Below are 57,671 nucleotides of genomic sequence, written 5' to 3' on the forward strand. Positions count from 1 at the left end.
ATTGCGGACGCGGCAGAGGTCCACGCCTCTTTCCGGACACAAAGCCCCCCGCAAGAGGCGCCGAATACAAACAAAGAATTAAACTGCCCCGCCAGGCGGATGGCTCAGCAGCCGGGACCAGGCCTGGGCGGCGAAATCCTCTGTGCCCGGCTCCAGCAGGCGGCGCCGCAGAAACCAGTGAAGATACTGAGCATAGGGGAAGCTGCGGAAATCCCCGGCAGCGCCGGCCAGGGCCTTGTGCAAGCCCTCCGCACTGCGGTAGACGGCGGTGGCGTGGTGGTAGTCGCTGCGGCCGCAGGTGATCCGGCTTCTTCTGCATCAGGGCCTCAAACCCTACGGCCGAGTTTTGCGATATCACGGTGTCCGATGCTGCGATCAGGTCGTGCACGCTTGCAGCGCTCAGCTGGGCATTGGCCAGACTGGCGCAATGCGCCTCAACCTTCTGCCGCGCGGCAGAATCCTGCAGCGGGTGCAGTTTTACATAGACCCGGCCCGGCGCCGCGTCGCAGGCGGCAGTGATCATCTCCTCGGTCGTCAGGTAGTGCACAGGCGGCTTATAGCCTTCGATGTTCTGCACAAAGATGGCTGCGGCGGCCGGGGGCAGGGGCTCATCGCTGCGCGGGTTTTGCGCCCGTTTCGACGTGTTGCGGCCGATGTATCTGTTGCGAAGGCTTTCAAGGAACCTCTCGGCAGCAGCCGCATCCGCCGGATCCGGGCGGAAGGCCTCTCCCGCCAGGCTGGAGTTCCAATAATACCCTTTGCGATCCAAGTACCAGAAACCCCGCAGGTAGCCAGGCTGGGCGTGGAAGATGCGGGACCCTTGCGGCCGCTTGGGGCCGATGACAATCTGCAGATGGTCCGAGGCCATAAGCCCATAGGACAGGATATCCTCAGCATGCAGCAGCAGAGGTTTGAAGCCGTGGCTGCTGGCGGCCGCGCCGATCTTTTCGAAGAACAGATTGGCGCCTTCCAGAATGTGGTGAAACCAGGCTTCCTCCGCGTGGACGATCAGCGGCTGCTTACGGCTGTCCAGCTGGCGCAGGTGATTGAGTTTCCGGAAGCTTCCCCGCTTGGGCCTGTCCATTGAAATCCCTGGCTGCTCTGATTGCGGTATTATCCCTCAGGGTTATTGTCTGGGCAGGGAAGCGCCCAAGGTCAAGCCGTGCGGGCCGCCTGGGACGGGAAAACTGTCCGGAGAAGGTTTGCGGCGGCCGGTTCACCGGGGGCGGCTCCCCGCCTTGCAAGGGCGGCCGGCTGGCGGCTTTTTCCTCCTTGCTGAATGGGGCGCTTGCCCATGCTTGGCCGGAGGCAGAAATGCGAGCAGGGAGAATGTGTCACTGACAGCCAGGGATACGCTGCGCAGATTGATAAACCGGGCCAGGCTCCGTGCAGCCTTGCCAAAAATGCCGCACTTCCTTGTCATCAGATCCGGCCGCGTTTTTGCAGGGCTTCGTACCACGGGGCGCCGGTGTTGACGAAAACCCTGTCTGACGGCGGGTTTTCTGCCAGCAGCGGGGCAGGGCGCACGGGCCGTCGCAGCAGTTCTCCGCCGCAGTTCGGGCACAGGCAGTCAAAGAAGGTTTCACTGCACTGAGCACAGAACGTGCATTCGAATGAACAGATGCGGGCATCGGTGTTATCGGGCGGCAAATCTTTCCCGCAGCATTCGCAATTCGGTTTGAGAAGAAGCATTTCATGTCTCCAGCAGTTGAGTTGCGCTCTAGACTACTGCAAACAATGCTGGCAGAAATGACGGTATGCCCTCGAAAAAAGACAAGCAGCCGAAAACCATCCTCTTCGTTGTGTTCCCCGGAGTCATGCTCCTGGATATTGCGGGTGCCTTGCAGGTCTTCACCGAAGCCAATGATGCGGCGGAAGGCAGCTATGAGCTGATTGTGGCTGCGCCGGGCGGAGGGCTCATCAGCTCTGATACGGTTTTGCCGGTGCTCGCGCGTCCGCTGGAAGACTGCGCGGGGCGCTGCATCGATACGCTTATCGTTGCGGGCGGCGAAGGGGCTATTCCGGCGTCGAAGGATCCGGATTTCACCAGCGCAATCCGGCATTTGTCCGGCCTTAGCAGGCGTACCGGTTCTGTTTGCACCGGGGCATTCATTCTGGCGGCGGCCGGGCTTGCCGACGGACACAGGATGGTGACGCACTGGAAAGACTGCGCGGCGCTGCAGGAGCAATATCCACAGGTTTCCGTGGAGCAGGACCCGGTCTTTATCGCCAGCGGGCCGGTCTGGTCGTCTGCGGGGGTCACGGCGGGTATCGACATGGCGCTTGCAATGGTGAGCGAGGACTGCGGCCGTCAGGTCTCTCTGGCGGTTGCCCGCACCTTGGTGGCCTATATGGTGCGCCCCGGCGGGCAATCCCAATTCAGCGCGGTTTTGAAAACCCAGACAAACGGTGCATCCGGCAAGTTCGACCAGCTTCACAATTGGATATCGGACAATTTGGCCGCTGAGATCCGGGTGGAAACACTTGCCTCTTTCATGAACATGAGCCCCCGGAATTTCGCCCGGGTCTATACAAGGGAAATTGGCCAATCCCCGGCAAAAACCGTTGAGGTGATGCGGGTTGATGCAGTTTGCAGGATGCTGGAAGAAACCAGCCTGCCGGTGAAGTCGGTTGCTGTTCAAACCGGGTTTGGCGATGAGGAGCGGATGCGGCGGGCGCTGCACCGTCATCGCCATGTGTCTCCCAGCGAATACCGGCAGCGGTTCAGGACAACCGGCTAGACGGCTACCTCGAAACAGGAACGCCCGGAGAAAACCCCGGGCGTTAGTTGTTTGTCTGGCTAGATGGGATCAGCCGATGATTGCGTTCAGCGCTGCAGAGGGGCGCATCACCTTGGCCTTCAGCTCGACGCTGGGACGGTAGTAGCCGCCGATCTCGGCTGCCGGGCCTTGCGCCGCGGCCAGTTCACCCAGGATCTGCTCTTCTTTGGCGCCCAGCTCTTCGGCAATGGGGGCAAAGAAGGCCGCGATTTCTGCGTCGTCACCCTGTGCCGCCAGCGCTTCGGCCCAGTAGCGGGCAAACCAGTAGTGGCTGTCGCGGTTGTCCGGCTGGCCAACCTTGCGCGAGGGCGAGCGGTTGTGGTCGAGGATGCCTTGCGTTGCATCCTCGGCTGCCGCGCCCAGCACGCCCGCCTTGGCGTTGCCTTTGCTGTCGGCCAGGAAGTTCAGGCTTTCCCCCAGTGCGCAGAACTCACCCATGGAGTCCCAGCGCAGGTGGTTTTCTTCAACCAGCTGCTGCACGTGTTTGGGAGCCGAGCCGCCAGCGCCGGTTTCAAACAGGCCGCCGCCGTTCATCAGCTTCACGATGGACAGCATCTTGGCCGAGGTGCCCAGCTCCAGGATCGGGAACAGGTCGGTCAGGTAGTCGCGCAGCACGTTGCCGGTGATGGCGATGCTGTCATTGCCTGCGGTGATGGTCTTCAGCGACTGCGCGGTGGCTTCGCGCGGGGCGAGGGTCACGAATTTGTCCGCCACACCGGCGGCTTCCAGCGCGGGCTGCACGTATTTGATAAGCTCTGCGTCATGGGCGCGGTTTGCGTCCAGCCAGAAGATCGCTTCCGAGCCGGTCAGGCGCTGACGGTCCATGGCCAGCTGAATCCAGTTCTCGATCGGGGCTTTTTTCACGGTGCAGGAACGCCAGATGTCGCCTGCTTCCACGTCGTGGGAGTGCAGGGTCTCGCCGTTTGCCAGAACCACACGGATGGTGCCGTCTGCCGGCGCCTCGAAGGTGGTCGGGTGGGAGCCGTATTCCTCAGCCTTCTGGGCCATCAGGCCAACGTTGGCCACCGCACCGGCGGTGGTCACGTCCAGCGCGCCATTGGCTTTGAAGAAATTGATGGTCTCGTCATAGACCGAGGCATAGCAGCGATCGGGGATCACGCAGTTGGTGTCGCCCTTCTGGCCTGCCGCATCCCAGCCCTTGCCGCCGGCGCGGATCACCGCAGGCATCGAGGCGTCGATGATCACGTCAGACGGGACATGCAGGTTGGTGATGCCCTTGTCGCTGTCGACCATGTACATGGCAGGGCGTTCGGCAGTCACAGCCTCAATCGCGGCCATGATTTCGGCGTTGCCTGCAACGCGGTCCAGCAGGTCGCCCATGCCGGAGTTCGGGTTCACGCCAGCTGCATCCAGCTCGGCGCCGAATTTGTCGAACACCGGTGCCAGCCAGGCCTTCACTGCGTGGCCAAAGATGATCGGGTCGGAGACCTTCATCATGGTGGCCTTCATGTGCAGCGAGAACATGGTGCCGTCGGCCTTGGTGTCTTCGATGGCACCGGCCAGGAAGGACGCGAGCGCCTTGGCGGACATGAAGGTGGCATCCGCAACGGTGCCTTCTTCCAGCGGCCAGGCGTCTTTCAGAACGGTAACCGAGCCGTCCTTGGCAACGAATTCGATCTTCGCGTCACCGGCCTGGGCGGCGCTGATGGTCGCGGATTTTTCGTTGGCATAGAAGTCGTTGCCCGGCATCGACGAGACTTTGGTCTTGCTGTCGGATGCCCAAGCGCCCATCGAATGCGGGTTGGCTTTGGCGTAGTTTTTCACGGCCTTGGCGGCGCGGCGATCGGAGTTGCCTTCGCGCAGAACCGGGTTCACCGCCGAGCCTTTGATGGCGTCGTAGCGGGCGCGGACGGCCTTTTCGGCGTCATTGGCAGGCTCTTCCGGGTAGTTCGGAATGTCGTAGCCCTGGCCCTGCAGTTCGGTGATGGCAGCCACCAGCTGCGGCACCGAGGCGGAGATGTTGGGCAGCTTGATGACGTTTGCGTCGGGGGTCTTCACCAGCTGGCCCAGCTCGGCCAGGTCGTCGTTCTGGCGCTGATTCTCAGACAGATTCTCCGGGAAGGCGGCGATGATGCGGCCAGCCAGCGAAATATCCTTGGTGCCGACCGAAACACCGGCGGCGGACGCGAACTTGCGGATGATCGGCAGGAAGGATGCCGATGCCAGTTCGGGCGCTTCGTCTACAATGGTATACAATATATCCGGGTTTTTGTTTTCTGCCATGTTCCACAACCTTTCAGCGATCTCGGAGGCGTTTATGACGTCAGCGCAGGACAGGCCCGCGCCGGAGGGTTATTCCATTGATGTCCCGGCGCAGCCAAACGGGGCCCGGACAGGCTTGGGAAGCCATTGGTATCGCCCCCATGTAGAACAGGATTGCTGCAGGTGCAATGGTGCGGTGCATTTGGCTGCCCGCGCGGATTGCCGCGGGCGGCACGGGAGGGGCGCTGCCCCTCTTGGCCTTTGGCCAGTTCACCCCGGAGTATTTCCGGCAAGATGAAAGCGCTGGCGGTTATTCGCGCAGCTCGTCCGGGGCGACGCCCCAGAGCTTTTTCTTCGGCGCCCAGCCGCTGTAGCCGCCGGCCGAGATTTCGCACCACTCGCTGCCGCATTCCCCAAGGCGGGCCACCACGCCGAGCTCAAAGGCTGCGCTGACCGGGGAACGGGCATCGGGGCGGGCGTGCACGGTCAGCATGTCTTCTTCAATCAGCACCGTGCGCACGCCGGACAGAAGCGCGTAGTGCACCCAGCCGCCAGCGCCGTCGCGGTCCTGCACCCGGCGCCAGTGGCCGTATTCAGCTGTGATCTCCAGCGGCATGCCGCGGCGCTTGAACACCCAGTCGATCTTGTGGGTCAGTGACGGGCCGCGGCGCACGTTGCCTTTTGCGGCTTTCATCGAGACATAACGGGGCAAGGGCAGGTTGGTGACAGGGCCGCGGGATTCGGCGGCACAGACTGCTCCCGCCAGCGCCAGGGATACCGCTGCCGCTGCCAGATGGCGCATTGCCATTGCCGCTTTTCTCACTGCCTGCTCGCCTCTTCGTTGCCCAGCCGGGTTGTGCCCAGCCTCTTTTCCGGTCTTGCGCCCGTGTTTTGCCCCCTGGTGCTCCGGCAAATTTCCGGTTGCGGCCAAGGGAATGCGCGCGGGTTCTTGTGCCTGCCCGCGTCCTGCGCCACGATGCCATGGAGACGCGGCATTTGAAAAGCCCGAGGGAGAGCGCAAATGGCAAGAGACAGGCTGAGTGTTGTCGTTACGCGACGGTTGCCGGAACCGGTGGAGACGCGGCTGAGCGAGCTGTTCGACGTGCGGCTGCGCGAGGATGATACGCCGATGACCAAGGCGGAGCTGGTCGAGGCGGTGAAAGAGGCGGATGTGCTGGTGCCCACCGTCACCGACAGCATCGATGCGGGCCTTCTGGGCCAGGCGGGAGAGCAGCTGCGGCTGATTGCCAATTACGGGGCCGGGGTGGATCACATCGACGTGGCCACAGCGCGGCAGCGGGGCATCCTGGTCTCCAACACGCCGGGGGTTCTAACCGATGACACCGCCGATATGGCGATGGCGCTGATCATGGCGGTTGTTCGGCGGATGCCCGAAGGCCTGGCCGTGATGCAGAAGGGCGATTGGCAGGGCTGGGCGCCGACCGCATTGCTGGGCGGGCGGATCGCCGGGCGGCGTCTTGGCATCCTTGGCATGGGCCGCATCGGCCAGGCAGTGGCCAAACGTGCCGCGGCCTTTGGCATGCAGGTGCATTACCACAACCGCCGCCGGTTGCGCGCCGAGACCGAAGCTGCGCTGGAGGCGACCTATTGGGAGAGCCTCGACCAGATGGTGGCGCGGATGGATGTGATCTCGGTGAACTGCCCGTCGACACCCTCGACCTTCCACCTGCTGAACGCGCGGCGGCTGAAGCTGATGAAACCCTCAGCGGTGGTGGTGAACACCTCGCGCGGCGAGGTGATCGATGAACACGCGCTGACCCGGATGCTGCGCGCGGGCGAGATCGCCGGGGCGGGCCTCGACGTCTATGAGCACGGCACCGACATCAACCCGCGCCTGCGCGAGCTGCCCAATGTGGTGCTGCTGCCGCATATGGGGTCGGCAACGCTGGAAGGGCGGATTGAGATGGGCGAGAAAGTGCTCCTCAATATCAAGACTTTCGAAGACGGCCACCGGCCGCCGGATCAGGTTGTGCCATCGATGCTGTAAGCGTCCGCGGGCCGGGCCGGAATTTGAGAAAGGGAATTTCCATGAGACATCTGATTCTGGCCTGCCTCGCTTTTGCAGGCGCGGCCAATGCACAGGAAGCCGCGGATTCCGTGGCACCCGAGGCGGCAACCGCCGGCAGCTTTGAAGCGATCTCAGAGCAGGTGGCCGCCGCGCTAGAGGCCAGGAACGCTGGCCAGCCGGTCGAGGCGGAAAACTGGATGGTGGCGGCGGCCAACCCGCATGCGGTGGAGGCCGGAGCGGCGGTGCTGCGCGCGGGCGGCACGGCTGCGGATGCGATGGTGGCGGTGCAGACCGTGCTGGGGCTGGTGGAGCCGCAATCCTCGGGCCTGGGCGGCGGCGCTTTCCTGGTCTGGTATGACGGTGCCACTGGCGAGCTGACCACGCTGGACGGGCGCGAGACCGCGCCGCTGGCCGCCACGCCGACGCTGTTCCAGGATGAAAACGGCGAGCCCTTGCAGTTCTTTGATGCGGTGGTCGGCGGTCGTTCGGTGGGGACGCCGGGCACGCCTGCGCTGCTGGAGGCCGCGCACCGGCGCTGGGGCCGCGCCAATTGGCCGTCGCTGTTTGAACCGGCGATCGCCCTGGCCGAGGGCGGTTTTGCGGTTTCCCCGCGCCTCGCCGGGCTGGTGGAGCGTGACGCCGAACGGCTGGCGCGCTTCCCGTCCACCGCCGCGTATTTTCTTCCTGGCGGCGATCCCATCCAAGCCGGCACCGTTCTGCTGAACCCGGATTATGCGGCCACCTTGCGGGCCTTGGCCGAGGGTGGGGCAGGGGCGTTTTACTCCGGTCCCGTCGCGGCAGAGATCATCCGCACTGTGACCACCGCTGAAGGCAACCCAGGCGTGCTGTCGGCCACCGACCTGGCGCTCTATCAGGTCAAGGAACGCCCGGCTGTCTGTGCTGCTTACCGCGATTTCGAGGCTTGCGGCATGGGTCCGCCGTCCTCCGGAGCGCTGACGGTGGGGCAAATCCTGGGGATGCTTGGGAACTATGATCTCGCTGAAATGGGCGCCGGAAGCGCTGAAGCCTGGCGGCTGATCGGCGATGCTTCGCGCCTCGCCTTTGCCGACCGCGGGCGCTACATGGCCGACAGTGATTTTGTTCCGGTGCCCACGCATGGGCTGGTGGCGGCGGATTACCTGGCCAGCCGGGCCGAACTGCTGCAAGGCGATGATGCGCTGCCCGAGGTGGCACCGGGATCGCCCGAGTTCGACCATGCGCTGCTGGCGGATGATGAGTCGATTGAACTGCCCTCGACCTCCCACATCTCGATCGTGGACCAGTACGGCAACGTCCTGTCGATGACCACAACCATCGAGAACGCCTTTGGCTCCCGTCTGATGGCTGGCGGCTTCCTGCTGAACAACGAACTCACTGACTTTTCCTTCCGTACTCATGTGAACGGCGTGCCGATTGCCAACCGTCTGGAGCCGGGCAAGCGGCCGCGGTCTTCGATGGCACCGGCAATCGTGCTGAAGGACGGCAAGCCGGTGCTGGCCATCGGCTCCCCCGGCGGCAGCCGGATCATTGGCTATGTGGCAAAGTCGATTGTTGCTTGGGCTGATTGGGGGCTGAATATCCAGGAAGCGCTGGCGCTGCCGCATCTCGTCAACCGCTTCGGCACCTATGACTTGGAAGCCGGCACCAGTGCGGAAGGCTTTGAAGAGGCGCTCTCCGGCATGGGGTTCGAGGTGAATATCCGCGATCTCAACTCCGGTCTGCACGCGATTGAGATTGGCGATGTGCTGAAAGGCGCTGCCGATCCGCGCCGCGAAGGGATTGCCCTGGGGGGGTAAAAGCCGCGCCTTTCCTTTGCATTCCGCTTTGGCCTACCGGCTTGTGGGTATTGCGGCACAACCTTTGCGGGGCGTAGGTTAACACGTAAACTTCCTGAACGGATGCCCGACGCCCAAGGAGACCCGCCATGGTGCAAGCCACCTCACTGCCGCGCAACGAAGCCGGAATCGAGGCTGCCATCGAGACGCTGAAACAGCGTTTCGGCGACCAGTTGCAGACGGGCCAGGCGGTCTGCGAGCAGCACGGCCACACAACCACCTGGATTGTCAATCAGGCGCCTGATGCGGTGATCTTCCCAACCTCTACTGAGGAAGTTTCGGAGGTTATCAAAGTCTGCGCCGAGTTCGGCGTGCCGGTCATTCCCTTCGGCACCGGCACCTCGCTGGAGGGCCATGTGAACGCGCCCGCTGGCGGCATCTGCGTCGACATGATGCGGATGGACAAGATCCTGGCGGTCCATGCCGAGGACCTCGACGTGGTGGTGCAGCCCGGCGTCACCCGTGAACAGCTCAACACCTACCTGCGCGACCAGGGCCTGTTTTTTCCGATCGACCCCGGCGCCAATGCCTCGCTTGGCGGCATGGCGGCGACACGCGCTTCCGGCACCAACGCAGTGCGCTACGGCACCATGAAGGACAACGTGCTAAGCTTAGAGGCGGTGATGGCCGATGGCGGCGTGATCCGCACCGCGCAGCGGGCTAAGAAATCCTCGGCCGGCTATGACATGACCCGGCTGCTGGTCGGCAGCGAAGGCACGCTTGGCCTGATCACCGAGCTGACCCTGAAACTGCAGGGTATCCCCGAGGCAGTCCGCTCTGCCCGCTGCTCCTTCGGCTCAGTGGACGACGCTTGCCGCGCGGTGATGATGACCATTCAATACGGCATCCCCGTTGCCCGCATCGAACTGCTGGATGCGCTCAGCGTGCGCGCTGCCAATGCCTATTCCGGCCTCGACCTGCCGGAGAACCCGCTCCTCTTGCTGGAGTTCCACGGCTCGGACGCAGGTGTGGTCGAGCAGGCAGACATGTTTGCCTCCATCGCGGAAGAGTTCGGGGGTTTTGATATTGAGGCGACCTCGACAGCAGAAGAGCGCAACAAGCTCTGGCAGGCGCGCCACGACATGTACTGGGCCAGCCTGCAGCTGCGCCCCGGCGCCAAGGGGATCTCCACCGACGTCTGCGTGCCGATCTCGCGGCTGGCGGAATGCGTCGGTGCCGCCCGCGAGAAGGCCGAGAGCATGGGGCTGATGGCTCCGATGGTGGGCCACGTGGGCGACGGCAATTTCCACGCTTTGCTTCTCATTGACATGGACAGCGAAATCGAGCGGCAGAAGGCGGATGACTTCGTGGGCTGGCTGAATGAACTGGCGATTTCGATGGACGGCACCTGTACCGGCGAGCACGGCATCGGCCAGGGCAAGCGTCCCTATCTGCAACAGGAGCTGGGCGAAGCCACCCGCTACATGGCGGCCATCAAGGCGGCGCTGGACCCGGAGAACATCATGAATCCGGGGAAAATCCTGGAGATGTGAGCTGCAGGCGGCCGCGAGAGTCGAAAGGAAATTCTCCCGCCCGTCGCAAGGCGCATCATAGATGCGCCCGCTTCCGTTGGGCCGGGCGCCGCGCTGGCGCGCGGCGCGGCGCCCCTGACAGCCGTCGGATCAAGGGCCGCACAGCGGCGCTGCGCGAGCACCGCTCCCCCTTGCGCTGCGCAAGCAGCGCCCGGCCCAAGGCTGTAATATGATCCCGCAGGGATCATCTTCAGGCGCGGGAGCGCGCCGTTCGCCTGAAGGCGCGCCGTTGCAGAACCGGCGCACGCCCCGCTCACGCCAGGTTAAGCCGAATTTGCGATGATACCTCCCGGTCGCGATCATCAGCCGGGCCTGACATCCCCGGCTCCCAGGAACAGGGCCCTCAGGACGAGGGCACGCAGAGACAACGTTCAGCGTGCGGGAGGACCCTTCCGTCCCGCCTCCGCCCCTTGGCGGCGCCGCCATTCCTTTCGCTATGGACAGCACACAAGGATCAGCAGTTCAGAAACCGCAGCAACCGGCAGGGCAGGGCCCGGGCCGGATAGAGCGCATTGCTCCGAACCTCCCTCGAAATGCCGGAAATCCGCCGCAATTGCGCGCCAGGATTTAAGCTGAGGTAAAGACCGGTCAATTCGCAGATCTGGAGAGCGGCCATGGGATTGAAAAAGGCAGTGGGCATTGTGGTGTTCTGCACCCAGGGTGTGGTTGGCGCGGATTACTATTTCCAGACGCGTGATGCGGGTCTGGGCTGGGGCCAGCTGAGCGGTGCGCAATACGCCGAAATCGTGCGCGAGCGCATCAGCCGGGTGCGCGCCGAGCGGGCCGGATTGCACGCCGGGCAGGTGCCTAAGAGTGCCGCGGGCGGCAGCACCGTATGGGGCGAAATGGCCAGCTACGGCAAGAGCCTGCTTTCAGGCGGCGAGCAAGTTGCAGAAGCGCCGCAGCCCGAGGCGCCGCAACCCATTTGCATCCGCCGCGGCAACGTCGCCGACTGCTGACACAGCCGCCGGCAGACAGGAAAACCAGCAGGGGGCAGCGGCCCCCTTTTTGCTGCCGGAAAATGCGATTTCCGGCAAAACCGGCGTGAATTCCCTCCATCGGCGACGCAGCAGGTCGGTTTTTGCGGTTTTTGCGTCGGATGGATTTTGCGCGCTTCTTTCCGCTCCGGCATAAACCAAAGCCAAGAATCTCATTAAGCTGGAGAGCCGGAGAATGAAAACCCAAGTCAAAGCACTTGTTGTTGGCGGCGGCGCCGTCGGCACCTCGATTGCCTATCACCTGGCCAAGGCCGGCTGGGACGACGTCATGCTGATCGAGCGTGACGAGCTGACCTCCGGCTCGACCTGGCACGCAGCCGGCCTGCTGCCGCTGTTCAACATGTCCTACGCGACAACCCACATCCACAAGTACTCGGTCGACTTCTACAAGACCCTGGAAGAGGAAACCGGCCTGAACGCAGGTTTCGCCGTGGTGGGCAACCTGCGCATGGCGCAGACCCAGGAGCGCATGGACGAGTACATGCTGTACGCCTCCACCGCCGAGACCTGCGACGTGGACTATGAGTGGCTGACCCCGGACCAGATCAAAGAGCGCTGGCCGCTGATCGAGACCGGCGATCTGAAAGGTGCGATCTACCACACCGAAGACGGCTACATTAACCCGGCCGACGTGACCCAGGCGATGGCCAAGGGCGCCCGTCAGCGCGGTGTTGAAATCGTCCGCAAGATGCAGGCCGATGCCTTCCATTGGACCGGCACCCACTGGGAAGTCACCTGCACCAAGATGGTCGAAAAAGGCGGCAACCTGGTTCCTTCCGACGAGCAGGTGGTGATCACCGCCGAGCACGTCGTGACCGCATCGGGCAACCACGCGCAGCGCACCGCGAAAATGCTGGGCATCAAAATGCCTGCAATCCCGGTCGAGCACACCTTCATCGTCATGGACAAAGATCCCGAGCTGGTCAAATGGCGTGAAGCCGGCAACCCCGAGCACCCCGTTGTGCGCGACGCCGACAATGAATCCTATGCCCGCGAAGAGCGCGGCGGCTGGATCCTCGGCATCTACGAGCGCGGCGCACCGGCGCAGTTCGAGCACGGCGTGCCGGACAGCTTCCGCGCCGACCTGTTCCCGCTGGATCTGGACCGGATCGCCGAGCAGTACATGGCAATGGCAGAGCGCGTTCCCTCCTGTGCCGAATCCGGCCTGAAGGACGACTTCAACGGCCCGATCTGCTACACCCCCGACGGCAACCCGCTGGTCGGCCCGGCGCCGGGCCTGCGCAACATGTGGCTGGCGGAAGGCTTCTCCTTCGGCATCACCGCTGCTGGCGGCACCGGCTACTACCTGGCGCAGATGATGGTCGACGGCGAAGCCGAGATCGACATGGCGTCGCTGGACCCGAAACGCTACTCCTCCAACTGGATGACCACCGAGTTCGCGGCCCGCAAGAACGAAGAGTGCTATGAGCACGTCTACATCCTGCACCACCCGGACGAAGAGCGCGAAGCCTGCCGTCCGCTGCGCACCGCGCCTGCTTACGACCGCCAGAAGGCCCGCGGCGCACAGTTCGGCTGGGTCAACGGCTGGGAACGCCCGAACTACTTCGGCCCCGTCGATGCGCCTGACAACTATGACCACGACGCCCGCTCCTTCCGCCGCGGCGGCTGGTGGCAGCACGCCGTGGAAGAGGCGAAAGCCGTGCGTGAAGGCGTTGGCCTGATCGACGCAACCGCCTTCACCAAACATGTCGTCAAAGGCCCCGGTGCCACCCAGTTCCTGGACTGGTTCACCTGCAACAAACTGCCGAAGGTCGGCCGCATCAACCTGACCTACGCGCTGACTGTTTTCGGCACCACCCGCACCGAGTACACCATCGTCCGCAACGGCGAGAACAACTACTATCTGGTCTCCGCCGGCGCCTGGTCCGAGTATGACGCCGACTTCCTGCGCAAGGCGGCCGAAGACAAGATGGAAGAGTTCGGCTACATCGAGATCCAGGACGTGACCAGCCAGTGGGGCGTCTTCGCCATCGCAGGCCCCAAGTCCCGCGATGTGCTGAAAGAGGTGATCGTCGACGCTGATCCGGAAACCGCTCTGTCCAACAAGCGCTTCCCCTGGCTGTCGGCCAAGCAGATCGAACTGGGCATGTGCCCGGTCAACGCGATCCGCGTGGCCTACACCGGTGAACTGGGCTGGGAACTGCATCACCCGATCGAGATGCAGAACTACCTGTTCGACCTGCTGGAGAAAGCCGGCGGGAAGCACGGCATGAAGCTGGTCGGCGCCCGCGCCCAGAACTGGCTGCGCCAGGAGAAATCCTACCGTGCCTTCGGCAACGAACTGGGCCGCGACGCGACCCCGCTGGAAGCCGACCTGCCGCGTTTCATCGACATGTCCAAGGACTTCCACGGCAAGGACAAGCTGGAAGAGACCGGCGTCCGCGTGAAGTGCTGCACTTTGCTGATCGACGGTCCGTCCGACGCCGATCCCTGGGGCCGCGAGGCGCTCTATGCCGCAGACGGCACCCGTGTGGGCCGCCTGACCTCCGGCGGCTACTCGGTGGCCTTCGAGAAGTCGATCGGCATGGGCTACGTGAAGCCTGAGTACGCGGTGGAAGGCACCAAGCTGCAGGTCAAGATCCAGGACAAGCTGTGGGATGCAGTCGTCACCTGCGACAGCCCCTACGATCCGAAGAACGAGACCATCCGCCAGAACGGCTAAACCCTGACGGAAGAGATGAAGAAGCCCCGGTCAATGTGCCGGGGCTTTTTCGTGGGAACTGCAAAAAGGGTTCAATAGTACAAGTTGCGTAGCTGTTTCAACGATGCTGCGGGGAATCCACAGCGACTCGTGATCTTGCTCTGGAAGCGTTTCCGGTGACTTGGGGGAAGCAGACCCTTATTCGATAAGCTCGAGCTGTGTTTGAGACAGGTGCAATCCAAGCAAATTCTTGTCTTGGTCATACAGATTGTAGTTGGCGTAGATTTGGAACTTGATTCCACCCTTAACCCATACATCCAGGCTCTTTTTCCTGCCTAGGCGCACTTTGCCTGGACGGAAACCGGCTTTTCGAAGAGCACCAGTAACAAGCTCGTAAGCTTTAGCCGCGCTGATACCTTCGGCCAGCCTGCTCATTTTGCAATCCAAACGCTGGTTGGGCGGTTTGTCGAATTCCATGAGCATCGAGCCTCTGTTGGGCCGCCCAGGGTAATTGTGCCGCTCGTATTTAACGATTCTTCTCGTTTCCCGTTTGAGGGTGTAGCCCCTGTTTTGCATGCGAGCAGTATCCAAGCTGCCCTCTGCTGCAGATGCGCAAACTCTAGTAAATTCAATGATATCAGAATTTGACGGCAGAAATGGTGCGGTTTCCGCTGATGCCAATCCCGCCCAGGATACAAGCGCCGATAGCGCAAGAGTTCGACGAAGCCGAAGAGAGATAAAAAATTTCATTTTTGTCACTGAACAAGTTTCGGGTAGGCTAGGCTTATTCGACAGCCTGTTAATAGATCAACCGGATTTACTGGATCTGGAGAGGGTTTTGTGCGTTGCCTTTTGAACATGCAGCCTGGCTGCAGAAACCGCTGAGAAGTCACTTACACGGTGGCTGCGGCTTGATGCCGGGTGGCGGGCTGTAAGGGTTCGCTTAGGGCAGACGGCTGGGGCGATCCAAATCAAAACCCTCCCGCCCGTCACCGTTCGGATGTGAAATCCGAAGGTTCCCGTTGGGCCAGGCAGGCCGCGCCGGAGGCGCGGCCTGCCTGGCCCCCGTGGCGGCGCACAGCGTGCGGCGCAAGGCTTCCTTTGAACCTTGCCGCGGGGCACCGCTCGGCAGCGGAGGTCAGCCGCTGTTCTTACTGCGCAGCGAGCGGAAGTCGCTGCGGGTCAGCTCGCCGTTGCCGTCGGCGTCGACGCGGGTGAAAAACTGCTGGGCGATCAAACGGAATTCCTCCTTGGAGATGCTGCCGCTGCCGTCCGCGTCGGTGAAGGCAAAGGGATCGGCGTCGCCCGCGCGCTTGCCGCTGCCGCCGCGTTTGCGCTGGCTTTTCAGGGCCTCCAGCATCGCCGTATGCTCTGCCTTGTCCAGGCTGCCATTGCCGTCGGTGTCGGCACTGTCGAATGTGGCCACCCGGGCCTCCACCGCCTCGGAGACGGTTACCTTGCCATCGCCGTTCAGGTCCATTGCCTTGAGGCGGCCGCCGCCGGCATAGGCGGGCAGGGCAACGGCGGTGATCATGGCTGTGATGAGGATTTGCGTCTTCATGGTCAGGTCCTTTGGTCAAATCTCTGCGACGGTGTGTCCCTACTGAAACGGAGCGGATGCGGATTTCCGGCGCAAAAATCCCGGGGATCTCACGCAGGCGTCATTGGATCTCTCAAGCTGTTGATTCCGGGATCTAAAACCGGCGCACATGCCGGAAACAGGTCTTCTGTTTCCGACCCGCAGGGCGGGAATGAAGGCGAAACCCTCTGCCCAGGCGGCATCTTTTCCCTCAGCCAGGTTGCCCGGAGGAGGACAGATGGGGGAAATGAGCTTTGCCGGCGGTGTCTACACCACCCTTCCGGCCCGCAGCTACACCGATGAGGCGCTTTTTGCCGAGGAGAGGGCGAAGATCTTCCGCCGGTCCTGGCAGCTGATCGGGCATGCGAATGATATTCCGGGTGCGGGCGATTACGTGGTGGAGGATGTCTCGGGCACCTCCGTCATTGTGATGCGCGGCCAGGACGGGGAGATCCGGGCGTTTTACAATGTCTGCATCCACCGCGGCCACGAGCTTCTGGAAGGCAAGGGCTGCGCCAGGAAGATGACCTGCCCGTACCACGCCTGGACCTACGACACGACGGGCCAATTGCGCGCGGCGCCCAATGCGGCGAATTTCCCGGGCTTCGACAAGTCGCGGCACAAGCTGCGGCAGGTGCGGGTGGAGGTGTTCTTTGGCCTGGTGCTGGTCAACCTGGATGCAGAGGCGATGCCCTTTGCAGAGCTGGCAGCAGAAGCCATTCCGGAGATCCAGGACTATGCCCCCAATCTTGCCGGCTACCGCCACGCGGCGCGGACCGAACGGCTGGCCAGCGCAAACTGGAAGGTTGTCGCCGAGAATTTCAACGAATGCTACCACTGCGCGGTGGTGCACAAGACGCTGACCACGGGGGTGGTGGATCCGGACGCATACCGCACCCGCGGCTATGACTACGGCATCCGCCATGTCTCGCCCGCGCGGCCCGACGAGAAGAAAAGCTATTCCTATGTTGCGGACCCGGAGGCGAAGACCGACAGGTTCCTGACCTGGTGGTTTTTCCCGCTGGTGGCGCTGCAGGTTTATCCCGGCGGCATCGTGAATACCTACCGCTGGAAGCCAATGGGGGTGAACAGGACCAAGATCGAAGTTGACTGGTGGCTGCCGGATTCAGCTCCGAACCCGGTTGAGGAGGAAATCATCCTGCAGCACCGGACCACCACCTTTTCCGAGGACGGGCCGATCGTGGATTCGGTGCAGCGCGGGCTGGAATCCGGCGGTTTCGACACTGGGCCGCTGGTGGTGGATGCCATCTGCTCCTCTCAGTCGGAACATCCGATCATGGCGTTTCTGGAGCACTACCAGGCCGCCATGGCACGCAGCTGATGCTTTTTCCCCAGCAGCCTGCGTGAACCCTGCCGCTCCGGATGCCCGTCCGGGGCGGCTTTTCCTGCACCGGAAAGCCAGCGGCGGCGTGCCGGAAGGCTTACGCTGGGGAAGCTTGGACAAGCGGATCTCCCCTGGATTGTTTTTGGTGGTTGGTTTGGCAATCAGTGGCTGATTTTCTGGTAGCTGATTGTAGTGCAGAACTGCTACAATCCTAGGGGAATGGCCAAGATTATTTCCCGCAGAATCATGGATTTCATCCATTCCTTTTTTGGAATGCCTCTGCCTAAGCTGGTGTTATGAGAAACTCAGGTGTCAGAAGGCAGCTCCGGATCAGGGCTTTACGGGATGTGTTGCCCGGCCGGCGCTGCAGAAGTTTCGCTCCTGCAGGAGGCGGATTGCCAAAGCAGGCTGCACCAGGTTCGGGTGCGGCTTCAGTTTTGGGGTCCCGGCGGCTGATCAAAGCTGCTCAGCGCCGTTTCGATCCAGCGCATGGCAGCGGCAATCGCTGCCTCGGCGGCAGCGCGCTCTTCGCGGCAGCCGGCGGTGAAGTAATGCTCCTGCAGCCGGTGCAGGTTTTCGGAAATCTTCTTGAAATCTGCCGGTACGAACTGGCGCATGGGAAATCCATTTATCGATACGCGAGGTGCCTGATGACAGAGCGGGATTGAGCGCGGAGGCAATCTCTTCTTGTGCGGCAATACAAGGAATGAAGAAACCGCCCCCGGCCACTCTTGAAAAATGCAACCATTTACACGGGGCTGATAAGTTTGGGGACTATCAAGGACAATCTCCAAAGCCGCGAAATGCAGCTGTTTGACATGTTCGGTGAGCCGCCGCAGTTCACGTCACATGAAATGAAGCTGGTTTTGCGCAATGGGATCTTTCTGAAATACGCTGCAGCGGTGGTGTTTCTGCTGACCGCGTTTGACACGCACGGTTACCGCGAGGCGGGTATGCCATTGTTCGCGAATGTAATGCTTTGGGCGGTTTGCGTGGCGGGTTTCATTCTCGTTTATGTTGGAATGCTGCTGGCGTGGTTTGTGCTGGCACCGGGCGGGCCAGTGGTGCGGATGCTTCGGGCGGTGCCAAATGCGACGGCTATGGTGCTGGTGTCGGTTCTGGTGGTGGCTGTGGCCTCCAGCTATACCGACATGGAGTTCAACAGGCAGGCCTTGCTGCAGCATTTGCCGTATAACATCGTTCTGAGCTACGCCTTCGAAACGCTGCTGTTCGTGTTCGTTCTTCCGCATGTCGACGCGAGCCTGAAGCTCGGGTTGTACCGGCGCGGCAGCGGACGCAGCGGCTTGCCTTTGCAGGCGGAGGAAACCGCGGCGCAGATCAAACAGGCGGATAGCGGCCCTGCCGCGGATGCGGAGCCTGAAGCGCCAAGCGATGCAGCGGCCTCCCGGCCAGTGGTGCTGAGCGGCAAGACTTTTGCCCTGGAGGAACTGCGCTATGCAAAATCGGAGGAGCATTACCTGCGGATCGCGACACGTTCCGGCCAGCAGACCTTGCGCGGCCGGCTTGGGGACCTGATTGCACAGATGCCGGAAGGTGCAGGCATTCAGCCGCACCGGTCCTGGTGGGTCGCCCGCACCGCCGTGGCGGGGCTGAAACGCGGGAGCCAGGGGGATGTTCTGCTGCTTGAGGAGGGCATCCGGGTGCCAGTCGCACGGGGGCGGCGTGCGCAGGTGCGCGAGATTGCCAGGCACTGGCAGATCGAAGAGCATTAGGCAGGCGCCCAGAGGCTGATCGCCAGCAGAAACGCCCCTCCAGCGGAGAGCCGGGAGGGGCGCAGCCTGGTCCATGCCAGGCGGGGCGCGGAGAGGATGCGCCCCGGTGTCTTGGCGTCAGTCGTTGGCGGTTTCGGCCAGCTCCATATGGCCCCATCCGCGCGACAGAACCTTGCGCAGGATCGGCTCGAAGAATTCCAGAGGCTTGGTCGGGTAATCCGGGTCAAAGGCGCATTGGTCGTATTTCTCGCAGAAATACCGGCAGTCTTCCCAATAGGGGCTGTCGCGGTACTTGTCCCGCGCGTTGCGGTCGCCGCCGAAGTGGTGGTTGTAGTAGAAGCCCTGGAACACGCAGTGGTGCTTGAGGATCCAATAGGTCTTCTCGCTGACATAGGGCTTCATCATCGCCGCCGACAATTCGCCGTGGTTATAGGGGGACAGGATGTCGCCGGTGTCATGCACCAGGGCGGCCACGATGATCTCATCATCGGCGCCGTCCTCATAGGCGCGGGTCGCGGCCTGCAGGCTGTGCTGGTAACGGTTCACCGGGTAGGGGGTCCAATCCTCGTCCAGCGAGCGGATTGCGTCTAGGATACGGTCGGGCAGGGCGGCGTTATAGGCCTCCTCATAGGCTTCCACCGCGGCCCAGTCCTCGGGCGTGGCTTCTTCGAAACTGGTCCAGGTTGGCTTGTGGCTTTTGTCCAGCATGTCGCGAGTCCTTTGGTTGATCTGAGCAGGAGGGTAGCGGAAGCAGGGTGATCAGGAAAACGAATTGATTTGCTCAATCTGACCAGAAATAATGATCACATGCAGATCAACGCTTTTGAGACTTTTCTGGCGATCGAGGCCGCGGGCAGCTTTCACGGTGCAGCGCGGGCGCTGAACATTACCCAGACCGCGGTCAGTGCCCGGATCAAGGCGCTGGAAGAGGCGCTGGGCGCCAGCCTGTTCGAACGCGGCCCCGGCGGTACGCGGCTGAGTGCGGCGGGGCGGCAGTTCCTGCCTTATGCCGAGCAGATGATCCGCACCTGGGAGTTTGTTTCCGGCGATTTGCGGGCAAGCCTGGCAGGCCGCATGTCGCTGCGGCTGGGGGCGCAGCTGTCGGTCTGGGATCCGCTGCTGGTGGATGTGGCCGTCTGGCTGGAGCAGGCGCAGGGCGCGGTGCCGTTTACGCTGAACTACGACCATGGGCTCAACATGGCAGAGGCGGTGGCGCGCAGGCTGCTGGACCTGGCAATTGTGAATGAAGCGCCGGCAGGCACCAGGCTGGGGGTGGAGGAGCTGCCGCCGGAGAAGCTGGTGCTGGTCTCGGACCGGCCCGTCCGGCTGGGCCAGGATGAGCTGCCGCTGTTCATCAATCTGGAATTCGGCAACGAGTATTCCGCCCAGCTGCAGCAGGTCCTGCCGCAGCGCAGCCGTCAGCACATCGTGCTGGGCAATGCGCCGATGGGCCTGCGCTATTTGATGAAACGCGGCGGCATGGGGTATTTTCCGGCCTATATGGCGGCAGAGGCGCTGGCAGCGGGGCAGATCCACGCAGTGGAGGATGCGCCGCAGATCCAGCTCGGCTGCAAGGTTCTGTATCTGCCGGACAACCCGGCACTGGAGCAGATCCGTCAGGTGCTGCAAGGCCTCAGGGAGGTGCGCGCCGGCGTTTAGCGGCAAATCCGTGCCGGAACTCTGCAGCTTCTGGAGGAAAGGGAGGAGAGAATGACCAAGCTGAGCGGCCGCTGCCAATGCGGCGCAATTTCCTGGGAAACAGACGGGCCGGTGCTGTGGGCAGGCCATTGCCACTGCGACAGCTGCCGCCGGGCCAGTTCTGCTGCTTTCACCAGCTTTTTCGGGGTGCCGCGCGACGGTGTTGCCTGGACCGGCACGCCCGCGGTTAACCGGTCTTCCGCCGCGGTGGAGCGGGGGTTCTGCCCGTCCTGCGGAGCGCAGGTGTTCTACCGCTCCACCCGCTGGCCGGCGGAGACCCATCTTTTTGCGGCAACCTTGGATGACCTGGCACAGTTTGAACCCCAGGCTCATTTCCACTGGGCCGAACGGGTTGCCTGGACTCAGGTCTCGGACGGCTTGCCAAAATATGCCGCGTCGGCAGAGGGCGCGGAGCCGGTCGAGAATGGCGGCTGAACCCGCTCAGGCAGGTTTGCCAGTTACCAGCGCCAGGTTGTTGGCGGGCATCTCCACCGCCTGAACCAGCTCCAGACCGGCGGCCTGCAGCCAGGTGATGGTATCGAAGTCGTCCTTGTAGCCTATTGCCGGGTCATGGCCGGATAAGGCCGCGTGGAAATTGCGGTCGCCGTCGCTGGTCAGCTCGCCGCCGCGCATGAAGGGGCCATAGATCACGAACCGCCCGCCGGGGGCGAGAGCGGCGGCGGCCTCGCGGATCAGGGTTCTGGCCTCGCTTTCGCTGATCAGGTGCAGGAGGTTCACCAGCATGATCAGATCCTGGCCCGCGTGATCCGCGCTCCAGCCGGGGGCGGTAGCGTCGAGCGGCAGGGGCGGGGAAATGTTGCTGAGCCCGCTTTCTGCGGCATAGGCTTGAATGCTGGCGCGGCGGATTTCGTCCACTTCGGTCGGCTGCCAGCACAGGCCGGGCAGGCGGGCGGCATAGGCAACCGCGTGCTGGCCGGTGCCGCTGGCGAGTTCCAGCGCCTTGCCTTGCTCTGGGGCAACCTCTGCCAGCAGATCGCACAGCACCTCTGCATTGCGGGCGGCGGCCGGGGCAAAGAGCTTGCCGTCCTGGGGCGCGGCGACGGACGCTGCGCCGGGAACTGACCGCACCGGCATCAGCGCAGCCTCGCAGGCGACAAGGCAGTTACGGTGGCCGCGTCCAGCTCCGTCTGGCGGCCGGCCACCAGATCCGCAACCAGCTGCGCCGCGGCGGGAGAGGTCTGCACGCCATAGCCGCCCTGGCCGGCGCTCCAGATGAAACCGGGATGGGCCGGGTCGGGGCCCAGCAGCAGCGCCCCGTCCGGGGCAAAGCTGCGCAGGCCTGCCCAGTTGCTTTCAACGCGGGTGACCGGCTCGGTCACGTTTTCCTCATATCGGGCCAGGCCTTCGGCCAGCACCATGTCGTCGGCATAGGCATCATGCGGATCAACCGGGTCGGCTTCGGCCGGAGAGACCAGCAGCTTGCCGGCATCCGGTTTGGCGTACCAGGTCTCGCCTGCACCCATGATCATCGGCCAGGACGTGACGTCATGGCCGCCCGGGGCGGGCAGCCGTGCCATCGAGCGGCGTTTGGGCTGCAGCCCGATCGGCGCGGCGCCTGCCATCACGGCGACCCGGTCGGCCCAGGCGCCTGCGGCATTGACCAGTTGCCTGGCTTCATAGGTTTCACCGCCTGCGGTCACCTGCCAGCCGGCGGCGGTGCGGGTAATGGCGGTGACGGGCGCACGGGTCTGGACTACGGCACCATTGGCGCGTGCCGCCTTGGCAAAGCCCTGCAGCAGCAGATCGGCGTCGAGGTCCTGGGCCTCAGCATGAAAACCCGCCATGGTGACCCGTTCGGGATGCAGGATCGGCACCTTGTCGCGGGCTTCCGCGCCGGAAATGGGCTCCAGATCCAGCTCCTTCAGCCCGTGAGCAAAGACCTCGGCGTTCTGCGGCCCGCCCACCAGCATGAAGCCGCGCGGCGACAGGCAGCCCTGTGCCTGATGATGGGCAGCACTTGCGCGGGAAAGTTCCACCACCGGCGGCGGCCCGTAGGTTTCGGCAAACATCGCGGCAGAACGGCCCGAGGCGTGATAGCCAAGCGCGTCTTCCATCTCCAGCAGAGTGACGCTGCCGAGCTCTGAAAGCTTGGCTGCGGCGCCGGTGCCCGCCAGCCCGCCGCCGATGATAAGGAAGTCCTGCATGAGGTTAGCTCTCCTGTTCTTCCAGCCGGTCGGTGGCTGGGGCCGGGCGGGGGCTGAGGGCTTCGACCGCCTGGTACAGCTCCGCGTCCATGCCAAAGGCCAGTGCCGAAAGCGAGGGCTGCAGCTGTTCTGCATTGCGGGCCGAGATGATCGGCATCGGTGCGGCAGGATGGGCGGCGGCCCAGGCCACGGCAAGGGTGGCTGGATCAACCCCGCGCTGGGCGGCCAGATCTGCCAGGGCCTTGGCGGTTTCATGCATGACGGCGGGGCTGTAACGGGTGCTGTAGCCCTTGTCCTCGGTGATGCGGCCGGTGCCGCCTGCGGCGTATTTTCCGGTCAGCAATCCGCCGCCGAGGGGAGAGTACGGTGCGGCCGCGATGCCCTGATCGGCGCACATCGGCAGAATCTCGACCTCGGCCTGGCGCTTCACCAGCGAGTACATCGGCTGCAGGATGTCCACGCAGATGCCGGAGGCCAGACCGGCCATCTGCGCCTTCATCACCTGCCAGGCGGCAAAGTTCGACAGACCGGCATAGCGGATCCTGCCCTCGTCCTTGAGGGCGGCAAAACAGTCCATGGTTTCGCGCAGATCGGTGTCGGGATCGAACCTGTGCAGATAGAGCACATCCACCATGTCCAGCTGCAAACGCTGCAAGCTGGCGTCCAGCTGAGCGCGCATGTTGGCTGCACCGGCGCCGCCTTCGTAGCCTGCTTTGGTGGCGATCAGAAGCTGATCGCGCTCCGCCTTGATCAGGCTGCCCAGAATCTGTTCCGAGCGGCCCTCGGTATAGACCCAGGCGGTGTCGAAATGGGTGATGCCGGCGGCGCGGCTGGCAGCGTACATCTCTGCCGATTGGCGCTCACCGGCGCGGCCGCCGAACTGCATGCAGCCAAAGGCAAAGCGGCTGGCCGGGGTTCCGTCGGGGCTGGTCAGAATCTGGGTCATGGCGCGGAGCTTGGCATAGGGGCAGGCGGCTGGAAAGGCGGTTTTGCCGGCATGGTGTTTGTTCTGCTGGCTGCCACAATGCCGCCCGCTTTTTCTGCCAGGATGCGGCAAGCGGAATGGAGAGTGAATGTGAAACAGTTTCTGATGATCGGGGCCGCGGCGCTGCTGGCGGCCTGCTCTGCGCCGGAGCAGACGGACTATTGGTCGGCAACCCGGACCGGATACGGCACCCAGGCTGCGGTGCAGACGGCTGCGCCGGGCACGCCGGACTACCGCACGGCAGCTTTGGCGGAGGCCGGGGTTTACACCACGGCCATGCGGCCTGGTCTGCACAAGACCCGGACCGGAGCGCCCTGGCTGGTCACCCATACCGCCCGCTACCAGGCAGGCGGCGCACCTTCCGCCGGGCGTGCGGCGGCACAGACGGCGATGGGGTATATGAGCTCAAAGCGGAAGTCGCCCTATGCAGCGCAAACCCACCTGGGCAAGTCGAGAGCCAGGTTCCGGATTGTCACGGTCGACGGCAGCAGCTTTGCAGTGCTGTTCAAGATCAGCCTGCAGCTGAAGTATCTGGTGGCGTCCGACAAGGAGGCGCTGAAGCAGCTTTACACCCATGTGGCAGAGCTGTCGGGCTGCCAGGTGACTGGGCCTGCGCTGATCAAGCGGCAGGATGGTGTTGCGGTGCAGCTTGCGGCTCCGGTTGCCTGCTCCTGACCCTGTGGCGCAGAGAGGCCGCGGCTTGTGAACAGCCGCGGTGCCTCCAGAAGATTAAGGGGCTAGTCCGAGAAGCAGAGTTTGTTACGGTCCAGATCCCGGACATATGCTGAAAACCGCGGTCCGCGCCGGCCTGGAGCCCCTTCGCAGGTGCCGCCCAGGCTGAGCGCCTTTTCATAGAGGCGTGTTACCTCTTCAGCCGATCCGGTGCTGAACCCCACCATGGTTCCATTGCCATTGGCGGCCGGTTGACCATCAAAGGGCAGGGCGGTTGCAAAGGCAAAATCGTCCCGCAGCCAGTAGGTCATTCTTTCGCTGGGGCGGACGTTTGTAAATCCTTTGTCTTCAAACAGCGCGCCGTAGAACCTGACCGAGGCGTCCATGTCATTGGTTCCAACAACGAAGTAATTCATTTTCACGGGCAATCTCCAATCCGCTGGTGCAACTGCCGGCCAAAATGCAGCCGGCTGATTACAGGGCGGGTCTAACTGCAAGCAGTGACAGGGTGTGTCAGCAGTCCGCCGGGAAAATCAGTGCTTTACCCACAAAAAAAGGCCCGCCGGATGGCGGGCCTTTCAATGTTCGCGAACCGCAAAGATTACTGCGGGATGTCGCCTTCCAGGCCTTCGACATAGAAGTTCATGCCGGCCAGGGTGCCGTCATCGGCGGTTTCGCCGTCTGCCAGCCAGTCGGAGCCGTCCTGCTTTTTCAGCGGGCCGGTGAAGGCGTGGTAAGAGCCGTCTGCCAGCGAGGCCTTGATTGCCAGGGCAGCTTCCTTGACGTCAGCCGGAACCGCGTCGGAGATCTCGCCGATGCCCACCATGCCGGCGCCAATGCCGTCCCAGGTGTCTTTGCTTTCCCAGGTGCCGTCCATCACGGCCCTGGTGCGGGCGATGTAGTAGGGCGCCCAGTCATCGATGATGGAGGACACGCGCGGCTTGGGGCCATACTCGGCCATGTCGGAGGCCTGGCCGAAGGTGATCACGTTGCCGGCGGCCTGCGCAGCTGCCTGCGGCGCGGTGGAGTCGGTGTGCTGTAGGATCACGTCGGCGCCCTGTTCAATCAGAACCTTGGCGGCGTCGGCTTCCTTCGCCGGGTCGAACCAGGTGAAGGCCCAGACGATCTTGAACTGGACGTCGGGGTTCACTTTTTTGGCGTGGATATAGGCAGAGTTGATGCCGCGCACCACTTCCGGGATCGGGTAGGAGCCGATGTAGCCGACGATGTTCGACTCAGTCATGTGGCCCGCGATGGTGCCCTGCACAGCGCGGCCTTCATAGAAACGGGCGGAATAGGTCGAGACGTTGTCGGCGCGCTTGTAGCCGGTGGCGTGCTCGAATTTCACGTTGGGGAATTTCTTGGCGACGTTGATGGTCGGATCCATGTAGCCGAAGGAGGTGGTGAAGATCAGGTCCGCGCCTTCCAGCGCCATCTGGGTCATCACGCGCTCGGCGTCCGGGCCTTCAGCGACGTTTTCAACGTAAACGGTTTCGACCTTGTCGCCGAATTCGGCTTCAACCGCCTTGCGGCCCTGGTCGTGCTCATAGGTCCAGCCGCCGTCGCCGACGGGGCCGACATAAACAAAGCCCACTTTGGTGGTGTCGGCCATCGCCGCACTTGCGGCCAGGCCAAGCGCCACGGCGGCGCTGGTCAGAAGATTGGTCAGTTTCATCAGGTTCTCCCCAGTTGGATCTATTGGCCCCGGGCGGGGGGCAGTGAAAAGCCCCCCGCTAGCGGGAGGCGTGGAAGTTGCGGCCAAGCGAGGCAGGTGCGCTGCTTTTGTCCGCAGAAAGGATAACAAGCACAATGATTGTAATCAGATAGGGCGACATTGCCAGATACTCGACCGGAATGGCAACGCCTGCCGCCTGCAGATTGAGCTGCACCACGGTGACGCCGCCGAAGAGATAGGCACCCAAGAGTGCGCGCCAGGGTTTCCAGCTGGCAAAGACCACCAGTGCCAGGGCAATCCAGCCGATGCCGGCGGTCATGCCTTCGGTCCATTGCGGGACGCGGATCAGGCTGATGTAGGCGCCGCCAAGGCCCGCGCAGGCGCCGCCGAACATGATGGCAGCGATGCGGATCCGGATCACCTTGTAGCCGAGCGCATGGGCGGCATCGTGGTTTTCCCCCACTGCCCGCAGCACCAGGCCGATGCGGGAATATTTCAGCACCCACCAGACCGCGGCGGTCAAGGCGATGCCGAAGTAGAGGATGATGTCATGGCCGAAGATAATCGGGCCGACAACGGGCAGGTCGCTCAGGACGGGGATGTGGATGTCCCCCATCTGCGGCGGCTTGATGCCGACATAGGACTGCCCCATCAGTGCCGACAGGCCCAGCCCGAACAGCGTTAGCGACAGTCCCGAGGCCACCTGGTTGGCCTGGGCAAACTGGGTGAGGATGGCAAACAGGATCGACAGCGCCGCGCCGGCAAAGGCGGCAGCGATGAAGCCTAGGAGCGGCGAGCCGCTTTCCACAGCCGTGGCAAAGCCAGCGATGGCGCCGGTGATCATCATCCCCTCAACGCCGAGGTTCAAAACGCCGGACTTCTCGACCACCAGCTCGCCAATTGCCGCCAGCAGAAGCGGGGTCGCCGCCACCATCAGCGAAGCGATGAGCAGGACCGGGTTGATTGCAGAAAGATCCATGTTACGCCACCTCCGGCTTGCCAATTGCGATGCGGAAGTTTGTGAGCAGGTCAAACGCCAGCAGGAAGAACAGCAGCATCCCCTGGAAGACCTGGATCGCCGCGGCGGGCAGCTGCAGGTTCGACTGCGCGATGTCGCCGCCAATATAGGTCAGTGCCATCAGCCCGCCTGCCAGCAGAATGCCGACCGGATGCAGGCGGCCCAGGAAGGCGACGATGATCGCGGTAAAGCCATAACCCACGTTGAAGTCGATGGTGATCTGGCCGGAGGGGCCGGAAACCTCAAACAGCCCGGCAAGCCCTGCCAGAGCGCCGGAGGTGCCCAGGCAGAACAGCACCAGCCGGGTGGGGTTCACGCCGGCAAACTTGGCCGCCCGCGGTGCCTCGCCAGTCAGGCGGATGTGATAGCCGGTCATGTGGCGGTTCAGCAGCACATAGGCAAAGATCACCGCAATCAGCGCCGCCACCACGCCCCAATGCATGCCGGAACCTGCGATCAGCTCGGCGTTATGGGCGCTGTCCCAGGACTGCAGGTTGCGCGAGCCGGGGAAACCGAAGCCCTCCGGGTTCTTCAGCAGGCCCAATGAGACCGAGGCGAGGAACTGCTCGGCGACATAGACCAGCATCAGAGAGACCAGGATCTCATTGGTGCCGAAACGGGTTTTCAGCACCGCAGGGATCATCGCCCAGGCCCAGCCGCCCAGCGCGCCGGCCACCACCATCAGCGGGAAGATCAGAAAGGACACGGCCGGGTAGAAGGCAAGGCCGGCCCCGGCGCCGCAAATGGCGCCCATGATGTACTGGCCCTCGGCGCCGATGTTCCAGATGCCCGCGCGGAAGCCCAGCGACAGGCCGATGGCGATCAGCACCAGCGGCGCGCCTTTGACCAGCAGCTGCGGCCGGTAGTAGAAGGCGAACTCGCCAAACAGCGGCTCCCAGAAAATGGTGCGGATCGCCTCTACCGGCGGTTTGCCGAGTGCTGCGAACAAAAGCCCGCCAAACAGCATCGTCGCCAGCACCGCCACCAGCGGCGTTGCCATCGACCAGGCGCGCGACGGCTGCGGCCGTTTCTCAAGCCGGATCATGAAGCGGCTCCCTGTTTCATCTTTTGATTTATGTTGCGGAGGTCAGACATGCGCCACCTCCATGCCGTGGGCCCCGCCCATCATCAGGCCGATTTCGTCCACGGTCAGGCCCATGGCCTCGCGCGGGGCGCTGAGACGGCCTTCGTTCAGGGCAGCAAAACTGTCGGAGATTTCCATCAGCTCATCCAGATCCTGGCTGATGCAGATCACAGCGGCGCCCTTGGCGGCCAGATCCAGCAGCGACTGGCGGATGGAAGCGGCGGCTGCAGCATCAACGCCCCAGGTCGGCTGGTTCACCACCAGTACGTCGGGGTCCTGCAGCACTTCGCGGCCAATCACGAATTTCTGCAGGTTGCCGCCGGACAGCGACCGCGCCGCATTGCCGGGACCCGGGGTGCGGACGTCAAAAGCCTTGATGATGCGCTCGGCAAACTCCTTGGTCTTGCCCCAGTCGAGAAAGCCGTTCTTCTCCAGCCCCTCGCGCACCGAACCGGTGAGCATGGCGTTTTCCGTCAGGCTCATATCTGGGGCGGCGGCGTGGCCGAGGCGTTCCTCGGGCGCGGCCAGCACTCCCAGATGGCGCCGCGCGGTGGGGCCCAGCTTGCCGATTGGCTGCCCATGCAGTTTCACCGCATCGGCTTCCGTCAGGGTTTCGCCGGACAAAACCCCGAGCAGCTCGTCCTGGCCGTTGCCTGCGACACCGCCGATGCCGAGGATCTCGCCCTTGCGCACGGTCAGATGCACATTCTTGAGCGCCGTGCCAAAGGCCGAAGGCGCAGGCACCGACAGGCCGGAGATATCCATCGCCACATCACCGAACTCGCGGCTCGCGCGCTGCGGCGTCTGCAGGGTGCTGCCCACCATCATCTCGGCCATGTCGCGGGCCGAGGTCTCAGAGGGGGTGCATTCGCCCACGTTCTTGCCCAGGCGCAGGATGGTGGCGTGGTCGCACAGAGTGCGGATTTCCTCAAGCTTGTGCGAGATGTAGAGGATCGAGGTGCCTTCGGAGCGCAGTTTCTGCAGCGTTTCGAACAGGATATCGACTTCCTGCGGGGTCAGAACCGAGGTCGGCTCATCCATGATCAGGAGCTTCGGGTCCTGCAGCAGGCAGCGGATGATCTCAACCCGCTGGCGCTCGCCTGCGGACAGGTCGCCGACGGTGCGAAACGGGTCCAAGGGCAGGCCGTAGGTCTCGGACACCTCGCGGATGCGGGCCGCGAGATCGCGCATCTCGGGCGGGTTCTCCATCCCCAGGGCGATATTCTCGGCCACATTCAGCGCGTCAAACAGCGAGAAATGCTGGAACACCATGGCGATGCCGTCAGCACGGGCCTGGCGCGGCTCGGCGGGGGCAAAGGGCTGGCCGCGCAGCAGCATCTGGCCGCTGTCGGGTTTCACGAGGCCGTAGATCATCTTGACCAGCGTCGATTTCCCGGCGCCGTTTTCGCCGAGGAGCGCATGCACCTCGCCTTCACCGATGTCAAAGGAGACAGTGTCATTGGCCACCACTCCGGGGTAGGCCTTGGTCAGGCCCTGCAGGCTCAGCAATGGTACAGTCACGCGCGTGCGCCCTCTCTCTGTTCGTCTCTTACACCGTGCCGCAGCAGCTGGGCTGCCACGCCGACCGCAATCATTTGCGGATGTTTCCCAAGCTGCGGATCGCCGATCGGGCAGGTGATCCTTGCGATGTGCCCGGGCGCATGCCCCAGGGCGGCAAGACGCGAGCGGAACCGCGCCCATTTGGTCTTGGAGCCGATCAGCCCGGCGAATGCAAAGCGATGACTCAACAGCGCGTGGCATAGCGCCAGATCCAGCGCATGGGAATAGGTCAGCACCAAATGTGCCGCGTTTTCAGGCGCATGGGATACCAGTAACGCTGGGTCAGAAGCCGGGACCGCGGTGAGGGCCGGCGGGATTTCCGACGGGAACCGGTCCGCACCGGTGTCTGCCCAGGTGATCTCCAGATCCGGCAGCGGTGCCAGCACATCGACCAGCGCCCGCCCGACATGGCCTGCGCCCCAGATCCAGACCGGGCTGCAGGGGCGGTGAACCGGCTCGATCATCCAGCCGTCCGCCAGCTGCGGCGCGGGCGCGAGCCCCTGGCTGCGGGCGCTGGCGAGGATGCGTTTCACGGACATCGGTGTTGCTGGCGGCATCGGCGCCGGAGCAGCGGGGCGGGCAATAACCTCGCTGCCCAGTGCCGCCATGTCCGCGGCTTCATAAACTTCGCTCAGCAGCGTGACCGCACCGCCGCAGCACTGGCCCAGGTCCGGGCCCAGCGCATGCGTGCTGAGCCGTTTTGGTTCCGTTTGGCTGCGCGCCGCTTCAGCGGCCTCAAATTCCAGTGTGCCGCCGCCGATGGTGCCGCTTTGGCCATCCTGCCAGACCAGCATTGCGGTGCCCGTCTCGCGCGGGGAGGAGCCGCGGACGGAGGCGATCACCACCCGTACCACGCGGCCATGCCGTGCAACCGCCTCGCGGAGGGTTTGGACGTCAAACCCCATCCCGCACCCTCCGGATTGCGCGCCAGACCTCTTCAGCCGTCGCGGGCGCGTTCAGCGCCGGGTAGGTCTCGCCAAAGGCAGAGACCGCATCGCTGAGGGCCAGCCAGGCGGAGATGCCCAGCATGAAGGGCGGCTCGCCCACTGCCTTGGAGCGGTAGATGGTGTCTTCGCGGTTCTGCCCGTCATAGAGCGCGACGTTGAACACATCGGGCCGGTCGGAGCAGGCGGGAATCTTGTAGGTGGAAGGCGCATGGGTCCTGAGCCGCCCGGCGTCATCCCAGACCAGTTCTTCGGTAGTGAGCCAGCCTGCGCCCTGCACATAGCCGCCTTCGATCTGGCCGGTGTCGAGCGCGGGGTTCAGCGAGGCACCGGCATCATGCAGGATATCGGCGCGCAGGATGCGGTTCTCGCCGGTCAGCGCATCCACCGCCACTTCGGTCACTGCGGCGCCATAGGCGAAGTAATAGAACGGGCGGCCATGGCCCTTGATCCGGTCCCATTCCACTTTGGGGGTCTTGTAGAAACCGGTGGCCGACAGGCTGACACGGCCCTGGTAACAAGCGGCTGCGGCCTGATCGAAGGTCATCTCATCCTGACCGATGCGCACCATTCCGTTCTCAAACACCACATCCGAAGGCCGGGCCTGATGCTGCAGCGCCAGATGTTCGGCCATCCGGGTGCGGATGGTGTCGCAGGCGGCCTGCACCGCCATGCCGTTGAGATCCGAGCCTGAGGACGCCGCCGTGGCCGAGGTATTGGGCACTTTGCCGGTGTCTGTAGCGGTGATCTTTACCTTCTCCAGCGGGACGGCAAAGCGGCTGGCTGCGACCTGCGCCACTTTCTGGAACAGCCCCTGGCCCATTTCGGTGCCGCCGTGGTTCAGATGCACAGAGCCGTCCTGGTAGACATGCACCAGGGCGCCGGCCTGATTGAGGTGGGTAAGGGTAAAGGAAATGCCGAACTTTACCGGGGAAAAGGCGATACCGCGTTTCAGATGTGTCTGCCCTTCATTCCACTTGGAAATCGCCGCCTTGCGGGCTGCATAATCCGAAGAGGCGAGAAGATCTGCTGTTATGCCATGCAGTTCAAAGTCGGTGACTTCCATTCCGTAAGGCGTGGTGTTTTCCGCTTTCGCTTCTGCCGGTGCCGCGTAGTAGTTCCGCCGCCGCAGTTCTGCGGGGTCCATTGCAAGGTCATGGGCAATGTGGTCCATCACCCGCTCTATCCCGACCATGCCCTGCGGGCCGCCAAAGCCGCGGTAGGCGGTGGCGCTTTGCCGGTTGGTGCGCAGGCGGTGGCTTTCGATGCGGATATTGGGGATCAGATAGGCGTTGTCGCTGTGCAGCATGGCGCGGTCGGCAACCGGCAGCGACAGATCCTGCGCCCAGCCGCAATCGGCCAGATGCAGAAACTCGACCCCCTGCAGGCGGCCTTCGTCATCAAAACCGGCGCGGTAGGAGATGCGGAAGGCGTGGCGCTTTCCGGTGATCACCATGTCGTCGTCGCGGTCATAGCGCATCTTGCAGGGCTTGCCGGTCAGCCGCGCCGCAACGGCACAGGCGACAGCCAGTGCATTGCCCTGGCTTTCCTTGCCGCCGAATCCGCCGCCCATGCGTCGGGTCTCGACCCGGACGGCATGCATCGGCAGGCCGATGGCATCCGCTACCTTGTGCTGGATTTCGGTCGGGTGCTGGGTAGAGGAGAAGACATGCATGCCGCCGTCCTCCTGCGGCCAGGCCATTGCTGCCTGGCCTTCGAGATAGAAATGCTCCTGCCCGCCGAGTTCAAACGTGCCCTCAACTGTGCGCGGGGCGGCGCTGATGGCAGCGGCGGCATCGCCTTTCTGATAGATGCGCGGGCCTTCTTCAAACCGGCTGTCTGCAGCCATTGCCGCGTCGAGGGTGAGGAGGGCGGGCTCTTCCTCATAATCCACCTGGCCCTTGCGGGCGGCGACACGGGCGTTCTTGTGGCTGTCGGCCACAACCAGGAACACCGGCTGGCCGACATAGTTGACGGTGCCGGCCGCCAGCAGCGGCTCGTCATGGATTGAAGGCGAGACGTCATTGGAAAACGGCAGCCCCTTGGCGGTCATCACCGCCGCCACGCCGGGGCTGTGCTGCACGCCGGTCAGATGCATGCCGGTGATATGGCCGCGGGCAATGGGGGAGAGGCCAAAGGCCAGATGCAGCGTTCCGGCGGGAGAGGGGATGTCGTCCACATACCGCGCGGCACCGGTCACATGCAGTTCGGCGGCGTCATGGGGGAGGGGTTTGGAGACGCTCATGGGCGGACCCCCAGCACCGAGACCGGCTGGCCGCTCTGCTCGGCGTAATAGCGCCATAGCATGTTGCGCGCGGTTTCCAGCCGGTATTCGGCAGAGGCCCGCATGTCGCTCATCGGGGTGAAGTCCTGATCCAAGGCCGCGGCGGCGGATTGGATCGTGGCCTCGTTCCAGGGCTGGCCGATGAGTGCGGCTTCCACATGGGCTGCGCGCTTGGGGATACCCGCCATGCCGCCGAATGCGATGCGGGCGGCTGCGATCTGGCCGTTTTCAGCCGTCACACTGAAGGCACCGAGCACGGCGGAGATATCCTGGTCAAAACGTTTCGACAGTTTGTAGACCTTCAGCACGTCGGGCTGGCGCGGGAAGCAGACCGCCTCGACAAATTCGCCGGGCTGGCGGTCCTGTTTGCCGTAATCGAGGAAGAAGTCTTCCAGCGGCAGTTCGCGGCGGCTGTTCCCCTTGCGCAGGTGCAGTGTGGCGCCAAGCGTGATCAGGGCAGGCGGTGTGTCGCCGATGGGGGAGCCGTTGGCGATGTTGCCGCCGACGGTGGCGGCAGCGCGCACCTGCTGGGAAGCGAAGCGGCGCAGCATTTCGGCGAGTGAGTGGTGCAGCGGTTCCATTGCGGCGCGCAGGGCGTTCATATCGGCCATGGCACCGATGCGGACGGTGCTGTCCGTGATCTCGATGCCCTTAAGATCCGTGCATCCGTCGAGGAAGATCATCTTCGGCAGATGGCGCAGCTGTTTGGTGACCCAGAGGCCCACATCGGTGGCGCCGGCGATCAGGGTTGCGTCCGGGTGCTCTTGATAGAGATCCGCGAGTTCATCTGCTGACTGCGGCAACAGCGGCTGGATGCCGGGTTCAACCGGGCGGTCGCGGGTGATCCAGTCTGGCACCGGGGCGTCTTGGGCGGCTTCGGCCGCGCGGATGATCGGGGCGTAGCCGGTGCAGCGGCACAGGTTGCCTGCGAGCTGGTCGTCGAAATCGGTGGCGCCGTTGGCATGGGCCGTCACCATCGACATGATGAAACCGGGCGTGCAGAAGCCGCATTGGCTGCCGTGGTGATCCACCATCGCCTGCTGCACCGGGTGCAGGCTGCCGTCCGGGCCAGCGGCGCCCTCGACGGTGCGGACGGATTTACCGTTGAGCTGGGGCAGGAACAGGATGCAGGCGTTCAAGGCCTTGGAACCATGCGCGCCGGTGACCATAACGGTGCAGGCACCGCAATCGCCTTCGTTGCAGCCTTCCTTGGTGCCGGTAAGCCCTCTTTCCTCGCGCAGCCAGTCCAGCAATGTTGCCGACGGATCTGCGTCCGGAATGCGGACTTCTTCACCATTCAGACGAAAGGTGAGTGCCATCTTCCCGATACCGCCGCTTTACCCTGTTGGCCCGAAGTGCCGCCCCCTCGATGCGGCGCAGAGGGGGAAGCGGGCTGAATTATTGCTTGCTGCCAACAGCCTAGGGAGCGGGCCGTTGCCAAAGCAAGGAAAACCGGTGCTGCAGTGCAGTATTCCGCGGCGCAAGAAAATTGCCCACTGTTTGGGTAGGGCATTAATATTTATGCGTTTTATCCGCATCTTTGCGGCAGCTTTACGCGCCATCCGCGAAAGAGTTTCAACAAAATGGATAAAATCAAGGCTTCACCGCAGCGGTTTTGGCGGGTGTTCGGGGCGCAGATCGCCCTTTCACCCTGCCGCGCCAATAATATAGCGTGGCGGCATGACAAGCTCTCCCCGATTCATTCACCTGCGCACCCATACTGAATACTCTCTGCTGGAGGGCGCACTGCGGCTGAAGAAGCTGCCGGACCTGTGCAAGAAACACGAGATGCCCGCAATTGCGGTGACAGACAGCAACAACCTGTTTTCGGCGCTGGAGTTTTCCGTTTCGGCAAGCGGTGCAGGCGTGCAGCCGATCATGGGCTGCCAGGTGGACCTGCGGTTTACCGAACCGGCACCGGGGGAGCGGCCGAAACCGCCCGCACCCTTGGTGCTTCTGGCGCAGAGCGAGGCGGGGTACGAGCATCTGATGAAGCTGAACTCCTGCCTCTACCTGCGGCAGGGGGGCGAGCTGCCTTATGTGACGCTGGAGGAGCTGGAGGCGAATTCCGGCGATGTGATCTGCCTCAGCGGCGGGCCGGACGGGCCGGTTGGACGGCTGCTGCAGATGGGGCAGCGTCCGGCGGCTGAGGCGCTGATGCAGCGGCTGAAGGCGATTTTCCCGGACCGCCTGTATGTGGAGCTGCAGCGCCATCCGGGAGAGCACGGCCAGCCGGAGGCGGAGAAGGCGACCGAGCGCGGCCATGTGGAGATGGCCTATGCCCTGGACCTGCCGCTGGTCGCCACCAATGACGTCTATTTCCCCAACACGGAAATGTACGAGGCCCATGATGCGATGATCTGCATCGCCGAAGGTGCTTATGTCGACCAGGTGGAGCCGCGCCGCCGCCTGACCGCGCAGCATTACTTCAAAAGCCAGGAGGAGATGGTCGCGCTGTTTGCCGACCTGCCCGAGGCGATTGAAAACACCGTGGAAATCGCCAAGCGCTGCGCCTTCATGGCGTACCGGCGCGACCCGATCCTGCCGAAGTTCGCCGATGACGAGGTGGCCGAACTGCGCCGCATCGCCAATGACGGTCTGCAGCGGCGTCTGGCGGTGATCCCGCACGCGGTGAGCGTTGAGGAATACCAGGAACGGCTCGATTTCGAGCTGGGCATCATCGAGGGGATGGGGTTTCCGGGCTACTTCCTGATCGTTGCCGACTTTATCCAATGGGCCAAGGACCACGACATCCCGGTGGGGCCGGGGCGGGGCTCGGGTGCGGGTAGCCTCGTGGCTTATGCGTTGACCATCACCGACCTTGACCCGCTGCGTTATTCGCTGCTGTTTGAACGCTTCCTGAACCCGGAACGGGTTTCGATGCCCGACTTCGACATCGACTTCTGCATGGACCGCCGCGAAGAGGTGATCAAATACGTGCAGGAGAAATACGGCCGCGACAAGGTTGGCCAGATCATCACCTTTGGCGCGCTTCTGTCCAAGGCGGCGGTGCGCGACATGGGGCGGGTTTTGCAGATGCCCTATGGCCAGGTGGACCGGCTGTCCAAGCTGATCCCGGTCGAGGGTGTGAAGCCGATGTCCATCGTGGACTCGCTGAAGGAAGAGCCGCGCCTGCGCGAGGAGGCCGAGAACGAGGAAGTCGTTGATCGCCTTTTGAAATACGGCATGCAGGTGGAGGGGCTGCTGCGCTCTGCCGGTACCCACGCGGCGGGCGTGGTGATCGGCGACCGGCCGCTGGACGCGCTGGTGCCGCTCTACCGCGATCCGCGTTCGGACATGCCGGCCACCCAGTTCAACATGAAATGGGTGGAGCAGGCGGGGCTGGTGAAGTTCGACTTCCTGGGCCTGAAGACGCTGACCGTCATTCAGAACGCGATGGATCTGATTTTCCAGTCTGGCCGCGATCTGCATATCGCCGAGGACGGCACCCAGCTCTATGATCCGCCGGAAGGGGCGGAGAACCAGATCAACGCCATTCCGCTGGACGACAAGGTCACCTACGACCTCTACTCCCGCGCCAAGACCGTGGCGGTGTTCCAGGTGGAATCCACCGGCATGATGGATGCGCTGAAGCGCATGAAGCCCACCTGCATCGAGGACATCGTGGCGCTGGTGGCGCTGTACCGGCCCGGCCCGATGGAGAACATCCCGGTCTACTGCGAGGTGAAGAACGGGATGCGCGAGATCACCTCGGTGCATCCGCTGATCGACCACATCCTGGAGGAAACCCAGGGCATCATCGTCTATCAGGAACAGGTGATGCAGATCGCCCAGGTGATGGCGAACTACACCCTTGGCGGCGCGGACCTGCTGCGCCGGGCGATGGGTAAGAAGATCAAGGAGGCGATGGACGCCGAGCGCCCGAAATTCGAGAAGGGCGCGGCGGAAAACGGCGTCGACAAGAAGAAGGCCTCCGAGGTCTTCGACCTTCTGGAGAAATTCGCCAACTACGGCTTCAACAAGTCCCACGCGGCGGCCTATGCAGTTGTGTCCTATCAGACCGGCTGGCTGAAGGCGAACCACCCGGTGGAGTTCATGGCCGGCGTCATGAACTGCGATATCCATCTGACCGACAAGCTGGCGATCTACTTCGAAGAGGTGAAGAAGGGGCTGAAGCTGAAATACGTGCCGCCCTGCGTCAACCGGTCGATGGCGACGTTCAATGTGGTCAAGGGCGAACTGGTCTATGCGCTGGGCGCGCTGAAAAACGTCGGCGTTGACGTGATGCGGCTGGTGACCGAGGCGCGCAATGAGGATGGCAACGAGCGCGTCTTTGTGAACCTCTTCGACTTTGCCCGCCGGGTGAACCTCAAGAAGGTCGGCAAGCGGCCCTTGGAGATGATGGCGCGGGCCGGGGCCTTTGACCAGCTCGACCAGAATCGCCGCCGGGTGTTTGAAAGTCTTGGCGCGCTGGTGGATTACTCTGCCGCAGTGCATGACCAGCGCGCCTCCAGCCAGGTGTCGCTGTTCGGCGAGGCGGGCGAGGACCTACCGGAGCCGCGCCTGCCGTCGGTGCCGGACTGGCTGCCGGCCGAGCGTCTGTCTGAGGAATTCAAGGCGATTGGCTTTTACCTCTCAGGCCATCCGCTGGACGATTACATGCCCGCGCTCAAGCGCAAGGATGTGATGACGCTGGACGAAGTCACCGCCAAAGCCGAGCGCGGCGCCTGCATTGCCAAGATGGCAGGCGTGGTGGCTGGCCGGCAGGAGCGCAAGTCGGCCCGCGGCAACCGCTTTGCCTTTGCCCAGCTGTCGGACCCCTCCGGCGCCTTTGAGGTGACGCTGTTCTCTGAGGTGCTGGAGAAGTCCCGCGAGTATCTGGAGACCGGCTCCAAGGTGGTGATCACCGCCGAGGCGACGATGGAGAGCGACCAGCTGAAACTGCTGGTGCGCTCGGTTGGTCCGGTGGACAGCGCCATTGCCGATGCCGGGCGCAGTTCCCTGCGGGTCTATGTGAGTGACGCCGCTGCCGTGGGCACCGTGGCTCAGGTGCTGGAGGACGCCAAATCCGCCGCCCGAAATGCGTCCCGCGGCGAGGTCTATATGTACCTGCAGGACCCGGCGCTGCCCGGCGATGTGGAGATGGACCTGGGCCAGGCCTTCCCGATCAACCCGCAGATCAAGGGCGCCCTGAAGTCGCTGGAAGGCGTGCTGGATGTGGAGGAGATCTAGATTTCCCGCACAGATTGACAGCGGAGCTGCGCATTGTTAGCGGTGAAAGCATGAAACAGGTAATGCAGAAACTATTTTGCCACCACGCTCTTTTGCGGGGCAAACACCATTGATGCTTCCGGCATGACTTTGACGACCCTTCGTACTGTCATACCGGAGTAAAAAACTATGAGCATTCCAGAAGTATTGCATGGCCGTGTCTTTGAGGCGGCTGAGTTTGTATCTGTTGATTTCTGCAAAGAAATGATCGCGAAGGCCCAAAGTGTTGGGTTCGAGAAGGCGACGATCAGCACTGAACGTGGAATCGAGGCGGTTCCGGAAATCCGGAACAATGATCGGGTAATCTTTGATGATCCGGGGCTTGCCGATTCCATGTGGTGCAAAATTAAACCTTCCTTCTCCGCGCCGTTCAAAGATTCAGTGGCGGTCCGGCTGAACGAGCGTTTTCGGCTGTACCGCTATCATCCTGGTCAATTTTTTGATTGGCATCAGGATGGTGAGTACTGCAGCGCTGACGGGGCCGTCAGCCGTTTCACCATGATGGTGTATCTTAATGAAGGGTTTGAGGGCGGCGGCACCAGTTTTGCGGATGTGTTCTCGCCATTCCGCTTTTCTGACTTCACAATAAGGCCTGCAACTGGCAAGGCATTGTTCTTTCATCATCAGTTGTCCCACAGGGGCGATCCCGTGCGATCTGGCGTTAAATACGTCTTGCGCACGGATGTGATGTTTGAGGCCGCAGGATAGACCTTAACCTTGAGTAACGGCGCGGAGCGCACCTGGCCTGTGTCAGCCCGTTCGGGAGGGCTGACACAATGGTGAGGCAATACGCTCCGCCGAAGAGTATCTGCAGGCTTGACCGGGATAAACTGCCCCGAACAGCCGTTGAAGTGTCATCCCACGGGCTGTCGCAGGCCCGTTCCTGAGGGGGAGGGTCAGGCCTCCTTCGGCACTGGCAGCTTGGCGACGTCTTTCAGCAGGCGGATGGCCTCTTTCATTTCCAGCCGCAGGGTTTTCACCACCTTTTTCAGCATCCCTTTCACCTTCTTCACGCCGCCCAGGATCGTGGTCAGCTCCTTGATCCAGCCAAAGACGATCTGCAGCACCGAGGCAAAGCGGTTCAGGATCGACAGCGCGGTGTCGAGCACGCCGATCTGCTCCCAGATCTCCTGCACCCAGCCCCAGACCTGGCGGAACATCTCGACGTATTTGCGGACCACGGTTTTCAGCACCCGGACCAGGCGGGAGCGGTCGGTGTTCTTGCGGATTGTGTCGAGGATGCGCTGGCCCAGCTTGATCATGCTCTTCAGCATCTGCTCCACCCGGTCCAGCAGATTGAGCACTGTCTGCCCGGCGGAGGTGACCTGCGAGACTGCCTTCTTGCCGGCGGTTTTGGCGATGGACTTGGCCGCCGAGAGCATCTTCTTCATGAACTTGCGCAGCGGCATCAGCAGCGAGCGGACGCGCTTCCAGACCTTCTTGAGGTAGAAGATCACCCGGGTATGAAGCTTATCGATGCCCTTTTCGACGAATTCCACCGGGTCGTTGGATGGTGCCATGGCTGTGTCCCCCAATCACTTGTCACAAAATACCTGGGTGACAGCCTGCGCGGGGCAAGCGTTTGGATCAAGGAAAACCGTGGGTTTCAGGGGCGGCGTCAGTAATGCGGCGGGCGTTCGTCGGCAAAAACCACTCCGCCGCCGCCCTCCTGCTCGCGGGTGGCTTCGCGCTGCATCAGCATGGCGACACGGCGGGTCAGCACGTCGATCTCCTGCTGCTGTCGGGCGATCACGTCGCTCATCTCCTCCACGCTGCGGGTCAGATGGGCGATTTGCTCTTCCAGATGCTGCATGGGTCAGGCCTTTGGTTGCGGATGCGCTTAGATAGGCGTGTTGGCGGTCAAGGTCCATGGTTTCCGCGTGGAAATGAGGGCTGGGACTGCCTGGGCTGGCGCGAACGCGCCAGCCGGGGGGGCAGGCAGGCGCGGCCCGGCCTTTCGGCCCGGTGAATCTTCGGCATTTGCTTCCTGCGTCATTGCCTCCCGCGGCTCTGTCTTGCCGTTGTGACCTGCTTCCGTTAGACCGCCACGCGAGTGAAACCGCTACCCGTGAGGAGGCCTCAGATGGCCAAAGTGAAGAAACAGCCCCGCCCCAAGGCGCAAACGCCAAAGGGGTTCCGTGACTATTTCGGTGCGGAGGTGACCCAGCGCAGCGAGATGCTGCGGGCCATCGCGGGTGTGTATCATCATTACGGGTTCGAGGCGCTGGAAAGTTCGGCGGTGGAAACCGTTGAAGCGCTGGGCAAGTTCCTGCCCGATGTGGACCGCCCGAACGAAGGCGTGTTTGCCTGGCAGGAGACCGAGGACGACGGCAACGGCGACTGGATGGCGCTGCGCTATGACCTGACGGCGCCTTTGGCACGGGTCTATGCCCAGCACCGCAACGATCTGCCGACGCCCTACCGCCGCTATGCGATGGGACCGGTCTGGCGCAACGAAAAGCCGGGCCCGGGCCGCTTCCGCCAGTTCTATCAGTGCGATGCGGATACCGTGGGTACTGCCTCCATGGCCGCTGATGCCGAAATCTGCGCGATGCTGTCCGACACGCTGGAGACCGTCGGCATCCCGCGCGGCGACTATCTGGTTCGGGTGAACAACCGCAAGGTTCTGAACGGCGTGCTGGAAGCGATGGGGCTTGGCGAGGATCAAGCCGCCAAAGACAACGTGCTGCGCACCATCGACAAGTTCGACAAGGTGGGCGAAAGCGGTGTGCGTGAACTGCTTGGCAAAGGCCGCCTGGATGCCTCTGGCGCATTTATTGATGGCGTTGGCCTGTCGGATGATCAGGCGGCGCCGGTGCTGGCATTCCTCACCTCCAAGGCGGCAGATGCGGCGGGAACCATTGCCAACCTGCGCGCGGCTGTTGGTGACAGCAAGGTGGGCCAGGACGGCATTGCCGAGCTGGAGCAGATCGGTGAGCTGCTGGCTGCGGGCGGCTATGGCAAGGAACGGATCGAGATCGACCCCTCGGTGGTGCGCGGTCTGGGTTACTACACCGGGCCGGTGTTTGAGGCAGAGCTTACTTTCGAGATCCTCGATGAGAAAGGCCGCAAGCGGCAGTTCGGTTCGGTCTCGGGCGGCGGGCGCTATGACGGGCTGGTGAAACGCTTCACCGGGCAGGAAGTGCCTGCGGTGGGTGTCTCGGTCGGTGTCGACCGGCTGCTGGCGGCGCTGCATGCCAAGGGCCGTTTGAGCGCTGAGGCCACTGGCCCCGTGGTCGTCACCGTGATGGACCGCGACCGGATGGCGGACTACCAGGCGATGGTGGCGGAGCTGCGCAATGCGGGCATCCGCGCCGAGGTTTACCTGGGCAATCCGAAAAACTTCGGCAACCAGCTGAAATATGCGGACAAGCGGAATTCCCCGGTCGCCGTGATTGAAGGCGGCGACGAGAAGGCCAATGGCGTGGTGCAGATCAAGGACCTGATCCTGGGCGCCAAGATCGCCGAAAGCGCGACGCTGGAAGAGTGGAAAGAGCGCCCCAGCCAATTTGAAGTGCCGCGCACGGAACTGGTTGCCAAAGTGCGCGAAATCCTGGACGGGCAGGGCTGATCATGGCGCTTCGTTCTGACATTCAGGCCCGCGCAGCAATGCTGCGGGTCCGCTTCGAGGCCGCGGGCGGGCAGGTGGTGGATACGCCTTTGCTGCAGCCGGCGGGCACTTTGCTGGATCTTTACGGCGAGGATATCCGGGCCCGTGCCTATGTGACCACGGACGCACTGCGCGGCGAGCAGATGCTGCGCCCCGACTTCACCGTGCCGGTGGTGGAGGCGCATATGCGCCATGGTGCCGAGCCTGCGCGCTATACCTATTCCGGCGAGGTGTTCCGGCGCCAGGAGATGGACCCTGACCGGCCGAATGAATACCTTCAGGTCGGTTATGAGGTGTTCGAGCGTGATGACGCCGCTGCGGCGGATGCCGAGGTGTTTTCGCTGTTTGCCCTGCAGGTGCGCGGGCTGCCCTTGCGGGCGGCAACCGGTGACATCGGTATTCTGATGGCGGCGGTGCAGGGGCTGAACACCACGGAAAAACGCAAGGCGGCCTTGATGCGCCATATCTGGCGGCCGCGGCGGTTCCGGGCTTTGCTGGACCGGTTCGCAGGTCGGGCAGCGGTGCCGGAAAGCCGCAGGAAACTGCTGGAGACCGAGGGCGATCTGACCGGGTCTGCGGTGGAAATCGGCAAGCGCCGGGCGTCGGAAGTGCAGGCGCGGATTGACGCTTTGCGCGAGGACGCCAAGGCACCTCCTATTGCGGAAAATGAACTGCTGGCGCTGGAGGCTTTGATGGCCGTGCGTGAAACCGTGCCCTATGCCAGCGAGCAGATGCGCGACATCGCGGTGGACCTGCCGCAGATCAACCCGGCGCTGGACCGGCTGGATGCGCGCACCGCGGCGATGAAGGCGCGCGGGGTGGATGTGGAGAACCTTGATTTCGAGGCCTCCTATGGCCGCACCTCGATGGAGTACTACGACGGCTTTGTCTTTGGCTTCTACGCCGAGGCGCGCCCTGATCTGCCGCCCATCGCCAGCGGCGGGCGCTATGATGCGCTGACCCGGCAGCTGGGGGACGGCGAAGAAATTCCGGCTGTTGGCGGCGTGATCCGACCCGACCTGATGCTGCAGCTTGAGGAGGCCCGGGCATGACCTTGAAGCTGGGGGTGCCGTCCAAGGGGCGGCTGATGGAAAAGACCTTTGACTGGTTCGCCAAGCGCGGTGTGACCTTGTCGCGCACCGGCTCCGACCGGGAGTATGCCGGAGCGGTCGAGGGCGTGTCGAACATGGAGCTGGTGCTGCTGTCGGCGGGGGAGATCCCGCGCGAACTGGCAGCCGGCCGCATTCACCTGGGTGTCACCGGCACCGATCTGGTGCAGGAGAAACTGCCGCGGTTCGAACAGCAGGTGGAAGGCCTGGCGGAGATGGGGTTCGGCCATGCCGACCTGATCCTGGCAGTGCCGCAGTTCTGGATCGACGTGGATACGCTGGACGATCTGGATGCGGCGGCTTCGGCCTTCCGCGTGCAGCACGGCCACCGCTTGCGGATCGCCACCAAGTACCACCGGCTGGTGCGGGAGTTCCTGACCGATGCCGGGGTGGCGGACTACCAGCTGGTGGACAGCCAGGGCGCCACTGAGGGCACGGTGAAGAACGAGACTGCTGAAATGGTCGCGGACATCACCTCGACCGGCGAGACGCTGCGCGCCAACCACCTGAAGCTGCTGAGCGACGGTCTGGTGCTGAAGTCGCAGGCAACTCTGTGGCGCAGCCGGGTTGCGAAATACGCAGCGGATGAAAAGGCTGCGCTGAACACGCTGCTGGATCTGCTGGAAGCCCGCAAGTAGCCGGTGCCGCCCGCGCGGCAGCGCGGGCTGGGCCCAACGCGGAGCAAGCATCTGCGATGCGCAGCCTCCGGGGCGGGAGAGCACGTTCTGCAGCCTTGGCGAAGCCCGGTGGAGATTGGCAGGGCGGGGCTCCCGCCCGTCGCTGGAGGCATCAAAGATGCCGCCGCTCCCGTTGGGCCGGCCGCCGGGCTGCGCCCGGCGCAATCAGCGCACGCTTCAAATTCAGGGGAACGGGCCTCAGATCACCCCGATTTCGGCCAGGGCTTGGGACAGCTCCAGGGGCAGCGGGTCTTCCTGGCCTTTGCCGGCCGGCAGATCGGCGGGCGAGTCTTCCGTTTTCAGGTACCGCCAGCCTTGGAAGGGGCGTTTCGGCGCCGTGTGGGTGCGGTGCAGTTCCGGATCCAGAATGATGGCGCAGCGGCGGATGCCGTCTTCGCCCATAACTTCATCCATCCGCAGCACCCGCTGGCGGCATTGGATCAGCCCCTTGATCACCCAGTAGATCGAGCCGCCATTGAGGATTTCCGCTTCGCGCTTGGGCCACATGCGGGTGACATGGCGCGGCAGACCCTCCGGCAGTTCGCGCCGCCGCATCTCCTGCCAGGCCATCAGGCCGTCGACACTTTCAGTGCCCACTGAAAGCTTCACAAGGTTCACGCGCTTATCCACAGGTTCCCCACAGAGTCGTCCATAGTTTCGTCATTATATAGTAGTTTACGGATCCCTGACTTCAAGGTATTGTGTTTATCCACGCTTTTGCTGCAAGAAAGCCTTAACGAATGGCGGATTCGCTGCCGGGGGATCTCCGGTGCAGCGCTTCTGCTGTTTGCGACCCATAGACGCCTAAACGACTCAAAGGACCACGACATGAGCCGCTTTGCCGCCCCCATCGCCGAGCAGATCTGGGATATGAAATACCGTTTCAAGCAGGCCGACGGCACGCCGATCGACGTGACTGTCGAAGACAGCTGGCGGCGGATTGCCCGGGACCTGGCGCGGGCGGAGAGTGATCCGGCGGCCTGGGAAGACAAATTCTTTGGCGCGCTGGAAGATTTCAAATACCTGCCTGCCGGCCGGATCACCGCAGGTGCCGGCACCGCGCGGCAGGTCACCCTGTTCAACTGCTTTGTGATGGGCACGGTGCCGGACAGCATGTCGGGCATTTTCGATATGCTGAAAGAAGCGGCGCTGACCATGCAGCAGGGCGGCGGCATCGGGTATGACTTCTCCACCATTCGGCCGCGCGGCGCCGATGTGAAAGGCGTGGCGGCGGATGCCTCCGGCCCGCTGTCGTTCATGGATGTCTGGGACGCGATGTGCCGCACTATCATGTCGGCAGGCTCGCGCCGCGGCGCAATGATGGCGACCATGCGCTGCGACCACCCGGATATCGAGCAGTTCATCACCGCCAAATCCGACCCGGCGCGCCTGCGGATGTTCAACATGTCGGTGCTGGTCACCGATGATTTCATGGAAGCAGTGAAGGCGGACGGTTCCTGGGAGCTGCAATTCGACGGCAAGGTATATCACACTGTTGAAGCGCGCGATCTGTGGAATAAGATCATGCAGGCGACCTATGATTACGCCGAGCCGGGCGTGATCTTCATCGACCGTATCAACAAGGCCAACAATCTGAGCTACGTTGAAAACATCTGCGCCACCAACCCTTGCGGCGAGCAGCCGCTGCCTCCCTACGGCGCTTGCCTGCTGGGCTCGATCAATATGGCGCGGCTGGTAGCGGATCCGTTTGAGAAGGGCGCGCATCTGGACCAGTCCGCAATGCAGGAGCTGGTCGCCACCGCTGTGCGGATGATGGACAATGTTGTCGATGTGTCGAAATTCCCGCTGGAAGCGCAGGCACAGGAAGCCAAGAACAAGCGCCGGATCGGCCTGGGTGTCACCGGCCTTGCTGATGCGCTGCTGATGCTGGGGCTGGAATACGGCTCCGACGAGGCGGCGCGTCAGACCGACGAGTGGCTGCACGGTATCGCTCGCGCCGCTTATCTGGCGTCGGTGGAGCTTGCCAAGGAGAAGGGCGCCTTCCCGCTGTTTGATGCCGAGGCGTATCTGAACTCCGGAAACATGCTGAACATGGACGACGATGTGCGCGACGCCATCCGCGAGCATGGCATCCGCAACGCGCTGCTGACGTCGATCGCACCGACCGGCACCATCTCTCTCTACGCAGGCAATGTGTCTTCAGGCATCGAGCCGGTGTTTGCCTATGCTTACACCCGCAAGGTTCTGCAGAAAGACGGCTCGCGCACCGAGGAGGAAGTAGTTGACTACGCGGTGCAGATGTACCGCGAGAAATTCGGCGCCGACGCCAAACTGCCTGACTACTTCGTCAACGCCCAGACCCTGTCCCCCGCGGCCCATGTCAAGATGCAGGCGGCGGCGCAGAAGTGGATCGATTCGTCGATCTCCAAGACCATCAACTGCCCGGAAGACATCTCCTTCGATGACTTCAAGGATGTCTACATGCAGGCCTGGGACCAGGGCTGCAAAGGCTGCACCACCTACCGCCCGAACGACGTGACCGGCTCGGTCCTGTCTGTGAGCGAAAGCGCCGACACTGCGCCGGGCGAGACCGCGCAGGCGCCGCATGAGAGCGACAGCGCCGAGGTCGTCTACATGTCCGAGCCGCTGGACCGCCCGCAGTCGCTGGAGGGCCATACCTACAAGCTGAAGTGGCCGGACAGCGAGCACGCGATCTACCTCACCATCAACGACATCATCATCAACGGCCACCGCCGTCCGTTCGAGGTGTTCATCAATTCCAAGAACATGGAGCATTACGCCTGGACGCTGGCGCTGACACGGATGATCTCGGCCGTGTTCCGCCGCGGCGGCGATGTTTCCTTTGTGGTGGAAGAGCTGAAAGCGGTGTTCGACCCGCGCGGCGGTGCCTGGGTGCAGGGCAAATACATCCCCTCGATCCTAGCGGCGATCGGCGGCGTGATCGAGACCCATATGGTCAAGACAGGCTTCCTGGAAGGCGAAGGCATGGGCCTGAAGTCCGATCCGCAGGCGGAGGTGGTGAACCTGAACGCCCCGCGCGGCAAGGCCTGCCCCAGCTGCGGCCAGTTCGACATGCAGATGGTCGAAGGCTGCATGACCTGCCGCAGCTGCGGCCACAGCAAGTGCGGGTGAGCTGTCACTGACAGTTTTTGTGCCGGGCACACCATGCCTTTCCGGAAATCAAACCATCCGGTTTCCAGGCTGAAAAATGAGCCATAAAAACAAGAGCGGAGCACAATGCTCCGCCCTTTGCTGTTCAAGTGCGGACATTGGCCTAAGGTCCTACGTACCGGCTCTTTCTCGCGCAGATAGCGGTTGCCATAGTTTGCTCCTACCGGTGAGAACGGTTCGATCACCCGGGCTCGAACCTCGGCGCTGATTACCCAGGTCTCCTGCATGTGAGCCCGGAGTATGTTCCGAAAAAGCGCGAAGTCAGGGTTGCCGCGATATTGGAACCCGGGGCCTTTCATACCGCAACGGGAAGGTTTGCTTGGGGCCGAAACGCAAAGGATTTGCTGTCATCTGGTGTGTTCAAAGGGGATCGCGGATCGCCTGCCCGCCGTCCTTCGCACTTCTGGCAGAGAAACCATCAATTTCCCATGTTGCGGCCTGTTAGGGCAATTTCATGATGCGGTGCAAGCGTGTTGCCCAGCCCTCTGCCGCAGGGGAATGTAACAAAACACACGCATTCGTAGAGGAACGTTAATTGCGACAACTTCTTGTTCTGTTTTAAGCCTCGGACAAGGGGAACTCCGTGGAGCCGGAGTTCATCAACTCCGAAAGGTGCCGGACGCATGAAACACTAGATCTCAGCTAGCACCGCTTCCGAACCAGGAAGCTCTGCACGCACCGTTGATTTCAATTTGCCAGCGCAATCTGCAGTGGAAGGCCTGCCTGTGGCCGCCCGTGGAGCTGCCTATACTTGACCGGATCACCAAATGCCTGAAAACACGGAATACTCTGTTCACCTGAGCTGGGCGCATGAGGTTTACCGCGCCCTTGGCTGGACGCTGGAAGAGATTGACGCCGCCGAGGCGGCCCACGACCTGCAGCAAAATGGCGCTGTTACGGGCGGCAGTGCCCAGGCGGAACGGCAGGCCGTTGCCGGAACCGTGGCACAGGACATCCATGACAGCTTGCAGGGTGATACAACCGAAACGGACCTGAGCGAACTGGCTGCTGATCTTGCCGAACGCGGCGGGTTTGAGGAGACTGGCGATCATCAGCTGGCAGAACTGCTGGAGCGGCTGCTGGCGCGGGTCCGATCCGAGTTGCAGGCCGAACAGGCACAGGTATCCTCCTTGGAGGAGGGAACGGAGGCAAGACCTGCCTTGGTGCAATCGGCAGCCCGGATCAGCCGCCTGCTGGAAAAGGCGGAGGCCGAAGGCAAGCTGGGCCGTTTCGATCCCGCGCAGGCCACCTTGGCCGAGGCCGAAGCCGCCCTTGGCGATCTGCGGGCGCTGCGCCTGTCGGTGCCGGCGCAGGATGCGCCGGCAGAGCCCGGTCCGGCGGTGCGCGCGCTTTGCGATGATGCGGACAAGGGCGCGTCTGCCTTGAGCGATGCCGGCTTCGGCGGTCCGGCGCGCGCGCTGGCCGCGGCGCGCGACGGCCTGCTTGCAGCACATTGCGCTGATGACGACCCGGCCTGGAAGTCGCTGCAGAAGGAAGCAGCGCTCGCGGTCAAATCGGCGGGCAAGTTCCGCTCCCTGGCGGCCCGGATCGGGGCATTTTGCACCAGCCTCAGCAATGAAGGCCTGGGAGACACCGCAGACAGTCTGCGCGACGATTTGGAAGAGATCCGCAACAGCACTGCGCGCTCGGTCATGGGCAGTTTCGGCGTGCTGGTTCAGCTTGATGCCCAGGCGGCGCAGAAGGACAAGTATGCCAAGCGCCAGGAGTGGACCGAAGCCGAATTCACCGAACGTTCCGAGGCCTTGCGGGATGCATTGAAAACTTTGTTCCGGACCGATGCGGAGGGCAGCATCCTGACCCGCAAAGACGACAGCCGGGTGGAGAAACGGGCCGGTGACGTGGCGGGGCTGGACCATGACGTCTATGTGCAGATCCCGCGCCGCGCGGATAAGAAGATCCCCCGCGCCACAATGGAAGCGCTGCTGGAAACCGTGACTTTCCTGGACGGTCTACGGGACGCAGGCGTGGCAGGGGTGGAAGACATCGCAGCGGAAGAATTGCTCAAGGCCGAAGAGCTTCTGAAAGGTATTCAGGGCCAGACCAGTGAATACGAGCAGATGAAGAAGGGTTTGGCCAAGCTGGCAGAGAAAGTAGCCAAACTGGGAACCGGCAGCACCAAAGGCTATTACATCGAAGAACGCCTGCGCCTGACCGGAGAAATAGAGACGCTGTCCACCGCCTATTTGACCACCAACATCAATCAGGCCCTGCGGCAGCTGACAGAGCTTGAAACCGGCCGCTACAAACCGCTCAAGAAGGATGCTGTGCTGGCGGTTGAAAAGCGCAAGCAGTTCGACAAACACGCGGCCAAGGCGGATCCGTTGTTTGACGGCATTGCCAGAGCCATGGCGGACCTTGGTCATGCGGACGGGCTGCTGCAGTCCCTGGTTGACGCCGGATTGCTGGACAAGGAAGCCACCCGCTACAGCGGCGACCTGAGCCGCGCGCGTGATGAGGCGGTTCGGCTGGCAGATAATGCGGTCACCCACGAAGAGCTGACCGAGGCGGTTCTGAAAATCAGCAGTGTCGTTAGCAATTCCGAGCGGCAGCTGGCTGAACTGAAGGAATACGCAAAAATGAGCGCCGGAGACAGCGGTACCAGTGATGCGCTGGAGACCTATTTCGGCAGAATGATCGAAGACTACAAAACGGGCCGGGACCGCTTCGAGCAGCAGCAGAAAGATGCCAGCGCGTTTGCAGCGGCAATGAAGCCGATGGTGCAGGAGCTGGAGGCGATGCTGCGCGGTAAATTCGATCTGAAACGAGTCCAGGACAAAAGCCGCGGTTTCAAGCGTGCGGATGCCGACAGTGTTGACCATGGCCGGCTGCGGGAGCTGGTGGCCGAGCTGCAGCTGTTGAAGAAGGAAAGCGCAGCCAGCCACAGCCACGCAGAGAACATGGACCGGCTGGCAGCAGTGGGCGAGTCCCTGGCTGCGATCCGCGGCGAGATCACTGGTTTCCGCGAGGACGTGGCCAAAAAGCTGCGCCTTTTCAGTGCCAATTGCACCGCACGGCTGAAACAGGCCGAAACTTATATCAGCGGGCAATTCGCTGCAGCCGTCGCCAAGGAGCAAGGAGACGGGCAGAACGTGCTGGACGCCGCGGCTCTGCAAAGCTTCCTGGACACTGTCGCCGCGCCGCTGGCGCTGGACGGGCTGGACACGCAGGTGGAGGTCATCGCCGATGCCAAGAAGCCGCTGGAAGAGCGCAAGGCGGCGCGTGAAAAAGCGCTGCGCCTGGTGCGGCCGGTTCTGGCTGCGTTGGAAGGCAACCCTGCTGTGAAGCATTACCTTGCGCATCCTTTCAGCCCGCCTCCCAAAGATCTGCGCATGGCGCAGACGGAACTCACCCAGCTTGAACTGCGGCTGCTGCAGCTCGCCTCCTGATACCAGCGAAGCTCCGGCCTTGAAGCCGGAAGAAGGAATTGAAATGGCATATACCGGCAAGCAGATCGAATGGCTCGAAACAGCCCAGGGCGGGGCTGCGGATTTTGCCGCCGCTGAACAGAAGGCGCAGAAAAAATCCGCCAAGCTCACAGGTATTCTGGACCAGCTGGAAGCGGACAAGGAGTTCATCGCCGGTGCGCAGCAGTTTCAGGTGGCACTGGCCCGCAACAGCTCCATCTTCAAGCTGCCTGGCAGCGGCAAGATGAAGTGGATGACCGGCGATATGAAGTCCGAGGTCGACACCTATGCGGACATCTCGCACACCACCAAAATTGATGCGGAGGATTTGAAAAACCTGCACGAAGCCATGGCCAAGATCCTGGAGCGCCAGGACGAAATGCTGGTGGAGGAAGACGGCAAGCGCGTGTTCACCGATAGGGAGATCATGCAGGAACTTTGGACACCGCTGGTGCGTGAGGGCGTGATCCCGGCGAACCTGGTTCCGGACCGCTTCAGCGACTTCAAGCATATGTTCGACGGTGCGTCGAAGATCTATGAGGACAAGCTGGCGGAGCATAGCGCCGGAGCGTCCAAGTATGAAGCTGTGCTGGAGGGGATCGGAATTGCCAAGGACACAGTGGCGCTGGCAACCAGCATCGCCTCTGCAGGGATTACTTTTGGCAATCTGGACACTGCCGGCCGCAGCGTCGAGGAAACCCGCAACATCCAGGCCAAACAGGAAGTGCTGGGCGCCCGCCAGGGCGCCGCATTGGAGGAGGCCCGCACGGGGCTGAACCTGCCGGATGACGCCTCTACTGCTCAGGTTCTGGAGGCGGCGGCCGCCAGCAGCTCCCACAAGCATCTGGTTGCAGAATACAACAACCTGGATGCAGCGATCGGCGGCTTGTCGGATCAGCTGTTCTCTGATCCGCGCTGGGTGGCCGAGCAGCGGGCGCTGCTGACGGCGTCTTCAGGACTGCTGTCGACCGGGCTGACGATCACCGAAAAGGGGATCAAATACGGCGAGGACGAAGACAAGACCAAAACCAAGACGCTGCAGTTTGCGTTGCAGACCAGCGATGCAGTGGCCAGCAACATTGTCGCTTCCGCCCTTAGCGCAGCCGGCTTGTCTGACCGTCAGCGCAACCAGGAAAGCGGCGGTTCCTTCGACCACCGCCAGGGGTTCGCCTCCGGCGGTGCAGTGCTGGATGCGCTGATCCAGGGCAACCGGCTCGCCGAGAAAATCGTGGCGGCGACCCAGGCCAAGACGCCGGAGGAGCGGGAGAAAGCGATCCTGACCATTGCCGCTTCGCTTGGGGATACATTTGCCGCGATGGCCGCCTCGACAACCCAGACCGTGGGCAATGTCAGCAGCGGTAATCCGGATAACCCGGTGACCGAACATACCGATGAAAGCGTCGAAGGACGCGAACGCCCCGGCCTCTGGGCCGAGCATCCCGGCACTTCGGAACTGTTTGCCGAAGGCATCCGGGGTGTCTTTGTCCTGGGTCTCAACGTCCGCGGTGCTGCCAAGGCGCTGAAATCCGATCCCCCGGACATGACGGCCTTTGTCACCTCGCTGACCGCGGGACTGGCGCATCTGGGCACCGCTGCTGCGACCGGTGCAGGGCAGGACAGCCTGTTCACCAAGGAAACCTTGCTGAGCGAAGAGGAATCTGAAGAGCTGTCGAAGCTCAGCACAGAGGATCTGCTCCAGCGCCGGATCGAGCTGTCCGGATCGAACTTTTCGCGCACCGAAAGCGAGATGGGGCTCGCGGCCTTTGGCCACGCCGGGTATCTGGCGGATGTGAACGCCGCAATCCGTTCAATTGTTGAAGGCCTGCAAGAAGCCGAGAAAGCGAAGGAAGACAGTGACGCAGTCAAGGCCAATACTCAGGCGGCGCTGGACAAGATCGAGCAGGAGAAAACCAGTGCGGCGCTGGATGAACTGAAGAAAAAACTGAGCGATCCCGAGGCGCGCGAGGCTTTTCTAGCGCAGATCAAGGCGGAGTCGGACGAGGAAATGATGCGGCTGGAGCAGGTCATCGAGGCCGCCAAGCCGCCTGCAAACCCGGATGACCCTGATGCGGTCAAGAAATCTGTGGCAGCCGTCGACGCGCTGATTGCGGATATCAAGGCTTCGGAAATGAAGCTCAAGCTGATCGAGACCATCGCCAAGGGCGGCACCAAGGTGCTGACCCGTATTTTCCCGGTGACAGGGCTCGCTGATGCACTGCGCCAGCTTGGTTCGGACGCGGTGGCACTGGCCCGCAAATCCGCCGAGGTGGACAAATGGCGCAAGAACGCTGCGCTGGCGGCCAGCAGCAATTCGATCTATGCAACGGCCATCAACGAGCGGCTTTACAATGCCGGGGTGCAGGTCAGCCAGCAGACTTTCAACACGTTCTTCTCGATTCTGGGCGTCGCCGCGGAATCGGCGCGGCTGGCTGATGCCACCGGTGCGGCTACCGGCATCAGCGCAGGCACCTCCATGGCCAAGGCGCTGACCGATTTCGGCTATAAGATGCATGGCCGCGCCCGCATCGCCAATGGCTGGAAGAAGTACCTGGAAGCGCGGAAGAACCCGGCCAACCGCAAGGCGGCCCGGGCGGCGATCTCGGGCAACTCGACGCTGGCGAAATGCGTGCTGGCCTTTGGCATCGTCGAGGACAGGGATCCGGTGGCCCGCCAGGTAGCCCGCAACTGCGGCCTGACGCCCACCGTGCTGGCTTCGGACAGCGAGGTCTGCGCGGCAGTGGTGAAATACTTCGAAACCCTCTACAGCGACGACCCGGTGGTGCTGCGCCGGGTCCCGAAGAATGAGGACTGGCACCCGGGCCTTCCGGATCTGACGCTGAAATCCTGGATAACGTTCAAACGGGCGGCGGCGGATCATGCCTATCCGCGTCTGTCCAAGGACAGCTGCCTGACGCCCGAAGCGGATGCCGCTCTCAAATCCTTGCATCAGCTGTGCAGTGGCGACCCCTTCGGCTATCCCGCGGCCCGCGATGCTGTGACAGCTAGCAATCCCGAAGGTCCGGCGGCCTTCTGCCGCGAGGTCAGCAGCCAGCTGGAAGCGCTGATCAAGGCACTGAATGGCTACCGCCCCAAAACATCCGAACCGGAAAACCCGAAAGATCAGAAATGGACCGCCGGGATGCCGCACCATGAAATGGCGGCGGTTGCAGATGCCATGGCGGCGCAAGCCGAGCTGATCCTGCGCGACGTGCAGCTGGACCTGTAACCAACCGCCAGGGCTCCCACGCAGGGCTGCCGCAGATATGGAGAGGTAAAATGGACGCTGAAAAGATCAAAGAGCTGGAAACAGATCTGAACCTGGCCAAAACCAAGACGCTGAACTTCGCTTTTGCTGCCGCGGCAGGCAAGAAGGAAGACGCCTGCCTGCTGCACAAAACCAGGGGGGCAGACAAACTGCGCCTGGCTGTCAAGCGCGAGGCTGGCGGTACAAAGATCATCAGCGGTCTGGCCAATGTTAAGGGGCCTCTGCTGAGCGTTACGTGCACGGAGCTCCCCGGAAAGAAAGTGGTGAAGCTTCTGCGCGATTTCCTGCGCAAGAATACGAAACTCAGCAAAGTGCAAGTCTTCGACGAGAGCGGCGCGCTGGTGATCAGCGACGAGGCGCTGGATTTGGACGACGACGCGCCGGCCCCGCCTATGGCGGGTGCCGAAGCGGACCCCGAGCTGGCCGATCTGAAGCAGAAGTTCACCGCGCTGGTGCGCCGGGCCAAGAGTGCTATCAAACAGGATCCAAGCCGGAACGAGGAACTGTCCGCCCAGGCAAGCACCATTGGAAAATTGCTGGAACAAGGCAGCACCGCTCAGGCGCGCGAGGCCATGGTCAAGCTGCTGGCAGCACTCCAGCAACCGGCAGGTGCGGAACAATCCGCCTCGAACGGTGAAGCCAAGGGGGTTGCCGCCTCGATCAAGAAGCTGCTGACGCTGCGCACCGAGGTAGAGGCGGAATATGCACGGCTGCTGGCGGAGCTTTCTAAGCACAACGATGAACGGTTGCGCCGGATTTCCTCTGACGGCCACACAAAGGTCTTTGGCGGCTCGGGCGGGCTGCTGGACGGGCTGGACACGGCGCTTTTTGATGCGGTCAAGGCCTGGGGCAGCGCCGAGGGGGCAGACAGGCAAAAGGCGGCGCAGGACGTCAGGCAATGTGCGGACCGGCTGTCCGCGCATCTGGAAGCAAACAGGTTTATCAGCTTGATGGAAAACAACCCTCTGGGAGTTGCGGTGCAGATTAGCAAACCGCTGAAAGAAGCCTTGAGCGAGATCAGCCGCCAGACTGCCGCCTGAACGGCAGTCTGATAAAGCGTCACCTGGAATACTGGCCACCGTGAAATACTTCCTGAAAATCCTGAGCAGCCTGGCCGGGCTGCTGCTGGCAACCATGGCCTGGGCCGAACCCAGGATCGCGCTGGTGATTGGCAACTCGGCCTATGACGGGGTTGCGCCGCTGGACAACCCGGTCAACGACGCCCGGCTGATGTCGGTCAAGCTGGCGGAACTGGGCTTTGACGTCACCAGGGTCACGGATGGCAGCCAGATCCAGATGAAACGGGCAATTGCCCAATTCGGCCGCAAGCTGCGCTCGGCAGGCAAGGATGCGACGGGGCTGTTCTACTATGCCGGCCATGGGGTGCAGAGCTTTGGCGCCAACTACTTGCTGCCAACCGATATTGCCTTGTCTGATGCCGCCGATCTGGATCTGCTCGCGATTGAGGCCAAATCCGTGCTGCACCAGATGGCGTCAGCGCAGAACACCACTAACATCGTGATCCTGGATGCCTGCCGGGACAACCCGTTCCAGGGGCTGCCGGGACTGGACGACAATGGCCTGGCCGAGATGAAGGCGCCGGTTGGCACCTTCCTGGCCTATTCCACGGAGCCGGGCGGGGTGGCATTGGATGGCGAGACGGGCAACAGCCCGTTCACAGCCAGCCTGGCCAGCCATTTGACCGCGCCGGGCCTGCCGGTCGAGCAGCTGTTCAAACGCGTGAGGGTTGAGGTGTTGCAGCAGACGAGCGGGTTGCAAATTCCTTGGGACACTTCATCCCTGGTGCGCAATTTCGCCTTCATGCCGCAGCTTGAGCCAATTGATGCCCAGGCCGAAGCGCTGGCCTGGCAAACCGTTTCCGCCGCGCGCGACGCGGTCCAGCTGATGCTTTTCCTGCGGGCCTACCCCAAGAGCAGCTTTGAACCCGAAGCCCGCAGCCTGCTGCAGACAGTGATTGCGGAGACGATGCACCCTTCCGCTCCGCCTGCACCGGTCAGTCCGCCGCCCCCTGCTGGCCAGCCCGGTCAGGCGGCTCAAGCCGATGAACAGGCGATTTTCGATATGGCTGCCCTGGACGATACGGTTGGGGCTTACCAAATGTATCTGGACAGCTACCCGCAAGGCAGCTTTGCCGCCAAGGCAGCAGACCGCATTGCTGCCCTGCAGCAAACCCGGGCAGAGGCGCGGCGCCAAGCTATGGCGCAGCAGGAGGCCGAGGCACCGGTGCCAGTGTCTTTCACGTCCCGGCTTCTCCTGGGGAACCAGCATGTCCGCGGTCAATCCATCGCAGATCTGCTGCAGCAGAGCCCGCAGTTTCCGCCGGTCCCGGACCTGCCTGATGCGGCATGGAAGGAGAAGACGTGCGCCAGCTGCCACAAGTGGACGCCGGAGACACTGTGCGCGCAGGCCCGGACCTACATCGGCCGCCCTGCGGCTGTCAGCCTGGTGAAGGAGCATCCGTTTGGCGGAGGCTTGAAAGTCAACCTCAGACAGTGGGCGGTGAATGGCTGCCGGCAATAGGCTCTGTCTTTGGATCCGGAAAATGCGCAGCCGCTATCAGAGGCCGAATAGGCGTGCTGTCCTCGGAGAGGAAAAATTTGGGCAGCGGCCGCAGCGGCTGGTCTCTTGCTTTGGGCTTGGAGGTCTTGCCGAAATCAGGCGTTAAGCATCTTCTCGGGACGGAGCTGCCGTTCGCCGCACTTGCAGCCTGGGTACCCTTACATGTCTGCTATGAGCAGGAACCCGACATTGCTGCCACATGCAGCAGACGGCAGGATCTTGAGCCATTTCTACCAATGCTGCGTTTTATACGAAAGTCGGCTTCAGCGGACAGATTGCTTACTAGACGACCCGGTTTCCAACGTTTCTCAGTTCGTGATCTTCCTAGTTCGGGTAGAGTGCCGCGAAGATCAGATTCCCAGTAGAGCAGCTGAATGCGAATGATAAGGCACGGGCGAGCGACCAACTGGATGAACATCGTTATTTTGCCGGCGTCTCAAGAAAAGTGTGAGATGCGTTAGCAACGAATCTGTAACCGGTCGAAATGAAACGCCTCCGGGGCCTCACAGCGTGATAGGCGATAAGGCACATTTCCGCTGGCCAATTTGAACGCATCCCCATTCAGGCGCGCAACAATCGCCTTCTGCGACAGCTCAAGTGGCTGGCACTGAAACGCTCCGCCTCGACGACTTGTTGCCGGGTTGCGGCTGTTGCTGGGATGGCGAAAACAAATCGATTTGGTCCCATTCACGCTATCCAACCTCCATTCTTCCGGAACGACCTTGCTGTTGCCGGGAAACCAAAGCCAGGCGCGCCCACCTGGTGCAATGTAGTTCACCTGAAAGCCGTGATACTTATTAAACGACAAGTAAGTGGTATTGGCCCGAGGGTAGTTTGGGAATGAATTCGGACGACTTGAAACCTCGGCGATGGCGGCCTGCACGCTTGTCCTTGGCACCTCAGGTGGTGCCTCGGACGTCATGCAGGCCGAAAGCAGAAGTGCGGCACCCAAAATCGGCACCCGCGCCACCTGGCCGGACTTTAGCATGACAGTGTCAAGCTCCAACGAAATGGCTTCCCGCGGTGTTTCACGATAGAAAGATCAGCGTCCGGACCGAAACCGCTAATCACGGCCAAGGCCCCAGCATTGAGCTTCGCGCGACAACCGGTTTGCGCGTGTGTCAGCGCCTCGATGTCGGCCACCGTGTATTTGGAAGAATTGCTGGAAGCCTGCACGTAGGCGATCGGCTTTTCAGCGTTTCGTGCAAATTCAAAGGAATTGCCCTTGTATGTCACGGTTTTGCTTTCACTCGCCGCCACTTCGATGGCGGGGGCGGCGGGTTGACTGGATGGCGAGCTTGGCGCCCCACCACAAGCCGAAAGAACGGCCAAAGCCGAAACAAAAAAGACAATTTTTTTCATAAGAATTCTCCACCTTTATGAGTAAGCGCTCTATTTCACTATTGTTTCTGCGCTGCAATCCGGTCGCTAAGAAAATTGTCCTTTGGTGTTTGGTTTCCACAAGGCGCTCGCTGGATCGAAGCGGACATTGGCTCTTCGGAGGCCAGCGTCGGCTTCGTCTGCGTAGCGGTCTTGCCGGAACCAGGCGTTGAGTGTTCGCTATGCGCCGTTTGCGCGGTGCTGCAGGTGCGAGGGGTAACTGGCGGTCGAATGCGGCTGTGGGCTCGATCCGGCCGCCCGCTGCGGAGAGAACAGACGGGCGCGTCAACCTCCGCAAATGTGGCTGCTGGCTGGCCGCTCTCCCAAACCCATTGACCGCGTCTGCTCAAGGGCTGACGTTAAACAGGGTGGCGGACCAACCGGACAACGCGGCCTGGCCGTGCCGAGCGGAGGTCCGATGATCCGGCAGGAGGTTTCG

46 protein-coding genes are annotated in these 57,671 nt (G+C 62.8%); 22 read left to right on the forward strand and 24 right to left on the reverse strand.

What is annotated here, in order from left to right; genetic code table 11:
• A partial coding sequence (locus tag RA20_RS26135) for a capsular polysaccharide export protein, LipB/KpsS family (protein WP_446720149.1) occupies positions 1 to 523 on the reverse strand: 523 nt, incomplete at its 3' end.
• Here RA20_RS26135 and RA20_RS26140 point away from each other — a divergent pair.
• Positions 428 to 1,087: a hypothetical protein gene (locus tag RA20_RS26140; RefSeq protein WP_241482234.1), complete on the forward strand. Its 660-nt coding sequence runs from the start codon at positions 428 to 430 to the stop codon at positions 1,085 to 1,087. The two genes, RA20_RS26135 and RA20_RS26140, sit on opposite strands and share 96 nt — an antisense overlap.
• A 335-nt stretch (positions 1,088 to 1,422) precedes the next feature.
• Here the strand turns inward: RA20_RS26140 and RA20_RS09930 are convergent, their stop codons facing one another.
• On the reverse strand, positions 1,423 to 1,692 hold the full coding sequence (locus RA20_RS09930; RefSeq protein ID WP_052248922.1) for a DUF1272 domain-containing protein: 270 nt from the start codon (positions 1,690 to 1,692) through the stop codon (positions 1,423 to 1,425).
• A gap of 65 nt (positions 1,693 to 1,757) precedes the next feature.
• On the opposite strand from RA20_RS09930, the gene RA20_RS09935 reads away from it, so the two are divergent.
• Positions 1,758 to 2,741 (forward strand): GlxA family transcriptional regulator, encoded by a 984-nt coding sequence (locus tag RA20_RS09935; protein ID WP_039127630.1) that lies wholly within the window; start codon positions 1,758 to 1,760, stop codon positions 2,739 to 2,741.
• A gap of 69 nt (positions 2,742 to 2,810) precedes the next feature.
• Here RA20_RS09935 and RA20_RS09940 read toward each other — a convergent pair whose 3' ends face one another.
• Entirely contained in the window at positions 2,811 to 5,024 is a 2,214-nt protein-coding gene (locus RA20_RS09940) for an NADP-dependent isocitrate dehydrogenase (protein ID WP_039127633.1), read from the reverse strand.
• Between the two features lie 289 nt (positions 5,025 to 5,313).
• Positions 5,314 to 5,811: an SH3 domain-containing protein gene (locus RA20_RS09945; RefSeq protein ID WP_039127636.1), complete on the reverse strand. Its 498-nt coding sequence runs from the start codon at positions 5,809 to 5,811 to the stop codon at positions 5,314 to 5,316.
• A gap of 213 nt (positions 5,812 to 6,024) precedes the next feature.
• On the opposite strand from RA20_RS09945, the gene RA20_RS09950 reads away from it, so the two are divergent.
• From RA20_RS09950 to RA20_RS09970, 5 genes are all read left to right on the forward strand, one after another.
• A complete protein-coding gene (locus RA20_RS09950; RefSeq protein WP_039127638.1) occupies positions 6,025 to 7,011 on the forward strand; it encodes a 2-hydroxyacid dehydrogenase in 987 nt (328 codons plus the stop codon).
• Between the two features lie 41 nt (positions 7,012 to 7,052).
• Positions 7,053 to 8,828 (forward strand): gamma-glutamyltransferase, encoded by a 1,776-nt coding sequence (ggt, locus tag RA20_RS09955; RefSeq protein ID WP_039127640.1) that lies wholly within the window; start codon positions 7,053 to 7,055, stop codon positions 8,826 to 8,828.
• A 128-nt stretch (positions 8,829 to 8,956) separates the two neighbouring features.
• Entirely contained in the window at positions 8,957 to 10,360 is a 1,404-nt protein-coding gene (locus RA20_RS09960) for an FAD-binding oxidoreductase (RefSeq protein ID WP_039127642.1), read from the forward strand.
• Positions 10,361 to 11,013: 653 nt separating this feature from the next.
• Positions 11,014 to 11,358, forward strand: coding sequence for a hypothetical protein (locus RA20_RS09965; RefSeq protein WP_039127645.1), 345 nt, complete (start codon positions 11,014 to 11,016; stop codon positions 11,356 to 11,358).
• 214 nt (positions 11,359 to 11,572) lie between these two features.
• A complete protein-coding gene (locus RA20_RS09970; RefSeq protein ID WP_039127648.1) occupies positions 11,573 to 14,080 on the forward strand; it encodes a GcvT family protein in 2,508 nt (835 codons plus the stop codon).
• Positions 14,081 to 14,257: 177 nt separating this feature from the next.
• Here the strand turns inward: RA20_RS09970 and RA20_RS09975 are convergent, their stop codons facing one another.
• Positions 14,258 to 14,809 carry a hypothetical protein gene (locus RA20_RS09975; RefSeq protein WP_152618473.1) on the reverse strand — a complete coding sequence of 184 codons (552 nt, stop codon included), beginning with the start codon at positions 14,807 to 14,809 and terminating at the stop codon, positions 14,258 to 14,260.
• A gap of 388 nt (positions 14,810 to 15,197) precedes the next feature.
• Positions 15,198 to 15,620, reverse strand: coding sequence for an EF-hand domain-containing protein (locus RA20_RS09980; RefSeq protein ID WP_039127652.1), 423 nt, complete (start codon positions 15,618 to 15,620; stop codon positions 15,198 to 15,200).
• Positions 15,621 to 15,876: 256 nt separating this feature from the next.
• Between RA20_RS09980 and RA20_RS09985 the strand changes: the two genes are divergently transcribed.
• Positions 15,877 to 16,980: an aromatic ring-hydroxylating oxygenase subunit alpha gene (locus tag RA20_RS09985; protein WP_052248923.1), complete on the forward strand. Its 1,104-nt coding sequence runs from the start codon at positions 15,877 to 15,879 to the stop codon at positions 16,978 to 16,980.
• A gap of 434 nt (positions 16,981 to 17,414) precedes the next feature.
• On the opposite strand, the gene RA20_RS09990 is transcribed toward RA20_RS09985, so the two are convergent.
• Positions 17,415 to 17,600 carry a hypothetical protein gene (locus RA20_RS09990; RefSeq protein ID WP_039127655.1) on the reverse strand — a complete coding sequence of 62 codons (186 nt, stop codon included), beginning with the start codon at positions 17,598 to 17,600 and terminating at the stop codon, positions 17,415 to 17,417.
• A 150-nt stretch (positions 17,601 to 17,750) separates the two neighbouring features.
• Between RA20_RS09990 and RA20_RS24625 the strand changes: the two genes are divergently transcribed.
• Positions 17,751 to 18,716 (forward strand): LytTR family DNA-binding domain-containing protein, encoded by a 966-nt coding sequence (locus tag RA20_RS24625; RefSeq protein ID WP_152618474.1) that lies wholly within the window; start codon positions 17,751 to 17,753, stop codon positions 18,714 to 18,716.
• Positions 18,717 to 18,833: 117 nt separating this feature from the next.
• On the opposite strand, the gene RA20_RS10000 is transcribed toward RA20_RS24625, so the two are convergent.
• A complete protein-coding gene (locus RA20_RS10000; protein ID WP_039127659.1) occupies positions 18,834 to 19,424 on the reverse strand; it encodes an HD domain-containing protein in 591 nt (196 codons plus the stop codon).
• Positions 19,425 to 19,523: 99 nt separating this feature from the next.
• On the opposite strand from RA20_RS10000, the gene RA20_RS10005 reads away from it, so the two are divergent.
• Together RA20_RS10005 and RA20_RS10010 are read left to right on the forward strand one after the other, a co-directional pair.
• Entirely contained in the window at positions 19,524 to 20,375 is an 852-nt protein-coding gene (locus RA20_RS10005; RefSeq protein WP_039127743.1) for a LysR family transcriptional regulator, read from the forward strand.
• Positions 20,376 to 20,426: 51 nt separating this feature from the next.
• Positions 20,427 to 20,849, forward strand: coding sequence for a GFA family protein (locus tag RA20_RS10010; protein WP_052248925.1), 423 nt, complete (start codon positions 20,427 to 20,429; stop codon positions 20,847 to 20,849).
• 6 nt (positions 20,850 to 20,855) lie between these two features.
• On the opposite strand, the gene RA20_RS10015 is transcribed toward RA20_RS10010, so the two are convergent.
• From RA20_RS10015 to RA20_RS10025, 3 genes are read right to left on the reverse strand one after another with little or no spacing between them, the layout of a single operon-like run.
• Positions 20,856 to 21,509 carry a DUF938 domain-containing protein gene (locus RA20_RS10015; RefSeq protein WP_039127662.1) on the reverse strand — a complete coding sequence of 218 codons (654 nt, stop codon included), beginning with the start codon at positions 21,507 to 21,509 and terminating at the stop codon, positions 20,856 to 20,858.
• Positions 21,509 to 22,579, reverse strand: coding sequence for an NAD(P)/FAD-dependent oxidoreductase (locus RA20_RS10020; RefSeq protein ID WP_039127665.1), 1,071 nt, complete (start codon positions 22,577 to 22,579; stop codon positions 21,509 to 21,511). The genes RA20_RS10015 and RA20_RS10020 overlap by 1 nt, the downstream gene beginning before the upstream one ends.
• 4 nt (positions 22,580 to 22,583) lie before the next feature.
• On the reverse strand, positions 22,584 to 23,525 hold the full coding sequence (locus RA20_RS10025) for an aldo/keto reductase (RefSeq protein ID WP_039127667.1): 942 nt from the start codon (positions 23,523 to 23,525) through the stop codon (positions 22,584 to 22,586).
• A gap of 129 nt (positions 23,526 to 23,654) precedes the next feature.
• Here RA20_RS10025 and RA20_RS10030 point away from each other — a divergent pair, with 129 nt between their 5' ends.
• A complete protein-coding gene (locus tag RA20_RS10030; RefSeq protein ID WP_152618475.1) occupies positions 23,655 to 24,239 on the forward strand; it encodes a hypothetical protein in 585 nt (194 codons plus the stop codon).
• A gap of 62 nt (positions 24,240 to 24,301) precedes the next feature.
• On the opposite strand, the gene RA20_RS10035 is transcribed toward RA20_RS10030, so the two are convergent.
• The 8 genes from RA20_RS10035 to RA20_RS10070 form a co-directional block, all read right to left on the reverse strand.
• Entirely contained in the window at positions 24,302 to 24,652 is a 351-nt protein-coding gene (locus tag RA20_RS10035; RefSeq protein WP_241482233.1) for a VOC family protein, read from the reverse strand.
• A gap of 185 nt (positions 24,653 to 24,837) precedes the next feature.
• Positions 24,838 to 25,911 carry a BMP family ABC transporter substrate-binding protein gene (locus tag RA20_RS10040; protein WP_039127676.1) on the reverse strand — a complete coding sequence of 358 codons (1,074 nt, stop codon included), beginning with the start codon at positions 25,909 to 25,911 and terminating at the stop codon, positions 24,838 to 24,840.
• Between the two features lie 58 nt (positions 25,912 to 25,969).
• Positions 25,970 to 26,890 carry an ABC transporter permease gene (locus RA20_RS10045; protein ID WP_039127678.1) on the reverse strand — a complete coding sequence of 307 codons (921 nt, stop codon included), beginning with the start codon at positions 26,888 to 26,890 and terminating at the stop codon, positions 25,970 to 25,972.
• 1 nt (position 26,891) lies between these two features.
• Complete coding sequence (locus tag RA20_RS10050) at positions 26,892 to 27,974, reverse strand: ABC transporter permease (protein ID WP_039127681.1); 1,083 nt, start codon at positions 27,972 to 27,974, stop codon at positions 26,892 to 26,894.
• 42 nt (positions 27,975 to 28,016) lie between these two features.
• Positions 28,017 to 29,534 (reverse strand): ABC transporter ATP-binding protein, encoded by a 1,518-nt coding sequence (locus RA20_RS10055; RefSeq protein ID WP_039127683.1) that lies wholly within the window; start codon positions 29,532 to 29,534, stop codon positions 28,017 to 28,019.
• Positions 29,531 to 30,478 carry a xanthine dehydrogenase accessory protein XdhC gene (xdhC, locus tag RA20_RS10060; protein WP_039127686.1) on the reverse strand — a complete coding sequence of 316 codons (948 nt, stop codon included), beginning with the start codon at positions 30,476 to 30,478 and terminating at the stop codon, positions 29,531 to 29,533. The genes RA20_RS10055 and xdhC overlap by 4 nt, the downstream gene beginning before the upstream one ends.
• Entirely contained in the window at positions 30,468 to 32,762 is a 2,295-nt protein-coding gene (xdhB, locus tag RA20_RS10065; RefSeq protein WP_039127689.1) for a xanthine dehydrogenase molybdopterin binding subunit, read from the reverse strand. The genes xdhC and xdhB overlap by 11 nt, the downstream gene beginning before the upstream one ends.
• Positions 32,759 to 34,120, reverse strand: coding sequence for a xanthine dehydrogenase small subunit (locus RA20_RS10070; protein ID WP_039127691.1), 1,362 nt, complete (start codon positions 34,118 to 34,120; stop codon positions 32,759 to 32,761). Before RA20_RS10070 ends, xdhB begins: the two co-directional genes overlap by 4 nt.
• Before the next feature lie 361 nt (positions 34,121 to 34,481).
• Here RA20_RS10070 and dnaE point away from each other — a divergent pair, with 361 nt between their 5' ends.
• Positions 34,482 to 37,994 carry a DNA polymerase III subunit alpha gene (dnaE, locus tag RA20_RS10075; RefSeq protein ID WP_039127694.1) on the forward strand — a complete coding sequence of 1,171 codons (3,513 nt, stop codon included), beginning with the start codon at positions 34,482 to 34,484 and terminating at the stop codon, positions 37,992 to 37,994.
• Positions 37,995 to 38,162: 168 nt separating this feature from the next.
• Positions 38,163 to 38,741: a 2OG-Fe(II) oxygenase gene (locus tag RA20_RS10080; RefSeq protein ID WP_052248926.1), complete on the forward strand. Its 579-nt coding sequence runs from the start codon at positions 38,163 to 38,165 to the stop codon at positions 38,739 to 38,741.
• Between the two features lie 188 nt (positions 38,742 to 38,929).
• Here RA20_RS10080 and RA20_RS10085 read toward each other — a convergent pair whose 3' ends face one another.
• Together RA20_RS10085 and RA20_RS10090 are read right to left on the reverse strand one after the other, a co-directional pair.
• The gene (locus RA20_RS10085) at positions 38,930 to 39,553 is read right to left on the reverse strand and encodes a hypothetical protein (protein ID WP_039127700.1); all 624 of its coding nucleotides are present in this window, start codon (positions 39,551 to 39,553) and stop codon (positions 38,930 to 38,932) included.
• 98 nt (positions 39,554 to 39,651) lie between these two features.
• Complete coding sequence (locus tag RA20_RS10090) at positions 39,652 to 39,846, reverse strand: SlyX family protein (protein WP_039127702.1); 195 nt, start codon at positions 39,844 to 39,846, stop codon at positions 39,652 to 39,654.
• 270 nt (positions 39,847 to 40,116) lie between these two features.
• Here RA20_RS10090 and hisS point away from each other — a divergent pair, with 270 nt between their 5' ends.
• Genes hisS through hisG form a run of 3 tightly spaced genes read left to right on the forward strand, consistent with a single transcriptional unit; the run spans position 40,117 to position 43,390 of the window.
• A complete protein-coding gene (gene hisS, locus RA20_RS10095) occupies positions 40,117 to 41,604 on the forward strand; it encodes a histidine--tRNA ligase (RefSeq protein WP_039127704.1) in 1,488 nt (495 codons plus the stop codon).
• Positions 41,605 to 41,606: 2 nt separating this feature from the next.
• Positions 41,607 to 42,695, forward strand: coding sequence for an ATP phosphoribosyltransferase regulatory subunit (locus RA20_RS10100; protein ID WP_039127707.1), 1,089 nt, complete (start codon positions 41,607 to 41,609; stop codon positions 42,693 to 42,695).
• Positions 42,692 to 43,390, forward strand: a complete 699-nt coding sequence (gene hisG / locus RA20_RS10105; protein WP_039127708.1) for an ATP phosphoribosyltransferase — start codon at positions 42,692 to 42,694, stop codon at positions 43,388 to 43,390. The genes RA20_RS10100 and hisG overlap by 4 nt, the downstream gene beginning before the upstream one ends.
• Before the next feature lie 237 nt (positions 43,391 to 43,627).
• Here the strand turns inward: hisG and RA20_RS10110 are convergent, their stop codons facing one another.
• Positions 43,628 to 44,059, reverse strand: a complete 432-nt coding sequence (locus tag RA20_RS10110; RefSeq protein ID WP_039127710.1) for a DUF1489 family protein — start codon at positions 44,057 to 44,059, stop codon at positions 43,628 to 43,630.
• 198 nt (positions 44,060 to 44,257) lie between these two features.
• Here RA20_RS10110 and RA20_RS10115 point away from each other — a divergent pair, with 198 nt between their 5' ends.
• From RA20_RS10115 to RA20_RS10135, 5 genes are all read left to right on the forward strand, one after another.
• Entirely contained in the window at positions 44,258 to 46,543 is a 2,286-nt protein-coding gene (locus RA20_RS10115) for an adenosylcobalamin-dependent ribonucleoside-diphosphate reductase (RefSeq protein ID WP_039127713.1), read from the forward strand.
• Between the two features lie 806 nt (positions 46,544 to 47,349).
• Positions 47,350 to 49,989: a hypothetical protein gene (locus RA20_RS10120; RefSeq protein WP_039127714.1), complete on the forward strand. Its 2,640-nt coding sequence runs from the start codon at positions 47,350 to 47,352 to the stop codon at positions 49,987 to 49,989.
• A 43-nt stretch (positions 49,990 to 50,032) separates the two neighbouring features.
• Positions 50,033 to 53,233 carry a hypothetical protein gene (locus RA20_RS10125; RefSeq protein WP_039127748.1) on the forward strand — a complete coding sequence of 1,067 codons (3,201 nt, stop codon included), beginning with the start codon at positions 50,033 to 50,035 and terminating at the stop codon, positions 53,231 to 53,233.
• 50 nt (positions 53,234 to 53,283) lie between these two features.
• On the forward strand, positions 53,284 to 54,312 hold the full coding sequence (locus RA20_RS10130) for a hypothetical protein (protein ID WP_039127717.1): 1,029 nt from the start codon (positions 53,284 to 53,286) through the stop codon (positions 54,310 to 54,312).
• Between the two features lie 40 nt (positions 54,313 to 54,352).
• Positions 54,353 to 55,813 carry a caspase family protein gene (locus tag RA20_RS10135; RefSeq protein WP_241482232.1) on the forward strand — a complete coding sequence of 487 codons (1,461 nt, stop codon included), beginning with the start codon at positions 54,353 to 54,355 and terminating at the stop codon, positions 55,811 to 55,813.
• Positions 55,814 to 56,309: 496 nt separating this feature from the next.
• Here RA20_RS10135 and RA20_RS25355 read toward each other — a convergent pair whose 3' ends face one another.
• Together RA20_RS25355 and RA20_RS10140 are read right to left on the reverse strand one after the other, a co-directional pair.
• Positions 56,310 to 56,858, reverse strand: coding sequence for a hypothetical protein (locus RA20_RS25355; protein WP_152618476.1), 549 nt, complete (start codon positions 56,856 to 56,858; stop codon positions 56,310 to 56,312).
• Complete coding sequence (locus RA20_RS10140) at positions 56,834 to 57,214, reverse strand: lipoprotein (RefSeq protein ID WP_039127719.1); 381 nt, start codon at positions 57,212 to 57,214, stop codon at positions 56,834 to 56,836. Before RA20_RS10140 ends, RA20_RS25355 begins: the two co-directional genes overlap by 25 nt.
• Positions 57,215 to 57,671 lie beyond the last annotated feature (457 nt).

Origin of the sequence: Leisingera sp. ANG-Vp, assembly GCF_000813725.1 — a bacterium.
Taxonomy (GTDB): Bacteria; Pseudomonadota; Alphaproteobacteria; order Rhodobacterales; family Rhodobacteraceae; genus Leisingera.

What these genes read in the sequence shown, in the direction of transcription:
- RA20_RS26140 (WP_241482234.1), top strand. Translation starts at nt 428, where the DNA reads ATGCGCCTCAACCTTCTGCCGCGCGGCAGAATCCTGCAGCGGGTGCAG.
- RA20_RS09930 (WP_052248922.1), bottom strand. Translation starts at nt 1,692, where the DNA reads ATGCTTCTTCTCAAACCGAATTGCGAATGCTGCGGGAAAGATTTGCCG.
- RA20_RS09935 (WP_039127630.1), top strand. Translation starts at nt 1,758, where the DNA reads ATGCCCTCGAAAAAAGACAAGCAGCCGAAAACCATCCTCTTCGTTGTG.
- RA20_RS09940 (WP_039127633.1), bottom strand. Translation starts at nt 5,024, where the DNA reads ATGGCAGAAAACAAAAACCCGGATATATTGTATACCATTGTAGACGAA.
- RA20_RS09945 (WP_039127636.1), bottom strand. Translation starts at nt 5,811, where the DNA reads ATGGCAATGCGCCATCTGGCAGCGGCAGCGGTATCCCTGGCGCTGGCG.
- RA20_RS09950 (WP_039127638.1), top strand. Translation starts at nt 6,025, where the DNA reads ATGGCAAGAGACAGGCTGAGTGTTGTCGTTACGCGACGGTTGCCGGAA.
- ggt (WP_039127640.1), top strand. Translation starts at nt 7,053, where the DNA reads ATGAGACATCTGATTCTGGCCTGCCTCGCTTTTGCAGGCGCGGCCAAT.
- RA20_RS09960 (WP_039127642.1), top strand. Translation starts at nt 8,957, where the DNA reads ATGGTGCAAGCCACCTCACTGCCGCGCAACGAAGCCGGAATCGAGGCT.
- RA20_RS09965 (WP_039127645.1), top strand. Translation starts at nt 11,014, where the DNA reads ATGGGATTGAAAAAGGCAGTGGGCATTGTGGTGTTCTGCACCCAGGGT.
- RA20_RS09970 (WP_039127648.1), top strand. Translation starts at nt 11,573, where the DNA reads ATGAAAACCCAAGTCAAAGCACTTGTTGTTGGCGGCGGCGCCGTCGGC.
- RA20_RS09975 (WP_152618473.1), bottom strand. Translation starts at nt 14,809, where the DNA reads ATGAAATTTTTTATCTCTCTTCGGCTTCGTCGAACTCTTGCGCTATCG.
- RA20_RS09980 (WP_039127652.1), bottom strand. Translation starts at nt 15,620, where the DNA reads ATGAAGACGCAAATCCTCATCACAGCCATGATCACCGCCGTTGCCCTG.
- RA20_RS09985 (WP_052248923.1), top strand. Translation starts at nt 15,877, where the DNA reads ATGGGGGAAATGAGCTTTGCCGGCGGTGTCTACACCACCCTTCCGGCC.
- RA20_RS09990 (WP_039127655.1), bottom strand. Translation starts at nt 17,600, where the DNA reads ATGCGCCAGTTCGTACCGGCAGATTTCAAGAAGATTTCCGAAAACCTG.
- RA20_RS10000 (WP_039127659.1), bottom strand. Translation starts at nt 19,424, where the DNA reads ATGCTGGACAAAAGCCACAAGCCAACCTGGACCAGTTTCGAAGAAGCC.
- RA20_RS10005 (WP_039127743.1), top strand. Translation starts at nt 19,524, where the DNA reads ATGCAGATCAACGCTTTTGAGACTTTTCTGGCGATCGAGGCCGCGGGC.
- RA20_RS10010 (WP_052248925.1), top strand. Translation starts at nt 20,427, where the DNA reads ATGACCAAGCTGAGCGGCCGCTGCCAATGCGGCGCAATTTCCTGGGAA.
- RA20_RS10015 (WP_039127662.1), bottom strand. Translation starts at nt 21,509, where the DNA reads ATGCCGGTGCGGTCAGTTCCCGGCGCAGCGTCCGTCGCCGCGCCCCAG.
- RA20_RS10020 (WP_039127665.1), bottom strand. Translation starts at nt 22,579, where the DNA reads ATGCAGGACTTCCTTATCATCGGCGGCGGGCTGGCGGGCACCGGCGCC.
- RA20_RS10025 (WP_039127667.1), bottom strand. Translation starts at nt 23,525, where the DNA reads ATGACCCAGATTCTGACCAGCCCCGACGGAACCCCGGCCAGCCGCTTT.
- RA20_RS10035 (WP_241482233.1), bottom strand. Translation starts at nt 24,652, where the DNA reads ATGAATTACTTCGTTGTTGGAACCAATGACATGGACGCCTCGGTCAGG.
- RA20_RS10040 (WP_039127676.1), bottom strand. Translation starts at nt 25,911, where the DNA reads ATGAAACTGACCAATCTTCTGACCAGCGCCGCCGTGGCGCTTGGCCTG.
- RA20_RS10045 (WP_039127678.1), bottom strand. Translation starts at nt 26,890, where the DNA reads ATGGATCTTTCTGCAATCAACCCGGTCCTGCTCATCGCTTCGCTGATG.
- RA20_RS10050 (WP_039127681.1), bottom strand. Translation starts at nt 27,974, where the DNA reads ATGATCCGGCTTGAGAAACGGCCGCAGCCGTCGCGCGCCTGGTCGATG.
- xdhC (WP_039127686.1), bottom strand. Translation starts at nt 30,478, where the DNA reads ATGGGGTTTGACGTCCAAACCCTCCGCGAGGCGGTTGCACGGCATGGC.
- xdhB (WP_039127689.1), bottom strand. Translation starts at nt 32,762, where the DNA reads ATGAGCGTCTCCAAACCCCTCCCCCATGACGCCGCCGAACTGCATGTG.
- RA20_RS10070 (WP_039127691.1), bottom strand. Translation starts at nt 34,120, where the DNA reads ATGGCACTCACCTTTCGTCTGAATGGTGAAGAAGTCCGCATTCCGGAC.
- dnaE (WP_039127694.1), top strand. Translation starts at nt 34,482, where the DNA reads ATGACAAGCTCTCCCCGATTCATTCACCTGCGCACCCATACTGAATAC.
- RA20_RS10080 (WP_052248926.1), top strand. Translation starts at nt 38,163, where the DNA reads ATGAGCATTCCAGAAGTATTGCATGGCCGTGTCTTTGAGGCGGCTGAG.
- RA20_RS10085 (WP_039127700.1), bottom strand. Translation starts at nt 39,553, where the DNA reads ATGGCACCATCCAACGACCCGGTGGAATTCGTCGAAAAGGGCATCGAT.
- RA20_RS10090 (WP_039127702.1), bottom strand. Translation starts at nt 39,846, where the DNA reads ATGCAGCATCTGGAAGAGCAAATCGCCCATCTGACCCGCAGCGTGGAG.
- hisS (WP_039127704.1), top strand. Translation starts at nt 40,117, where the DNA reads ATGGCCAAAGTGAAGAAACAGCCCCGCCCCAAGGCGCAAACGCCAAAG.
- RA20_RS10100 (WP_039127707.1), top strand. Translation starts at nt 41,607, where the DNA reads ATGGCGCTTCGTTCTGACATTCAGGCCCGCGCAGCAATGCTGCGGGTC.
- hisG (WP_039127708.1), top strand. Translation starts at nt 42,692, where the DNA reads ATGACCTTGAAGCTGGGGGTGCCGTCCAAGGGGCGGCTGATGGAAAAG.
- RA20_RS10115 (WP_039127713.1), top strand. Translation starts at nt 44,258, where the DNA reads ATGAGCCGCTTTGCCGCCCCCATCGCCGAGCAGATCTGGGATATGAAA.
- RA20_RS10120 (WP_039127714.1), top strand. Translation starts at nt 47,350, where the DNA reads ATGCCTGAAAACACGGAATACTCTGTTCACCTGAGCTGGGCGCATGAG.
- RA20_RS10125 (WP_039127748.1), top strand. Translation starts at nt 50,033, where the DNA reads ATGGCATATACCGGCAAGCAGATCGAATGGCTCGAAACAGCCCAGGGC.
- RA20_RS10130 (WP_039127717.1), top strand. Translation starts at nt 53,284, where the DNA reads ATGGACGCTGAAAAGATCAAAGAGCTGGAAACAGATCTGAACCTGGCC.
- RA20_RS10140 (WP_039127719.1), bottom strand. Translation starts at nt 57,214, where the DNA reads ATGAAAAAAATTGTCTTTTTTGTTTCGGCTTTGGCCGTTCTTTCGGCT.